General features: G+C 46.9%; 46 protein-coding genes (2 of these 46 only partly in view). 33 read left to right on the top strand and 13 right to left on the bottom strand.

The genetic code is table 11. From position 1 onward, the window contains the following. A protein-coding gene (locus ECHVI_RS01640; RefSeq protein WP_015264192.1) for a T9SS type B sorting domain-containing protein crosses the window boundary here: on the bottom strand, window positions 1-4,464 show its 5' portion. 1,167 nt of this gene lie to the left of the window's left edge; 4,464 of the gene's 5,631 nt are visible here — the first part of the coding sequence; its start codon is at window positions 4,462-4,464; its stop codon lies beyond the left edge, outside the window. Between the two features lie 81 nt (window positions 4,465-4,545). On the opposite strand from ECHVI_RS01640, the gene ECHVI_RS01635 reads away from it, so the two are divergent. The 4 genes from ECHVI_RS01635 (at window position 4,546) to ECHVI_RS01620 (ending at window position 9,907) form a co-directional block, all read left to right on the top strand. Next, window positions 4,546-5,595 (top strand): PorP/SprF family type IX secretion system membrane protein, encoded by a 1,050-nt coding sequence (locus ECHVI_RS01635; protein WP_015264191.1) that lies wholly within the window; start codon window positions 4,546-4,548, stop codon window positions 5,593-5,595. A gap of 12 nt (window positions 5,596-5,607) precedes the next feature. After that, window positions 5,608-6,840, top strand: a complete 1,233-nt coding sequence (locus ECHVI_RS01630) for a M48 family metallopeptidase (protein WP_015264190.1) — start codon at window positions 5,608-5,610, stop codon at window positions 6,838-6,840. Between the two features lie 386 nt (window positions 6,841-7,226). Beyond that, window positions 7,227-8,813, top strand: a complete 1,587-nt coding sequence (locus ECHVI_RS01625) for a M81 family metallopeptidase (protein WP_015264189.1) — start codon at window positions 7,227-7,229, stop codon at window positions 8,811-8,813. Window positions 8,814-9,094: 281 nt separating this feature from the next. After that, on the top strand, window positions 9,095-9,907 hold the full coding sequence (locus ECHVI_RS01620) for an Nmad3 family putative nucleotide modification protein (protein ID WP_015264188.1): 813 nt from the start codon (window positions 9,095-9,097) through the stop codon (window positions 9,905-9,907). 219 nt (window positions 9,908-10,126) lie between these two features. Here the strand turns inward: ECHVI_RS01620 and ECHVI_RS24215 are convergent, their stop codons facing one another. Further along, on the bottom strand, window positions 10,127-10,258 hold the full coding sequence (locus tag ECHVI_RS24215) for a hypothetical protein (RefSeq protein ID WP_281168844.1): 132 nt from the start codon (window positions 10,256-10,258) through the stop codon (window positions 10,127-10,129). A 147-nt stretch (window positions 10,259-10,405) separates the two neighbouring features. Between ECHVI_RS24215 and ECHVI_RS01610 the strand changes: the two genes are divergently transcribed. The 6 genes from ECHVI_RS01610 to ECHVI_RS01585 all read left to right on the top strand — a co-directional run bounded on the left by ECHVI_RS01610 (window position 10,406) and on the right by ECHVI_RS01585 (window position 17,608). Further along, window positions 10,406-11,071, top strand: coding sequence for a DUF6624 domain-containing protein (locus ECHVI_RS01610; RefSeq protein ID WP_015264186.1), 666 nt, complete (start codon window positions 10,406-10,408; stop codon window positions 11,069-11,071). 280 nt (window positions 11,072-11,351) lie between these two features. Beyond that, a complete protein-coding gene (locus ECHVI_RS01605) occupies window positions 11,352-12,929 on the top strand; it encodes a hypothetical protein (RefSeq protein ID WP_015264185.1) in 1,578 nt (525 codons plus the stop codon). Between the two features lie 186 nt (window positions 12,930-13,115). Continuing rightward, on the top strand, window positions 13,116-14,942 hold the full coding sequence (locus tag ECHVI_RS01600) for a DUF262 domain-containing protein (RefSeq protein WP_015264184.1): 1,827 nt from the start codon (window positions 13,116-13,118) through the stop codon (window positions 14,940-14,942). Window positions 14,943-15,306: 364 nt separating this feature from the next. Beyond that, window positions 15,307-15,432: a hypothetical protein gene (locus ECHVI_RS23995; protein WP_245553410.1), complete on the top strand. Its 126-nt coding sequence runs from the start codon at window positions 15,307-15,309 to the stop codon at window positions 15,430-15,432. A 51-nt stretch (window positions 15,433-15,483) separates the two neighbouring features. After that, on the top strand, window positions 15,484-15,801 hold the full coding sequence (locus tag ECHVI_RS01590) for a helix-turn-helix domain-containing protein (RefSeq protein ID WP_015264183.1): 318 nt from the start codon (window positions 15,484-15,486) through the stop codon (window positions 15,799-15,801). Between the two features lie 712 nt (window positions 15,802-16,513). After that, window positions 16,514-17,608, top strand: a complete 1,095-nt coding sequence (locus ECHVI_RS01585) for a lipid II:glycine glycyltransferase FemX (protein ID WP_015264182.1) — start codon at window positions 16,514-16,516, stop codon at window positions 17,606-17,608. Between the two features lie 218 nt (window positions 17,609-17,826). Here the strand turns inward: ECHVI_RS01585 and ECHVI_RS01580 are convergent, their stop codons facing one another. The 3 genes from ECHVI_RS01580 to ECHVI_RS01570 all read right to left on the bottom strand — a co-directional run bounded on the left by ECHVI_RS01580 (window position 17,827) and on the right by ECHVI_RS01570 (window position 21,530). Then, window positions 17,827-18,720 carry an SMP-30/gluconolactonase/LRE family protein gene (locus ECHVI_RS01580; RefSeq protein WP_015264181.1) on the bottom strand — a complete coding sequence of 298 codons (894 nt, stop codon included), beginning with the start codon at window positions 18,718-18,720 and terminating at the stop codon, window positions 17,827-17,829. A 70-nt stretch (window positions 18,721-18,790) separates the two neighbouring features. Beyond that, the gene (locus tag ECHVI_RS01575; RefSeq protein ID WP_015264180.1) at window positions 18,791-19,855 is read right to left on the bottom strand and encodes an NAD(P)H-dependent glycerol-3-phosphate dehydrogenase; all 1,065 of its coding nucleotides are present in this window, start codon (window positions 19,853-19,855) and stop codon (window positions 18,791-18,793) included. Continuing rightward, on the bottom strand, window positions 19,830-21,530 hold the full coding sequence (locus ECHVI_RS01570) for a 1-acyl-sn-glycerol-3-phosphate acyltransferase (RefSeq protein ID WP_015264179.1): 1,701 nt from the start codon (window positions 21,528-21,530) through the stop codon (window positions 19,830-19,832). The genes ECHVI_RS01575 and ECHVI_RS01570 overlap by 26 nt, the downstream gene beginning before the upstream one ends. A gap of 169 nt (window positions 21,531-21,699) precedes the next feature. Here ECHVI_RS01570 and ECHVI_RS01565 point away from each other — a divergent pair, with 169 nt between their 5' ends. From ECHVI_RS01565 to ftsZ, 15 genes are all read left to right on the top strand, one after another. After that, window positions 21,700-22,623, top strand: coding sequence for a lipid A deacylase LpxR family protein (locus ECHVI_RS01565; protein ID WP_015264178.1), 924 nt, complete (start codon window positions 21,700-21,702; stop codon window positions 22,621-22,623). A 106-nt stretch (window positions 22,624-22,729) separates the two neighbouring features. Further along, the gene (locus tag ECHVI_RS01560) at window positions 22,730-23,704 is read left to right on the top strand and encodes a polyprenyl synthetase family protein (RefSeq protein ID WP_015264177.1); all 975 of its coding nucleotides are present in this window, start codon (window positions 22,730-22,732) and stop codon (window positions 23,702-23,704) included. 455 nt (window positions 23,705-24,159) lie between these two features. After that, on the top strand, window positions 24,160-24,612 hold the full coding sequence (mraZ, locus tag ECHVI_RS01555) for a division/cell wall cluster transcriptional repressor MraZ (RefSeq protein ID WP_015264176.1): 453 nt from the start codon (window positions 24,160-24,162) through the stop codon (window positions 24,610-24,612). Continuing rightward, a complete protein-coding gene (gene rsmH, locus ECHVI_RS01550) occupies window positions 24,609-25,517 on the top strand; it encodes a 16S rRNA (cytosine(1402)-N(4))-methyltransferase RsmH (RefSeq protein WP_015264175.1) in 909 nt (302 codons plus the stop codon). The genes mraZ and rsmH overlap by 4 nt, the downstream gene beginning before the upstream one ends. A 2-nt stretch (window positions 25,518-25,519) precedes the next feature. Next, window positions 25,520-25,921, top strand: coding sequence for an FtsL-like putative cell division protein (locus ECHVI_RS01545; RefSeq protein ID WP_015264174.1), 402 nt, complete (start codon window positions 25,520-25,522; stop codon window positions 25,919-25,921). Beyond that, window positions 25,918-28,029: a penicillin-binding protein gene (locus ECHVI_RS01540; protein WP_015264173.1), complete on the top strand. Its 2,112-nt coding sequence runs from the start codon at window positions 25,918-25,920 to the stop codon at window positions 28,027-28,029. The genes ECHVI_RS01545 and ECHVI_RS01540 overlap by 4 nt, the downstream gene beginning before the upstream one ends. Beyond that, window positions 28,029-29,492, top strand: coding sequence for a UDP-N-acetylmuramoyl-L-alanyl-D-glutamate--2,6-diaminopimelate ligase (locus ECHVI_RS01535; protein ID WP_015264172.1), 1,464 nt, complete (start codon window positions 28,029-28,031; stop codon window positions 29,490-29,492). Before ECHVI_RS01540 ends, ECHVI_RS01535 begins: the two co-directional genes overlap by 1 nt. A gap of 3 nt (window positions 29,493-29,495) precedes the next feature. Then, window positions 29,496-30,707: a phospho-N-acetylmuramoyl-pentapeptide-transferase gene (gene mraY / locus ECHVI_RS01530; protein ID WP_015264171.1), complete on the top strand. Its 1,212-nt coding sequence runs from the start codon at window positions 29,496-29,498 to the stop codon at window positions 30,705-30,707. A gap of 3 nt (window positions 30,708-30,710) precedes the next feature. Further along, on the top strand, window positions 30,711-32,060 hold the full coding sequence (murD, locus tag ECHVI_RS01525) for a UDP-N-acetylmuramoyl-L-alanine--D-glutamate ligase (protein WP_015264170.1): 1,350 nt from the start codon (window positions 30,711-30,713) through the stop codon (window positions 32,058-32,060). Then, entirely contained in the window at window positions 32,057-33,226 is a 1,170-nt protein-coding gene (locus ECHVI_RS01520) for an FtsW/RodA/SpoVE family cell cycle protein (RefSeq protein WP_015264169.1), read from the top strand. The genes murD and ECHVI_RS01520 overlap by 4 nt, the downstream gene beginning before the upstream one ends. 8 nt (window positions 33,227-33,234) lie before the next feature. After that, complete coding sequence (gene murG / locus ECHVI_RS01515; RefSeq protein WP_281168843.1) at window positions 33,235-34,347, top strand: undecaprenyldiphospho-muramoylpentapeptide beta-N-acetylglucosaminyltransferase; 1,113 nt, start codon at window positions 33,235-33,237, stop codon at window positions 34,345-34,347. Further along, on the top strand, window positions 34,344-35,741 hold the full coding sequence (gene murC, locus ECHVI_RS01510; protein ID WP_015264167.1) for a UDP-N-acetylmuramate--L-alanine ligase: 1,398 nt from the start codon (window positions 34,344-34,346) through the stop codon (window positions 35,739-35,741). The genes murG and murC overlap by 4 nt, the downstream gene beginning before the upstream one ends. Further along, window positions 35,732-36,496, top strand: coding sequence for a cell division protein FtsQ/DivIB (locus tag ECHVI_RS01505; protein ID WP_015264166.1), 765 nt, complete (start codon window positions 35,732-35,734; stop codon window positions 36,494-36,496). Before murC ends, ECHVI_RS01505 begins: the two co-directional genes overlap by 10 nt. A gap of 11 nt (window positions 36,497-36,507) precedes the next feature. Next, the gene (ftsA, locus tag ECHVI_RS01500; protein ID WP_015264165.1) at window positions 36,508-37,809 is read left to right on the top strand and encodes a cell division protein FtsA; all 1,302 of its coding nucleotides are present in this window, start codon (window positions 36,508-36,510) and stop codon (window positions 37,807-37,809) included. A 79-nt stretch (window positions 37,810-37,888) separates the two neighbouring features. Then, window positions 37,889-39,493, top strand: coding sequence for a cell division protein FtsZ (ftsZ, locus tag ECHVI_RS01495; protein ID WP_015264164.1), 1,605 nt, complete (start codon window positions 37,889-37,891; stop codon window positions 39,491-39,493). Here ftsZ and ECHVI_RS01490 read toward each other — a convergent pair whose 3' ends face one another. Further along, complete coding sequence (locus tag ECHVI_RS01490; protein WP_015264163.1) at window positions 39,494-40,018, bottom strand: NADPH-dependent FMN reductase; 525 nt, start codon at window positions 40,016-40,018, stop codon at window positions 39,494-39,496. Between the two features lie 232 nt (window positions 40,019-40,250). Here ECHVI_RS01490 and ECHVI_RS01485 point away from each other — a divergent pair, with 232 nt between their 5' ends. Together ECHVI_RS01485 and ECHVI_RS01480 are read left to right on the top strand one after the other, a co-directional pair. Further along, complete coding sequence (locus ECHVI_RS01485) at window positions 40,251-41,099, top strand: purine-nucleoside phosphorylase (protein WP_015264162.1); 849 nt, start codon at window positions 40,251-40,253, stop codon at window positions 41,097-41,099. 144 nt (window positions 41,100-41,243) lie between these two features. Next, the gene (locus tag ECHVI_RS01480; RefSeq protein WP_015264161.1) at window positions 41,244-41,912 is read left to right on the top strand and encodes an FAD-binding oxidoreductase; all 669 of its coding nucleotides are present in this window, start codon (window positions 41,244-41,246) and stop codon (window positions 41,910-41,912) included. Between the two features lie 110 nt (window positions 41,913-42,022). Here ECHVI_RS01480 and ECHVI_RS01475 read toward each other — a convergent pair whose 3' ends face one another. Next, entirely contained in the window at window positions 42,023-43,321 is a 1,299-nt protein-coding gene (locus ECHVI_RS01475) for an amidohydrolase (RefSeq protein ID WP_015264160.1), read from the bottom strand. Window positions 43,322-43,482: 161 nt separating this feature from the next. Between ECHVI_RS01475 and ECHVI_RS01470 the strand changes: the two genes are divergently transcribed. The 5 genes from ECHVI_RS01470 to dnaN all read left to right on the top strand — a co-directional run bounded on the left by ECHVI_RS01470 (window position 43,483) and on the right by dnaN (window position 48,905). Then, window positions 43,483-44,181, top strand: coding sequence for an SDR family oxidoreductase (locus ECHVI_RS01470; protein ID WP_041738249.1), 699 nt, complete (start codon window positions 43,483-43,485; stop codon window positions 44,179-44,181). Between the two features lies 1 nt (window position 44,182). Beyond that, the gene (gene gldA, locus ECHVI_RS01465) at window positions 44,183-45,100 is read left to right on the top strand and encodes a gliding motility-associated ABC transporter ATP-binding subunit GldA (protein ID WP_015264158.1); all 918 of its coding nucleotides are present in this window, start codon (window positions 44,183-44,185) and stop codon (window positions 45,098-45,100) included. After that, entirely contained in the window at window positions 45,097-45,819 is a 723-nt protein-coding gene (gldF, locus tag ECHVI_RS01460) for a gliding motility-associated ABC transporter permease subunit GldF (RefSeq protein ID WP_015264157.1), read from the top strand. Before gldA ends, gldF begins: the two co-directional genes overlap by 4 nt. Beyond that, window positions 45,816-47,531 carry a gliding motility-associated ABC transporter substrate-binding protein GldG gene (gene gldG / locus ECHVI_RS01455; protein WP_015264156.1) on the top strand — a complete coding sequence of 572 codons (1,716 nt, stop codon included), beginning with the start codon at window positions 45,816-45,818 and terminating at the stop codon, window positions 47,529-47,531. The genes gldF and gldG overlap by 4 nt, the downstream gene beginning before the upstream one ends. A gap of 249 nt (window positions 47,532-47,780) precedes the next feature. Further along, window positions 47,781-48,905 (top strand): DNA polymerase III subunit beta, encoded by a 1,125-nt coding sequence (gene dnaN, locus ECHVI_RS01450; protein ID WP_015264155.1) that lies wholly within the window; start codon window positions 47,781-47,783, stop codon window positions 48,903-48,905. 75 nt (window positions 48,906-48,980) lie between these two features. On the opposite strand, the gene ECHVI_RS01445 is transcribed toward dnaN, so the two are convergent. Next, on the bottom strand, window positions 48,981-49,829 hold the full coding sequence (locus ECHVI_RS01445) for a hypothetical protein (RefSeq protein ID WP_015264154.1): 849 nt from the start codon (window positions 49,827-49,829) through the stop codon (window positions 48,981-48,983). A 416-nt stretch (window positions 49,830-50,245) separates the two neighbouring features. On the opposite strand from ECHVI_RS01445, the gene ECHVI_RS01440 reads away from it, so the two are divergent. Beyond that, entirely contained in the window at window positions 50,246-51,070 is an 825-nt protein-coding gene (locus tag ECHVI_RS01440) for a hypothetical protein (RefSeq protein WP_015264153.1), read from the top strand. 69 nt (window positions 51,071-51,139) lie between these two features. Here ECHVI_RS01440 and murA read toward each other — a convergent pair whose 3' ends face one another. The 5 genes from murA to ECHVI_RS01415 all read right to left on the bottom strand — a co-directional run. Next, on the bottom strand, window positions 51,140-52,447 hold the full coding sequence (gene murA / locus ECHVI_RS01435; RefSeq protein ID WP_015264152.1) for a UDP-N-acetylglucosamine 1-carboxyvinyltransferase: 1,308 nt from the start codon (window positions 52,445-52,447) through the stop codon (window positions 51,140-51,142). Further along, a complete protein-coding gene (locus ECHVI_RS01430) occupies window positions 52,447-53,115 on the bottom strand; it encodes a DUF4290 domain-containing protein (RefSeq protein WP_015264151.1) in 669 nt (222 codons plus the stop codon). The genes murA and ECHVI_RS01430 overlap by 1 nt, the downstream gene beginning before the upstream one ends. Window positions 53,116-53,246: 131 nt before the next feature. Then, entirely contained in the window at window positions 53,247-55,505 is a 2,259-nt protein-coding gene (locus tag ECHVI_RS01425) for an ATP-dependent helicase (protein ID WP_015264150.1), read from the bottom strand. A gap of 152 nt (window positions 55,506-55,657) precedes the next feature. Then, window positions 55,658-56,065, bottom strand: coding sequence for a hypothetical protein (locus tag ECHVI_RS01420; RefSeq protein ID WP_015264148.1), 408 nt, complete (start codon window positions 56,063-56,065; stop codon window positions 55,658-55,660). Between the two features lie 942 nt (window positions 56,066-57,007). Beyond that, window positions 57,008-57,671: the 3' portion of a lysophospholipid acyltransferase family protein gene (locus ECHVI_RS01415; protein WP_015264146.1), read on the bottom strand. Its footprint extends 173 nt past the window's final position; 664 of the gene's 837 nt are visible here — the last part of the coding sequence; the start codon falls outside the window, past its right edge; the stop codon is at window positions 57,008-57,010.

Raw genomic sequence — 57,671 nt, 5'->3', positions numbered from 1 at the left:
CTGCGGCGTGATTTCTGCACCGTCAGGCGCCGTGATGGTGTAGTCGATCACATCTGCGTTTTCCGGCTCAAAGAAGAAAATCTCACATGCCAACGGCGCAGATGGAACGCTGAAGCTGACCAGGGCTTTTTCCTGTATTTCGTACGTCTGGGGAGCTGCTACCGCACAGCCGTCCGGCGTGGAAATCTCAATGGCATAGGTGCCGTGTGGAACGGCCAAGGGCATATCAGCCGTAGAACCGGTAAACTGTTGTCCGTCTTCCTCTCGGGTGATGGTGTAATTGGCTTCAGTGATCGTCCCATCCGCCGGGAAGGTGATCAGAATATTGCCGTCCAGTATGCCGTCATTGGTACAGCGTTCTGCGGATGTCACAATGCTGTAGTCATCCAGCCCATCCGGCGGGCTGGTATTTTCGATGCTGACGGTTTCGGTGTAGGTACAGCCTTCATTTTCGGCGGTGATGGTGTAGACTCCCGGGGGCAGGTCTTCGAAGGGACCGATGGTTTCACCCTCGGCCACATTTGAAAATTCCTGGTCTATTTCTTCGATCGTTACGGTCTCTGCATCCGCAAGCATGGTGAATTCAAAGCTCCCACTGGGATTGTCACATTCGCTGGTGGGAGTGATCACATTGATGGTGAATTCCGGCAACGGATCCACTACCAGCGTGGCCCTTTTTTCTACGATACAGCCCTCTAGGATCGGGTCGACAGCCCGGAAGATAATGTCATAGGTGCCGGGAGCCGGCAATTCTTCCACGGCTACTTCCCATTCATAGCCTTCGCCCAAAACAGTGGGATCTTCCGTGGAGCCCTGCAGCTGATAGGACCACTCGCCGGAAACGGGCGTGTCCGGGGCAAAATTGATGTAATTTTCTTCGTAACAGGATGATTCGGCATCTTGATTCAGTTCAAAATCAAACGCCGGTCCCACAAAGACCGATGAAGATGCCGAACAGGCTTGAAATGCGGGGTCCTCTTCCTCGCTGTTTGCCAGTACGACGCTGACCGTATAGATGCTTTCTTCGGTCACTTCGATCGAATTGGTATTGCCCAGGATTTCGCCAGCCGCATTGGTCCACTCGAACAGGTAAAGCCCTTCGGCAGGATCGTAATCGTCAATGGCCGTCAAGGTAATGGGGCTGCCACTACAAAGGGTAATGTCATCGGTGAGGGTCAAAGGTGGCGGGCCGATCACTTCGACGGTAAGCTCCCCATTGTAATAATCCGGATTGCCACAGCGCTCGACATCCAAGGTGACCTGATACACACCGGCAGAGTCAAACTCATATTCCAGGATTTGAAACTCATCGCCAGGACCGGAAGTGGTGAATACCGTTTGGTCTTCGCTGTCCAGGATGGTCCAAGTATACGTGTCAATGTCCGGCTCCCCGCCTCCTTCAAATTCTCCCAATGCAATGCCATCTTGCAAACAAAGGCTTTCAGGGCCTGCGATTTCCGGGTCGGGGATATTGCTGCCGCTGTTTTGGGCATAGGCAGGGAGGCCCAGGTTACTGGTGCCGCCAGTGGTCGACACGGCTTGCTGTTGGCTGTAGTTGGAGTTGTTGCAGTCTGCCCCAGGATTGATCGTGCCGATATTGGTGGCGCCGGGGATGGCTACGTAAATTTGGCCGTTGGGTCCCATTTGGACGGCACCGAAGTTGGTGCCTGCGCTGTTGGCGAGTACATTGACGTTGTCTTGGATGCATTGCTCCAGTGCGGCTTGGTCGGCGGCATTTTCGAAGCAGGTAGGGCAATTGTTGCCGCCACCATCATCATCGTCGTCGTCCTCCGGAGCTTGGATCTGGTATTCTTCCAGTCCTTTTCCATTTTGGTAGGAAACAAAGATCTTATTGCTGTCTCCGCCAAATTCCAGCCCGTAGACCTCATCCTCGCAGCCCAGGTCAATGGTGGCATATTCACTCAGTTCACCCGTTTCCTCATCAAAGTCAAGGACATCCACAAAGCTACAGCCATTTTCGTCCACGATGGTCACGGCCACCTTTTCCCCGTCGGGGCTGAATTTCATCGTGCCTGCCGAGTTGCTGAAACTGTGGTTGGTGCCCACATCGCTGGTTACCGGCTGGCCAATGCCTTGGGAAGTAGCGGGATAGGCGCGAAAGGTGTTGTTGCCGACTTCGTGAAACATCACCCAAGTCGTGTCGCCGGAGGCAATGGCCGCAGATTGCTCCGTGCCGGGGCTAAAGAGGAAGTTGTCACCGCTGACCACACTGCCCACACCGTTTTGGTTTTCCCCTTTGATGTCTACCAAAGAGAATTTGGTGGTGGAGTTGCCGCCTTCCGATTGGGTGGTGAAGAGGTAGTAAAGGGTTTGTTCCTGAGGGACTTTGACGGCAATGACACTCTGTGCGGAGGTATTGTCGCCACCGATATTTTCCCCGTCCTGCATGGGATTGCCGTTGAGGTCCCAAACGGTTTGTCCATCGGTATAGAAAAGCACGTCTCCGGCTTGATCAGAGATGGTCGTCGTACCCTCCGGAATGCTCCAGCCCGGATGGCCGTCGGGGACTTCCACAGGCCGGGGAGACGGCGCGTCCGGGTCGTCAGGATCTGGGTTAAAATCGAGCCCGGCATTGTTCCCAAAATACCACACGTTATTCGTTTGGTCGTCGACTTTTTCGTTGGCCACGGGGTCCCACATTTTGACTGTGGTCTCGGCATATACATAGCAGGAAGAGCCCTGCTCCCGTGCCAGTACCCAATAGGTGCCAGGATCACATACCTCATTGGCCCCTTCCGGGATCCATCCTTCTTCCTTTTTGTTTGACCAGAAATATTCGTAGCTGGAACCGCCATTTTGGCCGCCACCGCTACCGCCGCCGGGAATTCCGGGAATTCCGCCGCCGCCGCCACCTCCGCCACCGGAGCCGCCTTGGCCTTCTTCACCTGAGCTGACCTCCAGCATTTCGTTGAGGTCGATGCAGGTCATACACGTGGTGGTGTCCGAAGGGGTGAAGCTTGCTTGCAGGTTGTTTTCCTGAAAGGTGATGGACTGGGAGGCCGTTTGGGTGCTTCCGTCCGCGAGTGTTACCGTTAAGGTGACGTTGATGTTTTGTTCGCTGGTCGCATCTGCTGGCAAGAGCAAATGTTCCTCTGTCAGGTCCAGTTCGATTTCCTCCCCGTCTTGGTCGGTAGGGGGTGGGCTGAGCTCCCATTCATAAGATTCCACGGCAATATTGGGCGGCGTGAGCTGGGACGTGAGCTGCAGCGGATTGTTCATGCAGGGCATTTGTGGGGAGTAGGTAAAATCCACGGAAACGTCAATGTCCGCATTCGGGGCGAAGCTAGGAAAGGTGCTGCCGCAGAAATCCGTGCCGTCAAAGGGATTGTCGTCCACCGTCAGCTCTTCCAGTACGGTATGGTCCGGGTTTTCGACCGTGCCCACATAAAAGGCATCATCATCTTCCTCTTGGTAGATGTAGTACAATTGGCCGTCAGGTCCTACTTTAATGTCGTGGATTTGGCGGATAGTGCTTCCAGAGGGACTGGTAATCGGCACCACTTGCGGATCGGCATCCAGCGTGTCCACAGGGATCCGGAGCAATTGGTCATCCTTAGAATAATAGAAATAATCGCCATCAGGGGCAAGTCCCGTTCCACCATAATTTTCAGATGCATCACCTGTGGATTGATCCAGTGGTCGAGGATTCGCAAAATTCCCGGTACTGGTGTCAAAGTCCATCAGGACAATGGGGTCAACCGCATTTTCGGGGATCAGGGCCAAGGTGCCCGAATTTTCATCAAAAGCAATTTTTTCTGGCGTAAAGCCGAGGGCCGCATTGCCCGTTTCATTGAATACCCCTTCCGTATCGGTAATTTCCCTGGAGAGCAATTGCCCGTTTTCGTAGCTGATCAGGTAGCTGGGCGAACTGGGCGTTTTGACCACGGCAATGGCACCCGCGGCGGTGCCAAACTGGATGTCCTTATCCGTAATTTCTCCACGAGGAGGTTCATTGCCAGTAGCCTGTCCCGGGGCATTCATGTCAACTACGGCATATTGAAGTTGATCAGAAGTGCTGAGGTAAAAAATATAGTAGGTTTTTTCACCTTCAATATCAAAATTTAGAGATGAAATTGCTACAGTTTGATTTCCATTAATGTCCCCGTTAATACCAGGAGACATTCCTTCTAATGGCCCATTATCACCGTCGTAAACTAATTCTCCATTCGTATAAAAAATGGGTTCCCCCGTCAGCGGGTCAATGGCTATGGCGTTGTTGTCTTGGCCGACCACCACTGTTCCCGGCAGGGTGTTGACGTTTGGGTTGTCTCCTTTACCAAAAGAAATATAATTATTTTCCGTGTTTGGCCCACAGTAACCAAAGATCCATTCGTTATCATTGTAACCTTGCCCATGGACATGTACTGAAAAGCGCAGGCACAGGAATAACGGCAAAAAAAGATAAATGAATCTTAAATTTATGTCAAAAGGAGTCCTTTTCATATATTACGGGTAGCTTTAAAACACGATGCGCCAGAGAGCCGTTTAATAAGCTTAACGTTATTCAAATAAACGAACATTTCTTTGTTTAGGTCTTATATATATCTAGTTTTTTGCATCTTAGCATTAACGTTCTCTACTGGCAATAGTTTTGGACAGGATCCGCAATACAGTCAATATTACGCGGCACCCCTCTACCTGAATCCTGCATTTGCCGGCTCAGACTTACAGACGCGCATAGGGGCCAATTACCGTAGCCAGTGGCCCGGGCTGGACGCCCAATACAATACCTTCTCTGCTTATGCCGATACTTTTTTGGAAAAGTATAACAGCGGATTTGGCTTGATGGTCATGAATGACGTACAGGGAGCGGCGGATTTGCGCTCGCTGACCATCTCGGCCATGTATGCCTATGAGCTGAAGCTCGGCGAATCCGTTTATTTTCGCCCCGGTTTTGAAGGTAGCTACATCCGCCGGGAAGTGGGCTATTACGAAAACCTGGTCTTTGCCAATCAGATCAATCCCCAGGATCCCTTTGGGCCGATCTTTCCGGGAAATACGGACCTCACCGGATTGGGAGAACCGGTCAGCTTGCTCTCCCTGTCCTTTGGCGGGTTGCTCTTTACTGAGAACCTCTGGCTGGGAGGAGCCATTCACCATATCAATGAACCCAACCAGTCTTTTCTGGAAGGGGAAAGTCCACTGCCCCGAAAGCTGTCCTTTCACGGTGGCTACCGCATTGGGCTAGGCCATGGCGCCATGAAGCGTGACTTTACCCATACGTACAAACAGCGGTATTTTGTCCCAACCATCAACTATAAAAAGCAGGGCGTTTTTGAGCAACTTGACATTGGTGCCTATGTCTATGCCGAACCGTTGATCTTTGGGGTTTGGTACCGCGGACTTCCCTACAAGCCGCTCAACAGCGAAAGTAACCGGGATGCCATCGTCATGTTGCTCGGACTGAGCCTTCCCACGGGACTGGATGTGGGCTACAGCTTTGATTACACCATGTCCCAGCTGGGGATCCAATCGGGCGGTGCCCATGAGATCAGCGTGTCCTACCGGTTTCCCGACCGGAATCCCGGAGCGCCCCGGCTCCGAAATACCATTCTTCCTTGTCCTAAATTTTAATAGCTTTGCTGCATGAATGCAGAACAACTGAAATACCTCCTGATCGGCTTGGTCGTAGCCGGTTTTTTGTTTGATAAATGGACCAGTTGGCTAAATGTCCGGCAGCCGGTGCCGCCAGTGCCCGACACATTGCGCGGTCACTTGAGCCAGGAAAAACTCCAAGAATCCAAAAACTATCAACGCACCAATTACCGCTTTGGGCTCCTGACGAGCGGGCTGTCCTTTTTGGTGACGGTGGCCTGCCTCCAATGGGGCGTTTTTGGCTGGTTGGATGCCTGGGTAAGCACTGGGGTGGCAGCTCCCCTTTGGCAATCCCTGTTGTTTTTTGGCATCCTGTTTTTGGCTTCCGACTTGCTTTCCCTGCCGTTTGACTATTACCATACGTTTAAGATTGAAGCCGATTTTGGGTTCAATAAAACGACGAAGAAAACCTTTGTACTGGATAAGCTGAAAGGATATGCCCTGGGCATCATCTTGGGCGGTGGACTGCTGGCCTTGCTGCTTTGGCTGATCAATGGTTTGGGAAGTGGGTTTTGGTGGTACTTTTGGGCGGTGGCAGCCTTCTTTATGGTGCTGATCAACCTGTTTTACACTTCGTGGATCCTTCCCCTGTTCAATAAGCTTACCCCGCTGGAGGAAGGACCGCTAAAGAAAAGTATCCTGGCCTATGCGTCATCGGTCGGGTTTTCCCTGGACAATGTGTTTGTCATTGACGGCAGCACCCGCTCCACCAAGGCCAATGCTTTCTTTTCCGGCATGGGCAAGCGCAAAAAGGTGGTGCTTTACGATACCTTGATCGCACAACATACCACCGAGGAGCTGACGGCGGTGCTGGCCCATGAGATCGGCCACTATAAGAAGAAACATATTCTCCAGAGCATGGTCATCAGTGTCCTGCAAATTGGGGTCATGCTGTTTGTGCTTTCCCTTTTTGTCAATAGCGAGACCATCAGCTTGGCCCTGGGCGGCGAACGGGTGGCGGTCCACCTCAATTTGATCGGGTTTGTATTGCTGTTTTCGCCCATTTCGACCTTGCTGGGCATTGGGATGAACATGCTGAGCCGCAAGAATGAGTTTGAGGCGGACCGCTATGCAAAGGAAACGTATGCCGCAAAACCTTTGGCCGAAGGCCTGAAGACCCTCTCCGTCAAGACGCTCACCCAGATCAATCCCCATCCCTTGCATGTCTTCGTCAATTATTCCCATCCCCCACTGATGCAGCGCTTGGAGCAGTTGGAAAACTAGTAGGGAGATTTGAGTATTGAGTCTTGAGTCTTGAGATATGAGACGTGAATATTGAGTCTAGAGTCTCGATACTTGCGTCTTGCCTCTTGATACTTGAACTTGAGATATGTGTAGGGCTGTCATTGGGCGCGCGCGGTGGGGGATTCCTGTTCTCAGCTGCGCTTGGGTACTCGCGGGAAACTTTGAAGTTGGAATTTTTTACCTAAATTAGGTGGATGAATTGATCGATGTTTGCATCAGACGCATCAAGAACCACAGATAACCACCAATTAATCACACGCCTGCCCCTTTCATTATCAAGCCCTATGGCAGGCATTTCGTGAATACCTGCCTGATTTCGATCGTTTCAGGAGGTTTGTACATCATTAAAAAACCTAATTGCATTTATGATAAAATCATTCACCCTACTATTGACATCAAGTTTATTAAGTTTTTTGGCCCTGTTTTCAAGCTGTAGCAGTACATCTGAGCAGCAGGCCGAGAAAGTCAACCTCCCTCGAATAGCCATTGCTGGGCTGGCGATTGAGTCCAGTACTTTTTCCCCTGCCGTGACAGAAGCGCCCGCCTTCCATGCCAAGACAGGTGAGGAGATTTATGACAACTATCCCTTCATGGCCGCAGGATCCGAAAACCGCCAGCGGGCCGAATGGGTGCCTACATTGACCGGGAAGGCTATTCCCGGGGGGATCGTCAGCAGAGAGGCGTATGAATCATTGATGGAGAAGACCTTGAAGATGCTGAAAGAAAACGGTCCCTATGACGGGTTGTTCTTTGATATCCACGGCGCCATGAGCGTACAGGGGCTGGATGATCCTGAAGGGGATATGATTACGCGGATTCGCGAGGTAATCGGTAAGGAGCCCATCATTTCGACCTCCATGGACCTCCATGGCAATGTGTCGTGGCGGTTGGCCAAGCATTCTGATTTGATCACCTGTTACCGCATGGCGCCCCATGAGGATGCACTGGAGTCGAAGAAGCGTGCCATGGACAATTTGCTGGCGCGTATAGAATCCGGAAAAGGCAAGCCCGCATACAAGGCCTATGTGCCCGTGCCCATTTTATTGCCGGGCGAAAAGACCAGTACCCGTGTGGAGCCGGGCAAAAGCTTGTATGCCGCGGTGGCACCGGCAGCCAATCAAACGGGAATCGTGGATGCCGCCATTTGGATCGGCTATGCTTGGGCAGATGAGCCACGAAACCACGGGGTGGTCATGGTCACCGGTGATGATGAGGAGAAGGTTACCGCCACGGCAGAAGAGCTTGCCGAGCAGTTTTGGGCGGTCAGGGATGAATTTGAATTTGTCGCCCCGACGGCCACACTAACGGAAGCGTTGGATTCGGCGATTGCCAGTGAAGAGCAGCCCTTTATGATCAGCGACTCCGGGGACAATCCCACGGCCGGTGGAGCAGGGGATGTGACGTGGACCCTTCGCCAGATCTTAAACCGGCCCGAGTTCAAGGATGCCAACGGCCCGTCGGTGATCTATGCCTCCATTCCTGGGCCGAAGTTGGTGGAGGCGGCCGAAAAAGTGGGCGTGGGCGGCCATGTGGAAGCCCCCGTGGGAGCAGCCGTGGATGACCGGTATGAAGGCCCGATCATGCTCAAAGGATCCGTGGAGTCCATCAAAAAAGGAGACCGCCATGCCGAAACTGAAGTGGTGGTCAAATGTGGCAGTGTCAACGTCATCGTGACCAAAAAAAGAAAGCCTTACCATCATGAAGCTGATTTTACCGCCTTGGGATTGCAGCCCAAGCAGACGGATATCGTCGTGGTAAAAATAGGCTACCTGGTGCCCGAGCTGTACGATATGCGGGCGGATTGGCTTTTGGCGCTCACCCCGGGTGGAGTGGACCAAGACCTGATGCGCTTGGAGTACGAGCGGATCAAACGCCCCATGTTTCCTTTTGACCCGGGCATGGAGCGGCCGGACCTTTCGGCAAAATTGGTTCCGTTGTCGCATGAGGAGTAGGCTTTAGTCTTGAGTATTGAGTCCTGAGTATTGAGATGTGAGATGTGAGTCTTGAGCCTTGATACTTGAATCTTGATACTCAATACTTTGAGAATAGATAATCTTTCCCTGGCCGATTTTTGTGCGGTGCGGGCGTTGTTGATGAACGACGGCCTTGCCGGGGGGTAATCAACAAGAATGTTTATAATCCGACCAAGGAAGCCGTCATCGCAGGCGATTGTAGCCAGTGATCGCCTCCTTGTGGTGGAGCGAAGGGCTTTTATGATCAAACGAAGGTGGTTTTGCGCATAATTTTAAGTAGAAAAGGTTTCGATGCCCAGTATGGAGGGCAGCCCAGTCCGATTTTGCCGGATGGGACCTTGCTGAGTCTGCCCATCCCGGAGCCGCGGGATACCTTGACCTATGATGAACTGCAGCATGGTGGTCAGTCCTATGGGGCGATCATCCAAGGACTTCGTCCCTCCACACCCCTTCGCGGGAAAAGCTGCTGCCATTTGGATCCCGACTTGGATGACCAGGCACTTCCCAGGACTCCCGGATGGCGGCCATTGCTGGGACAGACCGGCGCCGCCCAGGGCCACTTGGCAAAGTGCGGGGTGGGCAAAGGCGACCTGTTCCTGTTTTTTGGGACCTTTCGGCAGACTGAAAGGGGGGAGCAAGGACTGGCCTATCGGAAGGATGCCCCGGAAGTGCACATGATCTTTGGCTACTTGCAGGTCGGGGAGGTGATCGATCCCTTGGAGGATGATGGTCCCGAAATCAGCTACCATCCCCATGCGCAGGAGCGGTTTCGGGCGGCGAAGCACAATAGGATTTACCGGGCCAGCGAGTGGCTGGACTTTTTGCCGGAGCTGCCGGGAGGAGGTGTCCTGAAAGCACACCCTGGCCTGCAGCTGACCAAGCCGGGCTTCTCCAAAAGCCGCTGGCAATTGCCCGATTGCTTCCGGAACGTTTCCATCAGCTACCACACCCCCAAGAGCTTCCGCCCAACTTACTTCCAGTCCGCCGCCAAGGGCCAAGAGTTTGTGGTCACCGCAAACGAAAAGGTAAAGGACTGGGCAAAGGGATTGATCAAGGAGGGTAATCGCTTTTAACCCCATGAAGTTATTTAATTCAGGCAAAAAGGGTCAGATCAAGCGCTTGCCTGTCCGGCAGGGAGTCGAGATCCAACGTCTAGCCTTCGACTACGCTCAGGCTGACATCTCTACTAATAGTTCAAAAACGATTTTCCTAGATTGATCGGGGAGGGTAACCGCTAAAAACCAGAAAAGTGCTATATTAAGGGATAAAAAGTTTTTTGATCCTAAACACTACTACTCATGAACCACCCTCGCACCTACCAGCTCTTGGGCAGCAGTAATCCAAGGGCCTATACCGACCGGGTACGCCTGCCGTTTGGCGATGAGATCTCCAGCCCATCTCCTATACCCCAGAAAAATACCCATTTTGTGGTATTTTTTAAACGTGAGCAAAAGCTTAATTTTCGAGAATACCCGTTTGCAAACGGAAGTCATCGTTTATGAACGGGATGTGGTGGATGTAAAGGTGTTGTAACCAATTTGAAAAAAATGAAATGCTTTAAAATAGTTTTCTTGACGCTATTGACAATCTTAATTTCTTGTAAGAAAAGCGATAAAGATAATTCTGTAGAAAATAAGATTAATCTTGAACTAAAGGCTAATCTTGAAAACATTTTACTGAAAGACCAAGGAATAAGAGAAATTGTAAATGGAAGCTTATCTGAGGAGAGAAAAGCTGAATTGCTAACCCAAATGAACTTAAAAGAATCAGATATTGATGGAAATAAAAAATTTGATTTAATGCGTAAAATTGACAGCATTAATATTTTAGAAATAGAAAGTATTATCAGCAAATATGGGTATCCCAGTAAATCTACAGTTGGTGAACCCGCTAGCAAAGCTGTTTTTTATGTAATTCAGCATTCAGATAAAATAAGCAAGTATCTTCCAATAATTAGAAAAGCAGCAGAAAATGGGGACATAACTCAAACTTCTTTGGCAATGATGGAAGATAGAAACTTAATGGAACAAGGGCTTGAACAGATTTATGGGACTCAAATAAAAGGAAAAGCCAATAAAAAAGGAGAATGGATTTATTTTCTTTGGCCTATTAAAAACGCTGACTCAATAGATACTTGGAGAAAACAAGTTGGATTTAAAAAAAGCCTTGAAGAATATTTAAAAGATATGGATGTTGAATTTAAGTTATATCAAATTAACGAATTAAATGATCTATAAAGCTGGTTACACCAATGTATAACCGCAATTACGGTGGATTTGCCTATCCCGAAATAAGTTCGGGGAGACCACTCGGAATTGCTAAGGTTCTAAACCGATAATTATACACCTGTATCGACCAAAAAATTGTAAAACATTAAAAGTACATTTGACCAATTATTAAATAATAACGATCTAAATATTAGTAATTTAACAGAAAAATATTCAATAGAATATATACTCAAATTGAGTATATAAAGACGTTGGGCACAAGGCGAAAACCAATCTACACGAATAAAAAATGGAGAAAGATTATTTTCTTTTAGAGGACAAAAAAAAAGAAATTGAATCCAAGTTCTTAATCAAAAACGGTTGGCTGAAAATATATGAAGATGATTCTAAAGACTTTGACGATTCTGCTGGAATATATTGTTGTCTAATATCAAACGACAAAGTTGAGAAATATAGTGAAGATTATAATTGGCCACTTTCAATGGGAAGTGAAGGAAAGCCATCTGTTTACGGAGACAACACATATAAATCAAATGACGAAGAAGGTTTAGAACCTTTTTTATTCTACAAAAGCTTTTCATTACAGGAAACTTCAATAAAATACATAGATGTTGCCGAGGAATTTGTTCTCTACTTTCGACTTTACGAAAAAGGAAATGACAAACAAAACCGTACATTTTATTATGTAAGCGATTATGGGGAATTAGACGAAGTTCTAATTATTGAGCCAAAATTGATTAAAGTAAAAATCAATTATTTGAGGGAATATATCACAATGAGAGATATGAACTTCGTAGTATGCTATGATTTTATGAGGTTGCTAAAAGAAATCCCTTCAGATTGGAACATCATACACAAGGATGAATTAATCAAAGAAAACGACTTTATTTATAGTCATTTAATTCGCAATGTATCCGACAAAACTCAAAGTTGGATTATGGGAAAAGTATTCATTAAACCAAATAATTCAAAGAGATCACATTTTGATTTTGGAGAATCAAAAAATGAAAGCTTTATAATCGGAATTGATGACGAAGGGGAATTAATTTATGAAGATTGCGGAAAAACAGACGGCAATCATTTTAAAGTTACTTATTTCAAAAAAGAGGTTTTAAACAAATACTACAATCAACCAAACAAATATCAAGTTGATGGATTTAGTGTTGGTTCGAAATTTTTTAGATTAAAAATAGACAATAATGTAGATGAATACATTCCTGTCTTTCTTACCAATTTGAGAATGCTTCCGGAAAAGGAACAACTTCATTGGAAACAATATAATATTCCACCAAAAGAGGGAATGAATATTAGTAGAACTTATTACAGAACAATGATAGAAGGTCAATGGGCAGAACAACCTGAAACAGTTGACTTGTTCTTTAAATCAAAGTATAAAAGCTTCAATAAAAAATGGCAAGAAAAGTTTGGTTGGCAATTGTACAAACCATTATCAAAAACAGAAGAGCATCTTTTTACTGCATTGCATAAAATAACTACAAACAACGTTAAAGCTTTCTGTGAACAAACTCTAACAATAGTAAAACTGACTATTGATAGACTTAATGAGAAGGAATTAGCAAAAGGGTTAGATTTGGACTCAAAAATTCGAGGAATTGGAAAGTTTGAAAAGTTTTTAGAGTCAAAAGGAATGAATATTCCAGATATGTTTGTGTTTTTAAGAAATCTTCAAAATTTAAGGTCTGGACTAATTGCTCACACATTTAGCGAGTCTAATAAGGACTGTAAAAAAGCTATTGAATATTTTGTAATTACAGATAGTAATTACATTGAAGTTTTGGGAGAAATATTTGTAAAATCAGTATTTACATTAAACACTCTGGAAAAATATTTTGAGTTGAAAGAATAAAAGCCCAGTGGCTAACAACGTATATAAAAAATAGCGGTTTAATCGCTTAAACGAAACAAAATGAAGAGATTAAAGGTCTGTAATAATCCGAAAAGTTAGTGCTTAAAAATCCGTTACTAATCATACTCGAGACCGTTGTAGGGCATTTAAAACAACAGTTGGATTAACGAGAAATATTAAACTAAAATGGCAAACGAACTAGAGAAAGCTATAACTGTAAAGGAAGCAATAGACAATATAGATTCAGGAGACTTGCTTCTTCCCTCAATTCAAAGACGGTTCGTTTGGAATACAAGACAAGTTGAGTTTCTTTTTGACTCAATTATGCAGGATTACCCCATAAACACTTTTATGTTTTGGTCTGTAACAGATGCGAACATTAAAAATCAGTTCCGTTTCTACGATTTTTTGAGAAAATACATTGAATACAAAGGGGGAAACAACGAAGAAAGAAATACTAATGGCTATAAAGACTTTAAAGCTGTAATTGACGGACAACAGCGACTGAACAGTCTGTATATTGGTTTAAAAGGTACATATGCCTACAAAAAGTATGTTTACAGGAAGAAGAAATATCAAAAGGATGAGCGAGATTACCCAAGCAGGAAATTATACCTTGATATTCTAAATCCAATTGTTGATGATGAAGAAAAGAAAGTATATGATTTTCGATTTCTCATTCATAATGAACACGAACAACAAAACAATCGAAAAACTAAAGGAGTCGTAGATGAAGAAGGCAAAAGATTTGAAGTTGATTGCTTTTGGTTTGAAGTTGGAGAAATTCTGAAATTTCAGAACGAACATAGCGTAATTACTTATCTATCTAAAAACGAGCTTGATATTGGTGGATTTCCAGGCGAGACATTGTTAAAGCTATATAAGCTGACCAATGAAAAGCCAATAATCAACTTCTTCTTAGAAAAAAATCAAGACTTTGACAAAGTGCTTTATGAATTCATAAGAACTAATTCAGGTGGATCTATACTTTCTTTCGCAGACCTACTAATGTCAATTATAACAGCATCTTGGGAATCAGGAAAATCCACAAAAGGAGCACGTGAAGAAATTGACGAATTAATCAGACAGGTAGAAGATATTGGTTTTGGGATTAATCAGGACTTTGTTTTAAAAACTTGCTTGGTTTTTTTCTCAGCGGACATCAGGTTTGCTTTAAAAAACTTTCAAGGCGAAACAATTCAAAAAATTAAATCTGAATGGGGTAAAATAACAAGAAGCATTAAATCAAGCTTTGAGCTTGTAAAATCACTGTCTTTTAACAATCATTCTTTACGGTCAAAAAATGCAGTTATTCCAATAATCTACTACATCTACTTAAAAGACTGTTCAAATGAGATAAATAAGGATAACAAACACGTTAGAAATAAATCTATAATTAAAAATTACCTTCACCTATCCCTTTTGAATAAGCTATTCGGTGGCAGTTCAGACGGCTTTTTAAAATCAATTAAACAAGTGATTGAAAAAAACCACGAAAGCGATTTCCCTTTAGTTCAGCTAAAGGAAAAGTTCAAAGGCACGAACCGTAGTTTTTTAATGGACGAAGAAAAGTTAGAAAATATACTAAGAACCTCATATGACAGTTTAGATGGGTTTTATGTATTGTCGCTTCTCTTTCCAAAATTCAATTTTGAATTTAAAAATCCAAATATTGACCATCTATATCCAAGAAGTCAATTTGAAAATTCAGATTTCAGCTTTTTAGAAGATGAAGAAGACATTGAGTTCTATCAAAGTCATTGGAATACTGTGTTGAATTTGGCGTTACTTTCAGAAGAACAAAATAAATCTAAGAACAAATCGGAATTAAAGAATTGGATAGAAAAACAAGAGAAACATAACCTTGGAATAAGAAACTCACTTTTGATACCTGAATCAATAGACCTAAAATTTGAAAACTTTAAAGTGTACATTCAGGAGAGAGAAAAGTTGTTGAAGAAAATAATACGAGAGAATACGGAACAAGAAAAAACGCCCTACAACATTGTATAAGAGCAATAGCGGGGAAAGTGATAAATTCAAGGTCTGTGCATTTAATAAACTTTTGTGGTGGCGGAAAGGTAATTACCTTGAAATCCGCTACTGCTCTTATACTTGACCGTTGTGTGTATTGTGAGAAAACGTCTTCGGAATAAAATTTATTTACTAAAAAGGAAACTTTTACATTTGTAACAAACAAATATCTGAATGACGGAAAAATTTAAAGTTGATTTTCTAAAAGAAGTTTTTTGACTTCTTGGATACACTCGATGAAAAGGCTCGAAAGAATATACTTTTCAATATTGACAGAGCAAAAGTTAAAACCGACAATACGCTCTTTAAAAAACTGACATAAGATATTTGGGAATTTCGAACCTTGTACAACAAAAAGCAATACCGACTCTTTGCATTTTGGGACAAAACGGATAATGAAGTGACTATTGTGATTGCAACTCACGGAATTGTCAAAAAAAATGCAAAAAACACCGAAAAAGAAAATTGACAAAGCGACCGAATTGATGAACAAATATTTTGAAAGTAAAAACAAGAAGTAATGAAAACATACACACTTGACGAAGTAAAAGACAAATATCTTGGGAAAAAAGGTACAGCGGAAAGAGATGCTTATGAAAACGAATTGCGACTTGACTTAATCGGAGAAGCAATCAAACAAGCTCGAAAAGAAAGGAAATTGACACAAACCCAACTCGGAGAATTAATCGGAGTGAAAAAAGCTCAGATTTCCAAAATCGAGAATAATTTGACAGACGCAAGGTTTGAGACGATTTTAAAAGTTTTCAGGGCGTTAAACGCAAAAATTAATTTTAACGTAGAGTTGCTAAACCAGAAAATGGATTTGGCAACTGAATAAAAAGCACTACACACAATAACTAAGCATGCTGACGGCTGGAACAGCCAAGCCTGAATGCCTTGTTGAATGACTGTTGCTGGGAATGGGGTGATTATGGGGAAGCTTTTTTGTCTTTTTATATTTATGGCGGTTTGGGGCGAAACAAATACGGTACTTTTGGAACGTCAATGGATGCTATTCAGTGGTTAACTATGAGTAGGCTAGGTAAATTCGAGAAGCAGTTTTGAGCCTACGGCACAAGGAGATTTAGCAGTAGCATGACTTTACCAAACTGTTTTATAGCTAGCGGCATAAGTCAGTTTGGGCATTGGGCTGGTAGGGCGTAGAAAAGTGTCGCAATAATGCTCCGTTAGGAGCAGCAGCGTGGTAAAAGAAAATGAATATTCGATGTCAAGTAATATGTATTGGCAAGTAGATTCCCCTCCATGGGGATTGCAAATCCCCCTTTTCAAGAGTTCCTGATTCCAAATCAGGAACAGCATGCACAAGGAACCGATTGTAGCCCCTACAACTTCCCCAACCCCAGCCCTGGCAGGGCGTCATAACAATAGCCATGGAGAAAGGATAAAGGGTGGGTTTTATTCCGAATGCCTTGATTTATAGAAAACTACACGAAATATTTTTTGGTCTTTGGATGATTTTTTAGCTTTGCGGCTTGTTTTATGGCGAGTGGGAGAGGTGCTTCCCCCGGCCGGCTGAAAATTAACATGTGATGACCTGTACTGCGGAGCGAACGTCAGTTGACCAAATCAATGCGACTAATATTTTGCCACAGACCCCATTCTGGGCAAAGGTAAAACACAAACAGGGGTTTAAGCCCAACGGCTTTCGGCTGAAGGTGTCCAAGGCACTGTTGGATCCCTATGCTGGGGCCTCGCAGCAGTTGGAGGAGGACTTGCTGATCTTGCTCAAGGATATTGGCGAAGGGCACTGCTTTGCCTATGTGCCTTATGGGCCGAAATTGGAGCCGCGGTTTGAGCACCAAGGGCTATTTCTGGAGAAGCTTTCGGAATCCTTGAGGCCTCATTTACCTGAGCATTGCGTCTTTATCCGCTACGATCTCCTTTGGGAAAACCAATGGGCCGATGAGCAGGAGTTGTACGATCCCAAGGGCAATTGGCAAGGGCCGCCCCCGGTGCAGACGCAGGAATTTCGCGTAAACTTCAATACCGACCATTGGAACCTGCGCAAGAGCCCCGGCGATGCCCTGCCGAAAAACACCTTTTTTCTGGATTTGGACCGCGGGTCGGAAGAATTGCTGTACGAGATGCGTTACAATACGCGTTATAATATCCGCCAGGCGAATAAGAAGGGGGTGGAAGTCCGCGAATATGGTGTCGAAAAGTTGGATGACTGGTATGCCCTGTATGAAGAAACGGGGATCCGGAAAGGCATCACGTATCAGACCAAGGATTACTTTTTGGACCTCTTTGCCCATCAGGACGAGCAGGTGCGGGTATGCTTGCTGATGGCGTCACATGAAGGGCAGGAGTTGGCTTCGATGCTGCTGGTGCTCAGCCATAAGCGGGCGACTTATCTTTTTGGAGCTTCAGCATCAGACCAACGCCAGGCCATGGCGAGTTATGCACTGCAGTGGGAAGCGATTAAGCGTGCCAAGGCTTTTGGCTGTGAGGAGTATGACATGTTTGGCTGTGCCCCCAACCTGGACCGCTCCCATCCGCTGCATGGCGTCCACCTCTACAAGAAGGGCTTTGGTGGCCAGCTTTTTCACCGCATGGGCTGCTGGGATTATCCGTTTCAGGAGAAAGGGTATGAGATGTTCAAAGCACAGGAAATGAATAATTGAGTTACCAAAGTTTCGCTAGCAATGAGGTTGGCTTAAACGTCAATTCCGCTTGATTATGGAAAGCCTATTTCGATGGCTATGCCTATTCTTTGTCGTCTATGGTTTCTCTTTGGCCACGGATGAACGTTGATAAACGCAGATAGGATGCTCCAGCTATTACTAATCTGTGTTCATTCCTTTTATCTGTGGCTTAAAATAACGGTTACAAATAGATGTTTCTACTTGGTGCCGGAGACGTTTAGTTTTAGGGTGTAGACGGCTGGGCCAGCGGTGATGAAGAGGGTTTTGCGGTCTTTTCCACCAAAGGTCACGTTGGCCGTCCATTTTTGGGGAATCGGGATTTGGCCGATTTGCTCGCCATCGGGGTTGAAGATGGTTACGCCGTTTCCCGTGAGGTAGATGTTGCCGTTTTCATCCATGGTCATGCCGTCCGAGCCCATGTTCACAAATAGGGTCGGCTCGCTGAGGCTGCCGTTTTTGTGGATGTCGTAGCGGTAGGTTTTTTGGTCGCCAATGTCCGCGATGTAGAGTGTTTTGTCTTTTGGGCTGCCGATGATGCCGTTTGGCCGGACAAAGTGGTCCGCCACCACTTTGGTGTGGCCATCGGGCGACCGGTAATAGACACGTTGCCGGTCCATGTCCGGAGCTTGCCTCGTCCAGTATTCCCGCTGGTAATAAGGGTCGGTAAAGTAGATGCCGCCTTTTTTGTCCACCCACAGGTCATTGGGGCCGTTGAGGTTTTGCTGCTCAAAGCCATCCACCAGTACTTCCACTTCTTGGTTTTGATCAATACGCCACAGCTGGAAGTTTTCATCCGCACAAGCGAGTAAATTGCCTTTTTTGTCAAAATAAAGCCCGTTGGCGCGGCCGGCATCTTCCATGTAGAGGCTGATGGTTTCCGTTTCTGCCGACCACCGGTAGATGCGGTTGTTGGGCTGGTCGGTGAAGTACACGTCCCCGTCCGGCGCTACGGTCGGTCCTTCGGTAAAAGAAAACTCATCCGACACCATGGTCGGTGCTGTACCGGTGAGGAGCAGGGGGGACTTGCTTGAAGTGCAGGCTAGCATGGTGAGCAAAAGGATGAAAAGGCAAGGAATGGATACGGTCTTCATAGGTTTTTTGCATTCGTTTAGGTTCAGCTTTGCAGCGATTTTCCTCGGCAGGGATACCTCACGACGAGGATCACAGAAAATCGATGTCCACATTAAACGGATATTTCATCAGGTAGTAGAGGGCATCTTCGACCTTAAAGCCTTCGAAGAGCACTTTGTACAGGTTTTCGGTGATGGGCGCGCGCATGCCGGTGCCTTCCAGGAAAGTTTTCAAGAGCCTGACGGTGTTGATTCCTTCGGCCACTTCGTCCATGCTGTCATTGATGGCCTCCAGGGTTTCCCCTTTTGCCAAGCGGAAACCTACGGTGTAGTTACGGGAGAAAGTAGAGCTGCAGGTGGTCACCAGGTCTCCGATCCCGGCGAGGCCTACGAAAGACTGGGTTTGTCCGCCAAGGGCATTGCCCAAGTGGATCATTTCCACCATTCCCCTGGAGATCAGCAGTCCCTTGGCATTTTCGCCGAGTCCCAGCCCGGCCAAGGCGCCGGAGGCGATGGCGATGGTGTTTTTGAGTACACCACTGAGTTCCACACCGATGATGTCCTGGTTGCCGTACACTTGGAACCGGTCCGATCGGAGGAGCCGCTGTCCTTCGAGGATGACTTCGTTGAACCTGCTGGCGACGACGGTGGCGGCAGGTTGTCCTTTGGCAAGTTCCTTGGCCAAGTTCGGCCCGGCCAGGCAGCCGACGCGGACGACGACCGTTTCATTTTGGATCACCTCGCTCATGGTCCAGATGTTTTCGCGGTGGATTTTGGACACATTGTCGAGGTTGCGGCCTTCGGGCAGGTTCAGGACCAAGCCTTTGGTGCCGTGGATGAGGATGTGGTAGGGGTGCAGGAAAGGGGCGAATTTTTTCATGACGTCCCTGAAGCCGGAGGAAGATACCACCGGAAACATCACTTCGCAGGTCTCACAAAGGGACTGCGGATCCGTCGTCGCCGTGATGTTTTGGTTGAGCTCCCGGCCCTCTGCGCTGTGCTGTTCATTGATTTCGTCCACGATTTCCTGCTTTCTGGCGTAGACGATGACATTGTTTTTTTCGGCCAAAATATTGGCTATGGCGGTGCCAAAACTGCCAATGCCGATGACACCGACAGGTTTTTCACTGTTATTTGAAGAGTTTTTCAAGGTCATAACCGTCCAGTCTGTTGTGGTAGTAATACAAGAGGCTCATGTCTTGGGTAGTGATTTTATCGTCACTGGTTTTGATCAGCGGCCTTTTGGCATGGTACATGCCGACGTTTGCCAGCCCATGGGCAATGATTTTTTCGATGTCCTGCTTCAAATGGGGCGCTACATGCACGAGCCCTTTGGCTCGGATTTCCATCAGGCGGTTGAGCACCATTTGGCAGGAAGCGCGAAAATCGCTGTAGTCCAGGATCAAGTCCTCGTCCGGCAGCCGCAGCAGGCTGAAGAGATCCATTTTGCTGTTTTGCTTTTTGATCATCTGAAAGGCGGTAAAGGCCACCAAATGACTGCTGAAAACACGGTTGATCTTATGGAATTCCTCTACGATGCGGTCGCCGAGAATTTGGGTATAGACCTCCTCTCGCTGGGGATCTATGCTTACCTTGCCATTTGACATGAAATAATCCCGGCAATCGATCATACGTCCATCGCGGTCCGTACTGTTTCCCGCTTTGTTCACGTAGTTGCCCAAGATATCCATCGGCTGCCCTATGGAAACTGAGATGTCAGAGCCCTTGGTAAAGAACTTGACCAAGAATTTTGAAATCTTGTAGGAGTTGGAAAACTCATCCGTTTCTTTGTAGTACCGTTCTTGGCCGGTAAGGCTCAGGTGTTCGCGGATCAAGCTGGGTGCTTCCAAGGTAAAGTGATAGTTTATCGTGACCGGGACGATGAATATTTTTCCGCTTATATCATCAAAGCCTTTTTCGTAATTGGCACGCTGAGCTTCCACGGCCGTACTGAGGAGTCCGAGCTTGAGTTTGTTTTCGATCTTTCCACTCCTGGAGCGCGTGCCGCCGGGAAAAAACAAGCTGTGGCAGCCAAATTGGAGGGCCTCGCTGGAGTAGCTTTTTAAGGTTTCCAGGTACAGCAGGTTTTTCTTTCGTCGGTCCACTTTATAGGCGCCAAGAGCGTTCATAAAGTAGGCGAAAATCTGGATGTTAAAGAGGTTTAACCCGGCACCGTAAAGAAAAGGGGGCATGCCCAAGGTGCTGATGGTCCAGCCGATCAGGATACTGTCCAGGTTGCTGAAATGCGTGGGGACCATGACGATGGTTCCCTTTGAAGCCAGATCCCTGAGCTGTTCGGTTTCGCCAATGATTTGGATTTTGTCCTGAAGGGTGTATTGCTTGCTGAAGATGGAGCCCAGCCCTTTTACCCGGGCAGCATTTAACAGCCTGGAAAAACCAAAGGTGACGATCTTCCGGGTGGCCTTGTAATGGCTGTGTTTGAAGTTACTGGCGATTTCTTCCGAATACCGTGAAGTGATGCTTTCCAGGATTTTATGGTAAGCGGCTTTTTTCTCTTCTTCGGTCGCTTGGCTTTCAAATGAAATCTGTACCAAGGCGGACTTTACTCCGGCCCAAAACTCTTCTTCATCATCAGGGTCCACAAGCCAAGGGTTCTGTTTGATGCGCAGTTTTTCGCGGTACAGCGTGGTCTCCAGTTCTTCCTTGAGCAGGTCAAGGTTGTTGCCGGTCATGCTGATGATTTTATCTCTGCTGAAGGTCGCCACGTTTTGGACAAAATCCTTACGGCTTTTGGCTAACTTCACCACGGGCCATTCATCTTTACGAGGAAGAATCGGGTCGTATTTTTGTTTGATATAATCGTCAGTCAAGGGGATTTTCGTTGATGATTTTTCAAAGATAATGAAAAAATGAAGCTTTGGTAGTGAGGGAGATTATTAAGGAAGCTTTATCTCAACTATCAACAAATACTAGTTAATGTAACCAAAATAAAGTTTTTTTGATAATTTAACGGTTGATCGCCTGATATCTATTAATAAAGTGAAGAAGCTCAAAATAATCTTCTTTTTCTCCTGTTTTTTGGGTTTGTCCGTGCCTTTTTCCCACGGACAAACCGAGACCGGAGCCATCAGAAAGCACCAGTTTTCCTTACGGGTAGACAACGATGCGCTGGCGTTTTCCCATTTTGACCGCTACTACACCAATGGGATGTTTTTTAGTTATAGGCATTACCTGTCGGAGAGGGGACGGCTGAAGGCGACCGTTTCCCAGCAGATTTATACCCCGGAGCGGTACACTTCGGATGATGTCAACATTTATGATCGTCCCTATGCAGGAGTGCTTTATGGGGAAGTGGGTTACCAGCATTTTATCAAAAAGGGGTGGTTGTCTGGCGATTTTCTTTTAGGAAAAATAGGCCCTGGATCAAAAGCAGAAGATGTCCAAGTGTGGTACCACACCCTTTTCGGGTTTCCACAGCCTAAGGGATGGCAGTATCAAATTCAAGATGGGGCACTGGTGAACCTCCGGCTGGAAGGCGCGGTGAACGTATTTCGTGAAGGGAAGGTGGACTTTTGGCTGCAGCCACGGGTGGCACTCGGGAATTATGATCGGAGTTTAGGAATCACCCCCTCTTTTAGGATCGGCCGTTTTAACCACCGCCCTTCGGAGAGTTTTATTTCAGGCAGTCGGGTGGGGATGCCCAGCAAAAGGGAGCTTTATTTCCAAGGAGGCGTGCGCCTTAAGCGCGTGTACTGGAATGCTACGTTGCAGGGGACGAAACAGTCCTATGATGTTGATTTGGCGACGATGGAGCCTGTCAAAAATGTCAATGAGTTTTTTGCACAACTGGTGTTGGCCTATCCGAAAGTAGGATTTGCCTATCGTTTTTACTACCGCACACAAGAAACGCGCTTGGCAGAAGGGCAGTTTTTAGGAAGTTTGTATTTTTATTACACTTTTTGATTTTAGCGGGGAACAGGTTTGTGCCATCCAATAAAATAGCTCATATTCCCCTCATCCATTTTGTCAATGGCTTATTTGATTGTATTATTGCATCTCCAAAATAGTGATGAAGCCAGACCTCAAACAAATACAAGCCCCCATAGCGGAGGAAATGACCGACTTCGAAAAGAAGTTTCGTTCTTTTATGAAGAGCAAGGTCAAGCTTTTGGACCACATCACCAGCTACATCGTCAAGCGTAAAGGCAAACAAATGCGGCCGATGTTCGTGTTTCTCACGGCAGGGGTCACCGGCGGGATCAATGAATCCACCTATCGTGGAGCGGCGTTGATTGAGTTGCTGCATACCGCGACCCTGGTACACGATGATGTGGTGGACGATGCCAATTACCGGCGGGGATTTTTTTCGGTAAATGCACTTTGGAAAAATAAAATTGCCGTATTGGTGGGAGATTACCTGTTGTCCCGGGGGCTGCTGCTCAGTGTGGACAATGGTGATTTTGACCTGCTGAAGGAGGTTTCCAATGCCGTGCGGGAAATGAGTGAAGGGGAGCTGCTGCAGATCGCCAAGGCACGTAACCTTGACATCACCGAGGAGGTGTATTATACCATTATCAGACAAAAAACAGCCAGCTTGATCGCATCATGTTGTGCCGTGGGTGCGGTGACATCCGGTGCAGATAAGGCTACCGTGGAGCGTATGCGGGAGTTTGGGGAGAAAGTGGGGATGGCATTTCAGATCAAGGATGATCTTTTCGACTATGGGGAAGACGAAGTGGGAAAACCGGTGGGAATAGACATCAAAGAAAAGAAGATGACCCTTCCCTTGATTTATGCCTTGAACCATGCCAGCTGGACCGATAAGAAGCGGATTATTTACCTGATCCGAAACAAAAACGAAGATAAAAAGGCTGTCAATCAAGTGATTAAGTTTGTGAAGGCTTCAGGCGGGTTGGAATATGCCCAAGAGGTGATGACCCGATTTTTCGATGAAGCCTTGGCCATTTTGGAGGCACAGCCGAGTTCGGCCTATAAAGATTCTTTGGCCAATTTGGTGAAATATACCATTGAGCGGAAAAAGTAAAGGGGTTAATTGTGTAGCATAATTCGTTTTTTGTGTATGAACAACAGGTGATTTTTACTTGATTTTGTTGTTTTTTTGTTAACTTTTTAAAAGTAATTGCCGTGCGCTTTTTCTAAAAAAAGAAACCTTAAATGGAAAATTTTGGAATTCTATGGGAAATCCCCCCACTAGACGTGGAATTGCTTTGTTTGTAGCTTTTATAAATTCTTGATTTTTTACAAAAAACATCCTCTATTTGCAAAATAAGCCCCTTTTAGCCAATGCTGATCACCATTGTTTTATGTCGTAACAGGGTGGGAATCAGTTGATAACTTATATATTTTTTTGTATAATTATTGGACAAAATTAAACTTTTAGATACATTTATAAAGAAGTGGGAAAAAGTGGGGAAAGGTGGTGGATTGTGTGATTGCTTTTATTACTTTTGTATTTGAAGAAGATCGATCGATAATAACATGGGGAATTTCTCTAGCGAATATTACTGCAAGCTTGACGCCAAAGGACGTCTGGTTTTGCCTGCCAAATTGAAGGCGGCACTACCGGAGACTTTTGGTAATGAGCTTGTTATGCGCAGAGGTTTTGACCCTTGTTTGGTGCTCTATCCCATGAATGAGTACCGTAAATTGGACAATAAAGTGTCTGCCTTAGATGACTTTGACCCCAAGCAAAGGAATTTTAAGCGCAGCTTTTACCGTGGAAATACTGAAATAGAACTGGATTCTACGGGCAGGTTTTTGATCCCCAAGCCATTGCTGGGGTTTGCTGGTATCAGCAAGGAAGTGATTGTAGTGGGGATGGGAAAGACCATCGAGATATGGGATCCGGAGCGATATGATAATTTCTTGATAAACGATCCAGAAGTGTTTGCCGATCAGGCGAGAACGTATTTGTCAGATGCTAATAAATGAGTGCAACAGCGTACCATATTCCAGTGATGCTTCACGAATGCGTGGAGGGCTTGGCCATTCGTCCTGACGGGGTCTATGTGGACCTGACGTTTGGCGGGGGTGGCCATTCCAAAGAAATCCTCAAACATTTGGGGCCTGAGGGCAGACTGTACGGTTTTGACCAAGATGAGGATGCGGCGGTAAATGCTCCTGATGACGAGCGCTTCACCTTTGTCCAAGCGAATTTCAGGGACCTGGCCAGGTACCTTCGGCTGTACGGGCTGAGCAAAGTAGACGGTGTTTTGGGCGACCTTGGGATTTCCTCCCACCAGATCGATGAACCCTCAAGGGGGTTCAGTACCCGCTTTGATGGGGAGCTGGACATGCGCATGAACCAATTGGCCGGTGTGTCTGCCCAGGATGTGCTTAACACCTATGAGGAAGCGGCGCTGCACAAGTTGTTCGGGATGTACGGGGAGGTGCGGAATGCCAAGTCACTGGCGCAAGCGGTGGTGACGGCACGGGCCAACGCACCCTTTCAGACCACCGAGCAGTTCAAGCAGTTGTTGCAGCAGTTGGCGCCGAGAGGGCGGGAGTTCAAGTATTTTGCCCAAGTGTTCCAAGCCCTGCGGATCGAGGTGAATGATGAGATGGGCGCTTTGGAAGATGCCTTGACCCAGTCCGTGGAGGTGCTCAAGACCGGAGGCAGGCTGGTGGTGATGAGTTACCATTCCCTGGAGGACAGGATGGTCAAGAATTTTATCAGCAAAGGGAAATTCCAGGGGGAAGTAGAAAAAGATTTCTATGGGAACCTGATTCGTCCCTTGGAGCCGGTCAGCCGGAAAGCCATTCAGGCCAGTCCTGAAGAAGTGGCCAGAAACAACCGTGCGAGAAGTGCCAAATTGAGAATTGCAAAAAAAGTATAGACATGGAAGGAAATACTTTTAAGAAGAAAATAAAGAAAAGAGGAAGCAACGAAAGCCGCAGGTCCGGCAAGCCTGCCAACAGCAAAAACGTGTTTGCCCTGATCGAGGAAAAGCTGAAGATGAGCAATATCCTGGGAGAAGGGATTCCCGTGAAGCTAGTGCCTCCTTTTCTATATGCCGCGTTGATCGCGTTGATCTATATCTGGAGCAACCATAAAGCGGAGAGTACGATTCGAGAGATTGAAGACCTGCAGCAGGAGGTAGAAGACTTGCGGGCGGACGTCACTACGCTGGAAGCGGAATATATGTTCAGCAGCAAACAGTCGGAAGTGGCCAGAAAGATCAAAGTGTTGAACATCTACGAAATTGAGGAACCTCCAAAAAAGATTATAAGGGATAAATGAACATTAAGAAATCCATATTACTGAGGGTAAGACTTGCCTTTTTGGCGGTAGTGCTTTTTGCAGGGGCTATTCTTTACAGGATAGCCCATGTTCAGTTTGTGGATGGAGATAAATGGCGACAAAAAGCCGAGGATATCAACCTGCAGTACCGAAAGGTCAGTGCCACGCGGGGAAATATCTACAGCGATGACGGTAGTTTGCTGGCGACCAGCCTGCCTTTTTACCGGGTGGCCCTCGATCCGGGGATTGCCGACGAGGATGAATACCGCGCAGGTATTGACTCCCTTTCCCGGAAGTTGTCCGCTTTTTACAATGATAAATCCGCCAATGCTTACAAGCGCATGATCAATGATGCCCGTTTGGAGGGCAGGCGGTACATAGTCCTGAACAGAAGGCAAATAGGATATCAAGAAAAGCAGGCCATGTCCACCTGGCCCATTTTCCGGAAAGGCAGGATGGGCGGAGGTGTGATCTTCGAAAAGGTCGAGAAACGCTATAACCCATTCAAAAACTTGGCGGGCAGGACCATCGGGTTTTTAAATGAGGACCGGTATGGGGCTGGTTTGGAATATAGCTTTAACGGTTACCTGGAAGGAAAAAATGGAGAGGCCCTTTTCCAAAAAATCGCCGGAGGGACCTGGAAACCCGTGCACGACGCGGAGGACATCAGGCCCGAAGATGGTTATGATGTGGTCACGACCATTGACATCAACATCCAGGATGTGGCAGAATCTGCCTTGCTGCGGCAGCTGCTGAACAAGGATGCCGAGTATGGCTGTGTGGTGGTCATGGAAGTAAAAACCGGCCATATCAAGGCCATTGCCAACCTGGAGAAGAAGGACAGTGGATACGGGTATGGCGAGTATTATAATTATGCCATCGGAGAGCAAGGGCTCACCGAGCCAGGATCGACTTTTAAGTTGCTGTCCATGTTGGCCCTTTTGGAGGAAGGCAAGGTAAACCTGACTGACACTGTGGACACTGGAGATGGTAATTACAAGTTCTATAACCAGACCATGCGGGATGCGAAATATGGAGGATACGGGAAACTTACCGTTAGACAAGCCTTTGAAAAGTCCTCTAACGTGGGGATTTCGCGATTGGTGGACGAACAATTTGGAGTGGATCCGGCGAAGTTCTTGGGTTATGTGGAGCAAGTGGGGTTGGATAAGCCATTGGGATTTCAGCTAAAAGGAGAAGGAGTACCTTACTTCAAGGATCCCAAAAACAAGAAAAACTGGTACGGGACCACTTTGCCTTGGATGTCCATAGGCTATGAAGTGAAGCTCACGCCACTGCATACGCTGACCCTGTATAATGCCGTGGCCAATGGCGGACGGGTAGTGAAGCCGATGATCGTGGAGCGCATCCAGCGTGGCAACAGTGTGGAGGAGGAGTATGATACTGAAGTGGTTCGCAAGAGCATTGCTTCGGATCGGACCATCCGCCAGTTGCAGGAATTGCTGGAAGGCGTGGTGGAGCGCGGTACTGCCCGAAATATCAGCAACAGTAACTATAAAATTGCTGGGAAGACGGGCACGGCCCAAAAACTGGTCAACGGACGGTATACGCGAAAATATTACACTTCTTTTGCCGGTTATTTCCCGGCAGATGCGCCCAAATACAGCATGATCATCGTGATCGACAGCCCGAAGGGCTTTAATGCTTATGGTGGAGATGTGTCGGCGCCGGTTTTTAAGGAGATTGCCGATAAAATATACGCCCAAGACCTGGAATTGAACAAGGATGATGGCATCCCAGCGCCCAAAAAGCGATCTGGCGATGAAGTGTTCCCTTACATCCAGGCCGGCAAAGTGGACGAGTTGCAGATGATCTGTAACCGTTTTGGGCTGTCCAACCATTACAATGGCGACGAACAATGGGTGCAGTCCTCATTGGTCAACCATTCCATTTCCTGGAAGGCCAATGAAGTGGAGGCGCCCGTGGTGCCCGATGTTTCGGGAATGACCTTGCGTGATGCCTTGTATGTGTTGGAAAATAAAGGATTGAAAGTGAATTACTCCGGTCGGGGAAGGGTGAAAAGCCAGTCCCTCCATGCCGGAGCAAACGTGCCCAAAGGAGGCTCGATAAGAATTGTTTTAGGCTGATGAAGACCTTGAAGGACATATTGTACAACGTATCCTTGACATCCACTACCGGTGATATGGAAGTGGCGGTGAAGGATATTGTCTTTGACAGCCGAAAGGTGGAAGAAGGTGATGTTTTCGTGGCCACCAAAGGCACACAAGTGGATGGGCATGCCTATATCGATAAGGCGATCGCCAGTGGAGCCAAGGCCATTGTCTGTGAGGCATTGCCGGGGGAATTGCCTAAAGGCATTACCTATGTCCAAGTGGTGGATTCCGCCAAGGCTTTGGGCATCATGGCATCCAACTTCTTTGACCATCCTTCTGCCCAGTTAAAAGTCGTCGCTGTAACAGGTACCAATGGCAAGACCACCTGCGTGACGCTTTTGCACAGGCTGTTTATGGAGTTGGGCTACATGGTGGGCATGCTCAGTACCGTGGAGAACAAAATCAATGACGAGGTCATTGCCGCGACCCATACGACGCCGGACAGTGTGGCGATCAACAGGCTCATGGCCAAAATGGTAGCGGAAGGGTGTACGCATTGCTTTATGGAGGCGAGCTCCCATGCCATCGTGCAAGAGCGGATGGCCGGCTTACAGCTGTCCGGGGCAGTCTTTACCAATATTTCCCATGATCATTTGGACTATCATGGTACATTTGACGAATACATAAAGGCCAAGAAGAAGCTGTTTGATGAGCTTCCCAAAGGTGCTTTTGCCTTGGTTAATGCCGACGACAAGCGGGGGATGGTGATGATGCAAAATACCAAGGCCAGCAAACGTACTTTCGGCTTGAAATATCCTACGGATTTTAAGGCCAAGGTGCTCAGCAATACCTTGCAAGGGCTGGAGCTGGACCTCAATGGCCGTCAGGCATGGTTCAGGATGATCGGGGAGTTTAATGCCTATAACATTACCAGTGTGCTGGGCGTGGCGCTATTGCTGGGAGAAGAGGAAGAAGAGGTGCTGATGCAGCTTTCCAGTATCAAAGGGGCCCAAGGGAGGTTTGACCAGTTGCATGTGGAAGGAATCACGGCGATAGTGGATTATGCCCATACCCCTGATGCCTTGGAGAATGTGCTCAAGACCATCCAGGGAGTGCGTACTGGAGGCGAAAAGGTGATTACCGTCGTTGGCTGTGGCGGCAACCGTGACAAGGCCAAACGTCCTGTCATGGCTAAGATCGCCACTGATATGAGCGATAAGGTAGTGCTGACCTCTGATAATCCCCGGGATGAGGATCCGATGGAAATCCTTCGGGATATGGAGACGGGCGTCAATCCTGTGGCTTACAAAAAGACCGTGGTGATCGCGGATCGGAAGGAAGCCATCAAAACGGCCTGTGTCATGGCCGAAAAGGGGGATATCATCTTAGTGGCCGGAAAGGGTCACGAAACCTATCAGGAAATCAAAGGGGTAAAGCATCCTTTTGACGATCTGAAAATTGTAAAGGAATTAATGGAATTGATACATACAAAATAACGCATGCTTTACCATCTTTTTGATTATATCGACAGTGCATATGACTTTCCGGGGGCGGGGGTGTTTAGGTACATTTCCTTCCGGGCGGGGATGGCAGCGATGTTTTCATTGATCATAACGATCACCTTTGGTAAGAGCATGATCGATTGGATCCGAAGGAAGCAAATTGGTGAAACAGTTCGGGACTTGGGGCTGGAAGGACAAAGCGAGAAAAAAGGAACGCCTACCATGGGCGGGCTGATGATGATTGCGGCGATTACCTTGCCCACCTTGCTGTTTGCTGATGTGTACAATATCTATATCATCTTGCTGCTGGTCACCGTGATCTGGTTGGGAGGCATAGGTTTTCTGGACGATTTCATCAAGGTATTTCGAAAAAACAAAGAAGGACTGGCGGGCAAATTCAAGATTATCGGCCAGATCGGTATTGGGATCATCGTGGGAGCCACTTTATACTTTCACGAAGACGTGGTGGTAAGGGAATTCCAAAACCCGGTTTCCATCGAAGAAGGCGTCGTGGAGACTCCGGCATTTGAGGATGTAAAAGCCATGAAGACCACCATCCCTTTTATGAAGAACAATGAGCTCAATTATGAGCAATTCTTGGGCTTTTTGGGGGATGATGTGACACCTTACCTCTATATCCTGCTGGTGATATTTATCATCACTGCTGTTTCCAATGGTGCCAATATCACCGATGGGATCGACGGTTTGGCAGCAGGTACGTCTGCGATCATCGGTTTGGCGATTGCCATTTTTGCCTATATCAGTGGTAATGCCATTTTCTCCCAATACCTGAATGTGATGTTCATTCCCAATTCCGGTGAGCTGGTGATTTTCTGTGCCGCTTTCTTGGGGGCTTGTGTGGGATTTCTGTGGTACAATTCCTTTCCGGCACAGGTGTTTATGGGCGATACGGGAAGTTTGATGCTGGGTGGGGTGATCGCCGTGCTGTGTTTGACCTTGCGCAAAGAGCTGTTGATCCCGGTATTATGTGGAATTTTCGTGATAGAAAACCTGTCTGTGATCATGCAGGTGAGCTATTTCAAGTATACCAAAAAGAAGTATGGCGAAGGAAGGCGGATCTTTAGGATGTCACCCTTGCACCATCATTATCAAAAGGGTGGTGTTCCCGAATCAAAGATCGTGACCCGCTTTTGGATTGTAGGAATTCTGTTGGCCATCATCACCTTGGCAACACTGAAATTACGATAACGCATGAAGAGAATAGCCATTTTAGGAGCAGGAGAAAGTGGGATTGGTGCAGCATTGCTGGCCAAGGTGAACGGCTATGAGGTTTTTGTCTCAGACGGAGGCAGCATAAAAGAACATAGAAAGCAACAGCTTGAGGATGCAGGGGTCGATTTTGAAGAAGGTGGCCACGATGCAGAAAGGTTGTTGGGATTTCCCGAGATGATCAAGAGTCCAGGGATTCCCTATTCCCACCCGGTGGTAAAAGCCGCGATGGAGCAGGATATTCCCGTCATTGACGAACTGGAATTTGCCTATGGGTTCTCGCGGGGCAGGGTCATCGCCATTACCGGTACCAATGGAAAGACCACCACGGCCATGCTGACCTATCACCTGATGAAAACCGGGGGACTGGATGTCGGTTTGGGCGGCAATGTCGGCCAAAGCTGGGCAAGTCAGCTGGTTCAGGGAGATCACGATTGGTGGGTCTTGGAGGTCAGTAGCTTCCAAATAGACGGGTTCAGGAGTTTGAAACCGAAAGTAGCTGTGCTGACCAATATTACCCCGGACCATTTGGATCGGTATGATTATAAAATGGATCATTATGTCCAGTCCAAGTTAGGATTGCTGAAACAAATGGACGAGGAGGATGATTTTATCTATTACCGAGAGGATCAGCATACTTGGCAGGGAATGAGCCAAATAAATGTCCGTCCAAAAATCCATGAGATCTCCTTGGAGACCATAGGAAAAGATGGCGGATTGTTTAACGGTACGGAGGTGAAGCTCAATTTCCGGAACCACATGATTTCGATTCCGGAGCGCGAGATGGCCATGAAGGGAAACCACAATATGCTCAATGTCATGTGCGCATCCACGGCTGCTTTATTGGCGGGGATAAGCGAGGAAGCATTGAAAGCAGGATTGGCGGATTTTAAAAATGCCCCGCACCGGATGGAACTGGTAAGGGAGCTGGAAGGGGTGACCTTCATCAATGATAGTAAGGGCACCAATGTGGATGCGACCGTTTATGCACTTTCCACCTTTAAGGAACCGCTGATATGGATCGCCGGTGGGGTGGACAAAGGCAATGATTACGAAACGTTAATGCCAGTGGTAAAAGATCATGTCAAAGTACTGATCTGCCTTGGCAAGGATAATAAAAAGTTAAAAACGGCTTTCGAGGGAGTGGTTCCCGAGATTTTGGAAACGCAAGAAATGGCAGCTGCGGTTCAGTGGGGCCTTGAAAAAGGCGCCAAGGGAGATGTGGTGTTATTGTCCCCGGCCTGTGCGAGTTTTGATTTGTTCAAAAACTACGAAGACCGTGGTGATCAGTTTAAGGAAGCAGTAAAGCAATTGAAGTTAAAGGCCCTATGACAAGTGTCAAAACATGGATAGATAAAAACCTGAAGGGAGATCCCATCATTTGGGGGATTGTGTTGGTGCTGTCGATCATCAGCATCTTGGTGGTATATTCTGCCACGGGATCATTGGCATACCGCAGGATGGGGGGAAACACCGAAGCTTACCTGATCAAGCATTCGTCGTTGGTTCTGCTGAGTTTGGTGGTGATGTGGGGCGCACACCGATTGCCCTATAAGTACTATTCGAAGTTGAGCTTGATGGCTTTGTGGATATCAGTTCCTTTGCTGGCATTCACCTATATGTTTGGCTCCAATGTAAACGACGCCAACAGGTGGTTGACCATTCCCATCATCAATCAGGCCTTTCAGCCGTCCGATTTGGCCAAATTGGCCTTGATCGCTGCGGTGGCGGGGATGCTGGGCAAGCGGCAAAAGAACATCCAGGACTTTAAGAAGACCTTTATTCCGGTTATGATTTGGATAGGCATGATCTGCCTGCTGATCGGCTTGGCCAATATGTCCACGGCAGTGATGCTGCTGTGCACTTGTTTGTTGCTGATGTTTATCGGGCGGGTTCCTGTCAAGTTTTTGATAGCCGTGTGCCTTATTGGGTTTTTAGCGCTGACCTCTGCGATATTCTTGGGACAGCGGGGCGGAACGTTCTTTTCAAGGATCGAAAATTTCATGTCAGAAGAGGACATTCCTTATCAGGCACAGCAGTCGTACATGGCGATTGCAACGGGTGGAGTAGCAGGAAAAGGTCCTGGAAACAGTGAGCAACGCAATTCATTGCCCCACCCATATTCTGACTTTATCTATGCCATCATCATTGAAGAATATGGGATGGTCGGCGGAGGAGTAGTGTTGTTCCTCTACTTGGCATTACTCTACCGGGGCATGCGCGTGGTGGCCATTTCCAACCGGCCCTTTGGCGGATTGCTCTCGGCGGGATTGAGTTTTGCCCTGGTAATACAGGCCATGGTCAATATGGCAGTGGCCGTAGGGTTGGGGCCGATTACCGGTCAGCCGTTGCCCTTGCTCAGCATGGGAGGAACATCCCTGTTGTTTACGGGAGTGTCCTTGGGAATTATCCTAAGTGTCAGCCGTGGCGACCATGAGGATGGTTTTGCCGGTGAAATGAATATAGGAAATAAAAATGCCATGCAGATGGCGCAGTAATAAAAGTATTGAGCGAAGCGAAGGAAACATATCGAATCATGATCAGTGGAGGGGGAACTGGCGGACATATTTATCCTGCCATTGCGATCGCCCACGCTTGGACTGCCCGGTATCCGGAAAGTGAAGTCCTCTTCGTCGGTGCCGAGGGAAAGATGGAGATGCAAAAAGTCCCAGAAGCAGGTTATACCATTGAGGGCTTGCCCGTGGCGGGCCTTCAGCGGAGGCTAACCTTGCAAAACCTGAGTTTTCCCTTTAAGCTTTGGGACAGCATAAACAAAGCCAAGAAGCTGATCAAGCGCTTTAAGCCACATGCGGTGGTAGGTGTAGGCGGATATGCCAGTGGGCCGTTGCTTTTTGTGGCCCAGCAGCAGGGAATTCCTACGCTGATACAAGAGCAAAATTCCTTTGCAGGATTGACCAATAAGCTCTTGGCAAAAAAGGCGCAAGCGTTCTGTGTGGCTTACGCGGGAATGGAAAAGTTTTTTCCGGCAGACAGGATCCATTTTACGGGAAATCCTGTGCGGAAGGACATCTTGGAATTGGCTTCCAAGAAGGAAGAGGCATGGTCCCACTTTGGTCTGAGTAAGGATCGGCCGGTGATTTTGGTGCTGGGAGGAAGCCTGGGAGCCAGAACCATCAATGATGCGGTGGTGGCCTCCATGGAGCACATGGTAGCACAAGGCTATCAGGTCCTTTGGCAGACCGGGAAGTTTTATTTTGAAGAAATGACGGCCAAGCTGGCTACGGCCAAGCTAAGCCATGTACATGCGATGGCATTTATCCGGGAGATGGACTTGGCCTATGCGGCGGCAGATCTGGTGATTTCCAGGGCGGGAGCCTTGTCGGTGTCCGAATTGAGCCTGGTGGGCAAACCGGTGATCTTCATACCCTCTCCCAATGTGGCCGAGGACCATCAGATGAAAAATGCCTTGGCCTGTGTCGAGCAACATGCAGCGGTGCTGCTGCGCGATGATGAAGCAGTAGCGGGACTGGCTGCTCAAGTGGATGAATTGATGAGTGATCCTGAACAAATGGATCGACTTGGTGAAAATATAAAGAAAATGGGCAAGCCAGATGCTGCCCTTGAAATCGTAAAGCAATTGGAGACTTTGATCAAATGAATTGGGATAAGTTACATAGTGTATATTTTCTGGGAATCGGCGGGATTGGCATGAGTGCCATTGCCCGGTGGTTTAACCACATCGGTATCCCGGTAAGCGGTTATGACAAGACGCCCTCACCTTTGACCAGAAAACTGGAAGAAGAAGGGATGCGGATTACCTATGAGGATACGTTAGAGACGATTCCATCGGCGATCAGGGGCGATAAAGAACATGTGCTGATCGTATGGACACCGGCCATTCCGAAGGATAGTGTGCAGCTAAATTTCTTCCAACAGGAAGGTTTTGACCTGAAAAAGCGCTCTGAAGTGCTGGGTATGATTACCGCTACAATGTACACGGTTGGCGTGGCAGGCACACACGGCAAGACCACTACTTCCAGCATGGTGGCGCATATGCTGAAATCGGCCGGAAAGAACATTGCAGCGTTTTTGGGTGGGCTGACCCAGAACTATGAGAGTAACCTTATTCTACATGATGAGGAAAATGAGGAGCAGCCCATCGTAGTGGTAGAGGCAGATGAGTTTGACCGTTCCTTTTTGCGGTTACACCCGAATGTAGCAGTGGTTACCAGTGTGGATGCAGACCATTTGGATATTTATGGTGATGCTCAGGAGCTTACAAGGAACTTCGAACAGTACATAGATTTGCTTCCAGAAGATGGGGTATTGTTTATTCAAAAAAATGCCCTTCAGAAGCTAAATAGGAATGATTTTGGCAGTTTGACTTTGCGTCAATATGGATTGGGAGAAGGAGCTGTCAGGGCAGAAAATATCAAGGCGGGTATCGCCTCTTTTGAGTTTGATTATGTCAGCGAGGAGAAAATCCTCAAAGGCTTGATTTTGAGGGTTCCGGGCTTTCACAATGTGGAAAATGCCTTGGCCTCGGTTTCCATCGCCCTGCACTTTGGGGTCAGTGAGGAAGCCATTCGTAAGGGGCTGGAGACCTTCAAAGGAGTAAAGCGGCGGTTTGAGATCAAGCGCCAGGATGAAAAGGGTGTTTTCATTGATGATTATGCACATCATCCGGAGGAAATCCGGGCTTTTTTAAAGTCGGTGAAAGCCATGTATCCGGAGCAAAAGCTTACGGCAGTATTTCAGCCGCACCTGTATACCAGGACAAGGGATTTTGCAGACGGGTTTTCCGAGGCCTTGTCCTTGGCGGATGAGGTGATTCTGCTGGACATTTATCCAGCAAGGGAGTTGCCAATTGACGGGGTAAATGCAGCGATGCTGCTGGAAAAGATCAGTGCACCCCAAAAATCCCTGCATTCGAAGGAAGATTTGCTGGGATATTTGGACAAGCAGCGTCCAGCCGTATTGGTAACGTTGGGCGCAGGAGATATCGATCGATTGGTAGAGCCGATCAATAATCTGATAGCACAATGGGATTGAAGCAATTGAAAATAAAGCAATCATTCATTTTCACCGCTTTGGTACTGGTGTTGGTCGTGTTTATTGGCTTTGTGGAGAAAAAAGGAGCCGAGCGAAGTTACCATGGGTTGTCCGTAAAGGTCAACGGCATCAGTGATGTGTACTTTGTGGAGGAGGATGAGATAAAGAGTATGTTGCTGAAGACATTTCCGAATCTATCGGAAGGCGCCAAGCTCGCCTCTATCCAGTTGAGTAAGCTGGAAGAAAAGGTAGAGAGCCACCCTTTTGTGAAAAATGCGGAGGTGTACAATGACCTAAAGGGAGATGTCCTGGTGACGATCGATCAATATCGGCCGATGGCACGGATTACCCGGCCGCTGGCTGCGGATGGGTACATTTCGGCAGAAGGCCTGATCCTACCGACCTCATCCCATTATACCTCCCGGGTATTGATCATCTCGGGGAAGGGCGTGGACGACTTGCTGGCCGCAAAGGATTTGAGCAAGGAGCATCAATCGCTTTTGGACATGATCCATTTTATTGACGAGAGTGACTTTTGGAGTGCACAGATAGCCTCCTTAGAAATAGATAGGAATGGAGACATTAGTTTGTTTCAGCAGGTCGGTAGACAGGAGATTGAGTTCGGCAAACCTGTGGATATAGAGGATAAATTCGATCGAATAAATTTATTCTATGAAGAAATTATTCCCAAGAAGGGCTGGGATGCCTATTCGAGGGTAAACGTGAAATTTAAGGATCAAATCATTTGTGAATAATTGATATAGCTATGGAAACTGAAAAATTAATCGTAGGACTGGACATTGGCACCACGAAGATTTGTGCGATCATCGGGCGCAAAAACGAATTTGGAAAGCTAGAAGTGCTTGGCATGGGCAAGGCCGTATCGGATGGCGTAATCCGGGGCATAGTGACCAATATTGACAAGACGGTAAATGCGATTCAAAAGGCCGTGAATGAAGCTTCTGATATGGCGGAAGTGGATATTAGAGAGGTCATTGTGGGGATCGCAGGGCAGCATATCCGCAGTTCGGTCCATCACGGGGTGATCATCCGTAACACCAAGGATGATGAGATCACCATCGAAGATGTACGTCGCCTTTCCAATGATATGGAGAATATCGTCGTGCCTCCCGGAAATACGATTATTCACGTGATGCCTCAGGATTATACGGTGGATTATGAAGATGGTATCAAAGACCCAGTGGGCATGTCCGGCGCCCGTTTGGAAGCAGATTTCCACATCATTACCGCACAGACCACAGCTATCAACAATATCAACCGATGTGTGAAAAGGGCAGATCTTCATTCCCAAGACCTGATCCTGGAGCCATTGGCAAGTTCACTTTCCGTTCTCAGTGATTTGGACAAGGAAGCGGGATGTTGTTTGGTGGATATTGGTGGTGGTACGACCGACATAGCTATTTTCTACGATAATATCATCCGTCATACCGCCGTCATTCCTTTTGGGGGCAATATCATTACCTCTGATATCAAGGAAGGATGCATGGTGATGCAAAACCAAGCTGAATTGCTGAAGACCAAATTTGGTCGGGCCATAGCGGAAGAGGCCAATCCAAATGAGATAGTTTCCATTCCTGGGTTGCGAAACCGTCCGCCAAAAGAGATTTCCGTCAAGAATTTGGCGCATATCATTGAAGCCCGCATGGAAGAGATCATCGAGATGGTGCAGTCCGAGATCGTGGCCAGTGGTCTTTACAAGAAATTGGCCGGAGGCATCGTGCTGACGGGAGGAGGTTCCCAGCTGCAGGGAGTAGGGCAGCTATTTGAATACATGACGGGATTGGATACCCGGATCGGCTATCCGAATGAGCACCTAGGCAAATCCAAGATAGAAGAAGTGAAAAGCCCAATGTTTGCCACGACGGTAGGATTGGTGTTGGCAGGCTTTAAGGCCTTGGATGACCGTGAAGACGTTTACCGTCAGCGGCAGGTGCCCGGAAAGCCGGATAAGCGTGCCGAGCTGCCAGGGAAAGACATCTTCGGCAGCATTCGCAGACGCTTAAAGGATTTTATTACAGACGATTTAGGAGATGAGGAAAACTACTGATGGTAATGGAATACCGGTAGTAACCCAAGATAAATAGAAATACAGTTCACCAAAAATTGAGGAAATAATGTCAGATATTATGAGAGATTACAAATTTGATATTCCTAAAAACCACAAATCTATCATCAAGGTGATAGGCGTGGGAGGAGGTGGTTCCAATGCAGTGAACCACATGTTTGGACAAGGAATAAAGGATGTGGAGTTTGTGGTGGTCAATACAGACGCCCAGGCGCTGAAAAGCAGCCCGGTGCCACTGAAGCTTCAGATTGGTGCAAACCTGACCGAAGGACTCGGGGCAGGTGCCAATCCCGAGAAAGGTAAGAATGCCGCCCTCGAAAGCAAGGAAGAAATCAGAGAGCTATTGGCCGATAATACCAAGATGGTGTTTATCACCGCTGGAATGGGAGGAGGCACCGGTACGGGAGCCGCGCCCGTATTGGCCAAAATCGCCAAGGATATGGATATCCTGACCGTTGGCATCGTGACGGCGCCATTTATTTTTGAAGGCCGCAAGAAAACCGGTGCTGCCCAAAAGGGAATCGAAGAGCTCCGGGCCAATTGCGACACGGTACTGGTGATCCTGAATGACAAGCTACGGGAAGTTTATGGCAACTTGCCTATCCGTTCTGCTTTTGGAAAAGCCGATAACGTGCTGACCACGGCAGCCAAATCGATAGCGGAGATCATTACCGTTCACCAAGATGTAAACGTCGATTTTGAAGATGTTAAGACCGTGATGAAAGACGCTGGAGCGGCCGTCATGGGATCGGCTACCGAAGAGATGGAAGGCCGAGCCATCAAAGCTGCCGAGAAGGCCATCGCTTCACCATTGCTCAACAACGTGGACATCAAGGGAGCGCAAAAGATCCTGCTTTCCATTATGTCCGGTGAAGAAGAGGAGCTTTCCATGGATGAGTTGAGTGAAATCACCGAGTACATCCAAGATAGGGCCGGAGATGATGCCGAGGTGATCTTTGGACAAGGCATTGATCCTGATCTAAAGAAAGCCATTCGTGTGACGGTGATCGCCACGGGGTTCCAGACAGGAGAGCTGGCCAAAGGGTCATTTAAAGAAGAAAGGGAGCCGCAGCAGGAAGAAAACACCAAGAAGGTGATTGACCTGGATTCTGGTAAAACCACCAAAGTGGAAGAGGATAATGCTTCTGCAGGGCAGACGTTTACCTTTACCATCCAGCAGCCAACTCCTGCCAATAACCATAAACAGGAAGAGCAGCGTTCCACTAGCCCAGCTAACCAGCAGCCGCAAGTGGATACCGAAAACGAGCAGGCACACGATGATGGGGAATTTGAGTTCGTTCCCGCAAATCCGGAGAAAAAAGTGACGCCACTCTACGATGATGAACCGGAACAGCCCAAGGCACAGCAGCCTCAGGAGACCCATACCTCATCACCGGCTGGATATGCCAACGAATACTATGAGCAAATCAAGCAAAAGGCCATGCAAAGGGCCCATGAGCGATTTGAACGGTTGAAAAACCTCAGAGCGGTAAATCAGACCCCTGAAGAGTTCAAAGAGAAGCTTGATACGCCTGCTTACTTAAGGAAAAATGTAAAACTCCAGGATGTGCAACATAGCTCAGAAACCAACATCTCCAAGTTTAACTTGAACGATGACAATGAGATTCTGGGCAATAACCGGTTTTTACATGATAATGTTGATTAACTAAAAGTCAATCAACATCGCTGCTTGGGTTTTTAAAAGGTCTATGTAAAACTTGTTGGTGAGCAAGTTATTAGACATATTTTCCTCAATTTTTGCAAGTTTTGGCTTATTCGCCAGGACATGCATGCCCAAGTAGTGGAATATGTCGGTAAGGTGGCTCAATGCGATGCCACCACCGCCTATTCCAGATGACAGGCCGACCATGGCACACTTTTTACCTCTAAATGTATTGGGATAGGTCATCCCGTCAATAAACGATTTTAAGATCCCGGGAAATGATCCATTATACTCAGGGACAATAAACACAAATTTACTGCCTGCTTTTACATCCTCGTGAAGGGTATTGTAGGCCTGGTTTTGGCCGTTGTTTTCATATAGGGCGGAAAATATAAAATCATCAGGGAGCTCTCTAAGGTCAATGATGCTGGAGGCAACCCCCTTTTCCTGCAGGATTTCTTGATATTGTGAAGCAATGGTTTTGGATACCGCGTTTTTTCTATTGGTTCCAATAATTATCTTTATCATGAGTACAAGTACTTATTACTTTTAAAATTTGGTGATTTTGATGCCCTGTGGCCATCTTTACACGCCCAATGATTCAACAGATATCATCTGGGACTGACTTGCCGAGGTTTTCCGCCCGGTGTCCGAAAGGTTCTTCAAGGCGAATACCGAATGGAACAAGGATCCTACAGGCAAGCCACTGTTCGGTACAACACTAAAATTAAAAGGAAAGATTTCCATAAACCAAACAAAGATGAAAAAACCAGCTTCCGCTACCGATTATCTCGAGCAAATCACTGCTGCGGTCACGTACATTTCAGAACAGCATCCATTTATTCCAGAGGTTGGGATCATATTAGGAACCGGCTTGGGACAACTTATCGATAAAATTGAGGTGGAGGCATCGCTGTCTTACAAGGATATTCCCTGCTTTCCGATTTCTACAGTGGAGACCCATGCCGGTGAATTGGTTCTGGGGACACTCCATGGGGTGCCTATCGTGGCGATGAAAGGGCGTTTTCACTATTATGAAGGATATGATATGAAAGCGGTAACCTTTCCTGTGAGGGTGATGCGGCAGTTAGGAATCAAGCAGCTCATCGTATCGAATGCGGCTGGAGGCTTGGATCCGGCCTTCGAGGTAGGGGATGTCATGCTGATCAACGACCATATAGACCTGTTTCCCGAAAATCCACTGCGTGGCAAAAACCTCGATGATTTTGGCGTGCGGTTTCCAGATATGAGTGAACCTTATGACCAGGGATGGCTGGAAGCAGCAGTGAGAGTGGCCAAACAGGAGGGGATAAAGGTCCATCAGGGCGTCTATGCCGGTGTGCAGGGGCCTAATTTGGAAACCAAGGCGGAGTACCGGTACCTGCGGACCATTGGTGCCGATGCAGTGGGCATGAGTACGGTGCCGGAGGTGATCGTGGCAAGACAGATGGAACTACCCGTTTTGGCGATGTCCGCCATTACTGATTTATGCTCCCCCGGCAAAGTGAAGAAAATTTCCATCCAAGAGGTCATTGCAGCGGCAGCCATTGCTGAGCCCAAAATGACCCGTATTATTGCTTCCTTGATCCGTCAGTGGAGCGATCACTGATGGCGGTCCTGTAAAAAGGCCTGTTTTTATCCAGACGGTTTTTTGGAAAACCTTACCATAATAGGAGGGGGCTTGGCATTTCCAAAATGCCAATTTTCCAGTTTTAGGTGTTTTAAAATCAGTGGGATTTTTGTATGTTAAGGTATGGCAAATTACAGATTGAAAATACTTGAGATTACACCGGTGACCCATGATGTTAACCGGTATAAAGTGGAAAAACCTCGTGGCTACCAATTTACACCTGGGCAGGCCACGGAGGTGAGTTTGCTGCAAGCAGGGTGGGAAGCAGAAAAGCGACCTTTTACGTTTACCAATTTACCTTCTGATGATCACTTGGAGTTTATCATAAAATCCTACGACGATCATGAGGGCGTGACCAAAAGATTGGCAAGTCTGTCGGTAGGTGATGAAGTGGAGATCGGTGATCCCTGGGGAACCATTTCCTTTAAAGGAGAAGGTGTTTTCATTGCTGGAGGAGCAGGGATTACGCCATTTATTTCGATTTTGCGACACCTCCGTAAGAAAAACCAAGTGGGGAAAAGCATTTTGATTTTTGCCAATAAAACCAATGATGATATTATTCTTTTTGAGGAACTGAAGGCCATTTTAGGCCATAAGTTTATCAACATTATTGCCAAGCAAAAAGATACGGCCTATGACAAGGGGCTGGTGGATCAAGCATATTTGAAATCAAAAATTTCAGATTTTGATCAGCACTTTTATGTTTGTGGGCCTCCGGGATTCATGAAAGCCGTGACCAGCTCTCTAAAAACCCTTGGGGCGGATCCTGATACCTTAGTCTTCGAACAATAAAAAATAAAAGGGGCTGTCTTCTTAACTATAGGTGAAGACAGCCCCTTTTTTGTTATGATGCTCGATCCGTGGCAGGGGTGCTTTTTGTGATGCCACAGATAAGCGCCGTTTTATTGATCCATCGCCATATAGTCCACGGTCAAGTAGCTCAGGGCGCGGACGCCCAATAAAAGACCGGATTCATCGATGAAGAAATCTGGGGTATGATGGGCGGCTACTTTAGTGGGGTCTGCCCCTTTGGGCATGCCTCCGAGGAAAATGAACAATCCGGGAACTTGCTGCTGGAAGTAGCTGAAATCCTCCGCGCCTGTGATGGGGTCATGATAGATGACGTGTTCTTCCCCGGCGACAGTTTTCAGCGTGTTGACCATTTTTTCTGTAAGCCCGGGATCGTTAATCGTAGCCGGATAGATCTTGTCTATATCCACGTCAACCGTGGCACCTGCTGCTTCGGCAGTGTGGGTGGCAATGTCGTGGATCCGCTGGTGGATAAGCTCCTGCTGAGCCGTGCCATAGGTCCTGACAGTGCCGAGCATTTCCACCTTTTCGGGAATGATGTTTTGGCGTACACCGCCGTGAATACTGCCAATGGTGACAATGGCGGGATTTTCAGTGATGTTGACGTTTCTACTGATGATGGTTTGGAGGGCGGAGATCATTTGGGAAGAAGTGACAATGGGATCCACCGAAGACCAGGGATAGGCACCGTGGGCTTGGCGACCATTAACGGTGAGTTTGAGGTTGTCCACCGCCGCCATGGCAGGGCCAGACCGGTACTTAATGTCTCCCACTTCGGTTTGGGAATTGATGTGAAGCCCAAATACCGCATCCACACCATCCATAACCCCTTCTTCGACCATTTGCTTTGCTCCCCAAGAGGAAATGCCTTCTTCGAATACCCCTTCTTCGGCAGGTTGAAAGATGAATTTCACCGTACCGTGCAGGTCATTTTTCATGGAAGACAGCACCTCGGCCACTCCCATCAGGATGGCCACGTGGGTATCGTGTCCGCAGGCATGCATGATGCCGATTTCCTGCCCGTTGTAAACGGTCTTTTTGGTGGATTTGAAGGGAAGATCGTTACGCTCCGTGACCGGGAGGGCGTCCATGTCGGCACGGAGTGCTACCGTTGGTCCGGGATGATCACCTTTTAGCAGTCCCACCACTCCGGTGACGGCCACTTTTTCTTCCACTTCGAGTCCCAGCGACCGTAGATGCGAGGCAATGAGCTTTGCCGTCCGCGTTTCCTGATTGCCCAGTTCAGGGTTTTGATGGATGTCACGTCTCCATTCGATTACCTTCGGTTCGATAGAAGTGGCTTGATCATCAATTTTACGATGAAGGGAGGATTGGCCCCAGACAGAGCCTCCAAAGAAAATACAAATGAGCAGTAAGTATGGTTTTGACATGGTTTTATGAATTGCTGGTTATACAATTTAAGAAAAGATGGAAGGGATAAAAATTAGGCGTTAAGAACTTTTAATAAGTTTTTAGTTTGAAATGTTTTATAACTCCAAAAAAAGGGACAATTTGGGGTGATTTTGCACATAACCGCATCAATTTATTCACCATGGTATTAGCAGGAAAGACAGCAATAGTTACAGGAGTAAGCAAAGGAATAGGATTGGAAGTGGTTCGCCGACTGCTTGATAAGGACGTTATCGTAGCGGGTTGGGGAAGAACCCGGCCATCGCTGGAGCACGAGCGATTTCATTTCTTTTCGTGCGATGTGTCTGATCCATCTTCGGTGGACCAGGCTTACGAGGAGACTGGAAAGGCACTGGGCCACGATATCAGGATTCTCGTGAATAACGCCGGATACGGAAAAATCGGGAAAATCGATGAAATGAGCATTGAAGATTGGAAGGGGATGTTTGACGTGAATGTCCATGGGATTTTTTACGTGACCCGAAAAGTGGTGCCCAACATGAAAGCGCAAGATGAAGGCCATATCCTCAATGTGGCTTCCATTGCAGGGCAGAATGGCGTGGCAAACATGGCCGGTTATTGCGGGACCAAGCATGCAGTAAAAGGAATTTCCCATGCCCTGTACATGGAATTGAGGGAATTTGGCATTAAGGTGTCTACGATCTATCCGGGATCCGTTCGTACGCATTTCTTTGATGATATCGAAGGGATGGATGCCCATGAAAATATGATGAGGCCTGAAGACGTGGCGATGACCATTGTGCAGACGTTGGAGACCCATCCCAATTATTTTGTAGCGGAGGTGGAATGCCGGCCGTTACGACCAAAAGGAAAAAAATAAGATGTCGCTGGAGGTAAAGGAGCTAAGCAAATATTATGGGCAGCAGCGGGCCTTGAAAGAGGTGAGTTTTACTGCGGAGAAAGGGCAGGTGTTGGGCTTTTTGGGGCCAAACGGGGCTGGTAAATCCACCACGATGAAAATTGCTGCAGGCTACCTTCTTCCAGATGGAGGCGATGTCTTGGTAAATGGCGTTTCTGTCATGGACCATCCCCAAGAGGTCAGCAAGATGATCGGCTATCTTCCAGAGCATAATCCCTTGTACCTGGAAATGTACGTCAGGGAGTTTTTGTCCTTTATGGCCGGACTGTATCAGTTGAAAGGAAAGAAGGCCAAGGCGCGCATTGATGGAGTAGTAGAGGCCTGTGGACTGGGGGACGAGCAACATAAAAAAATCGGCGCGCTCTCGAAAGGCTACCGACAGCGTGTTGGGCTTGCCAAAGCCTTGGTGCACGATCCAGCGGTCATTATCCTGGATGAGCCTACTTCAGGCCTGGACCCAAACCAGCTGGTGGATATTCGAAAGTTGATCAAGTCCATCAGCGCTGAAAAGACATTGGTCCTCAGTACTCATGTGATGCAAGAAGTGGAGGCCTTGTGCGAAAAAGTGGTCATCATCCATCAGGGAAATGTCGTGAGCCAGGATTTGCTGGCTAACTTAAAATCTGATAATTCGGAGATGGTGCTGTATTTGGAAACGCAAGAGCGGCTGAGAGAAGAGTGGTTTGCAGCGATGGAGGGGCTTGGTGAATTGCACGTATTGGGCGATGGGTATTTTCAACTCAAAGCCGTCAACCCTACCATCTTGAGAAAGGAGATCATGGAGCTCATCAGTGAAAAGTCCCTTTCTTTGCTCAGCCTTCGACAAGAGGAGCGAAACCTGGAATCCATATTTCGACAATTAACCGGTACGAAGGAATGATCAGCTTAGTGTACAAAGAATTCAACGCTTTTTTCAACCACCTCACAGGTTACCTGATCATCTCCGTGTTTCTGGTGGCCTTGGGGCTCTTGGTGTGGGTGTTTCCCGAGACGAGCGTGCTGGCGTATGGTTTTGCGGACTTGGAGGCGTTGTTTGTGTATACGCCTTATGTATTTGTCTTTATGGTTCCTGCCATCACCATGCGCATGATTGCTGAAGAAAAGAAAAGTGGCAGTTGGGAATTGCTAATGACCGCACCTTTAAAGCCCCATCAGATTGTATTGTCCAAATACATGGCTGCCGTGATGGTCGTCTTGTTGGCCGTATTGCCCACATGGCTATATTATTTCAGCATTTACCATCTGGGAGCCCCAATGGGCAATATTGATACTGCGGGTTTTCTTGGCTCTTTTTTGGGCATGTTGCTGATAGGAGGGGTGTTTGCAGCGATTGGTCTCTTCAGTTCGGCATTGACCGACAATCAGATTACGGCGTTTGTCATTGGAGCGTTCTTGAGTTTTGTCCTTTATTTTGGATTTACCGCTTTGGCGGATATACTTTCCACCAGTAGGTGGGTGTTGATGGTGGAAGAACTCAGCTTGGGCTATCATTACGAAAGTCTAAGCCGGGGGGTGATTGCCAGCGGTGACGTGTATTACTTTTTAGGATGGATCGTTTCCTTGATGATCCTCACCACGCTAATGATCAGAAAACGATGAAGCAACAATCCCGAGACGTTCGTCAAAAAAGCAGGAAGTGGCTCTTGAGCGGCATTGCCATGCTGGGGCTGGTGTTGGTGACCCTTTTTTTACTGAATAAATTCACGCGGTTCAGGATAGACTTGACCGAAGAGCAGCGCTTTACCCTGCATGCTTCTACGAAGGAGATTTTAGCGGGGTTGGAGGAGCCTTTGGAAGTGGATATTTTACTTTCAGGCAAGCTGCCTGGAGGAATGCGGAGGTTTCAGCAGCAGATCGAGGCTACGGTGGAAACGTTTAATGCGTACAGTGGGGCGCCCATTTCAGTCAGGTACTTTGATCCCATGGGAATAGAAGATAAACAGGAAAGGGATGAATATATCATCTACCTCGCGGAATTTGGCATCAATCCTACCAACCTGTTTGCCACTGAAAATGGTGCTCAAACGTCAAGGCTTATTTTCCCGGGTGTCATCATTCGAAATGCTACGCATGAAACCGGTGGGCTGCTTTTAAATGGGAACAGGGGCATGTCACCGGACCAAATACTCAATTTGTCCGTGGAAAATTTAGAGTATGAGCTGATCAATATGGTGCGCATGCTGGTCCAGCGGGAAAAGCAAGCGGTCGCAATGATCACCAATCACGGAGAATTACAGGGAGACCAAGGGTATGGAATTGTAGAGGCACTTTCTGAAGATTACGAAGTGTACAAAGTGCCCCTGCAGAAAGCCAAAGGTGTGGAGGATTTGCTCAGTTTTGCAGCCATTATCGTGGCGGGCCCCAGAGACGCTTATTCCAAGCGGGAAGTATACTTGCTGGACCAATACCTTATGCGGGGAGGCAAGCTGCTGCTGGCAATTGACCCTGTGGCTGTGGATATGGAAAAAGCAGGTGGGGAAGGAACCGTGGCGGTAGGCTTTGATACGGGCCTGGACCGGATGCTGTTCAAATACGGTGTGCGCATCAATAAAGATCTAATCCAAGACATGAATTTTGGGTATTACCCGGTGGTGGCGGGAGAATTCGGCAATCAATCGCAAATCGTCCCCCTCCCTTGGCCGTTTTATGTGGTGGCCAATACCATGAGCAGTCATGTGATTGTCAAAGGCTTTGACCAAGTGATGTTTCGGATGGTAAGCTCGCTCGATACGGTAAAGGCCACAGGGGTGAAGAAGACGCCGCTGATCTTTAGTGGCCAGTACAGCAGGAAGATGCCACAGCCTGTCAGGGTAGCCTTTGAAGACATGTCCCAGGAGCCGGCCATTTCACTTTTTAACCAAAAGAACCTTCCCTTGGCGTACTTGCTGGAGGGGACTTTTTCTTCCGTTTTTGAGAATAGGTTTTTGCCAGAGGCCTTCGAGGTAGATCCAGACTTCAAGGAAAAGTCCGATGGAGGTGCGCTGATCGTGACTGGCGATGGAGATTGGTTGCAGGGGGAACAGGACCCGACTACCGGAGATCCGCTGCCATTGGGCACAGATCCCAATACTGAGGCAAACTTTGCCAATCGCGAGTTGCTCCAAAATATGTTAAGGTATTTGGTGAATCCGGACGGGATCATGGCCACCCGAAGCAAGGAACTGAAAATCCGACCGCTTGACAAAAAGCGGGTTGAGCAGGAAAAGACGTTTTGGCAGGTGCTCAATATAGCCCTTCCAGTAGGGCTAGTGCTTTTGATTGGCTTGGCAAAAGTGTACTTCCGCAGGCGAAAATATGGCCGAAAGGGATAGAAAGTGTCTGGTTTTAAAAGCCAATGGACGGGGAAGTTTGTTAGGTATGGGAGCGAAAGGATGACGATTAATATTTTTTGGCTAGAAATTGGCCATCGGTACCTGCTTTTCTAATTTTATTTATAAATTTACCCTGTTGAAAACTAATTGAAATATAAGCCTCAGGTTGGAGCAATGGGATTTGGTGGTTTTTTAAAACATACTTGTCCGAATGCTGGCTTCGACCTTGAATAACTAAATCATATTCGCATGAAATTTATTGTTTCTTCTTCAGCTCTTTTGAAGCAACTTTCGGGAATCAATGGAGTGGTGACCACTAATCCGGTAGTGCCGATACTAGAGAATTTCCTTTTTGAAATAAAAGAAGGGAAGTTGACCATTACGGCCTCCGATCTTCAAACTTCCATGATGACAGAGATTGACGTGGAAGCCAAAGAGGATGGGAATATAGCGGTGCCTGCCAGGATTTTGATGGAGACCTTGAAGAATTTGCCTGAACAGCCCGTGACCTTTAGCATCGACCACGATACCTATAGCGTGGAGATCAGCTCGGACAATGGTCGATATAAGTTGGCTGGGGAGAATGCGACTGATTTTCCAAAGATTCCTTCCGTGAGCAATGCGACGGCAGTAGACATGTCGACTGATGTGCTCAGCAGTGCGATCAACAACACCATATTTGCTACGAGCAATGATGAGCTTCGCCCGGCGATGACAGGTGTTTATGTGAATTTGAGCAATACCAATACGACGTTTGTGGCTACCGACGGCCACCGATTGATCCGATACAGGAGAGTGGACATTGCAGCTCCAGAGGCAGCCAGCATCATTGTGCCCAGGAAAGCCCTTAACCTGCTGAAGTCGACCCTTCCCTCTGAAAATATCCCGGTAACGGTAGAGTTCAATAATTCCAATGCCTATTTTAAATTTGGGAATATTCAGATGATCTGTCGATTGGTGGATGAGCGTTATCCAGATTATGAAAATGTCATTCCTGTGGACAACGAAAACAACATGACCATTGACAGGGTGGAGTTTTTGAGCTCTTTGCGTAGAATCGCCATTTATGCCAACAAAACCACTCATCAGGTAAGGTTGAAATTGACAGGAAGTGAACTTCAGATTTCAGCAGAGGACTTGGATTTCTCCAATGAAGCGAATGAAAGATTGTCCTGCGAACACGATGGTGAAGATATCGAAATCGGCTTCAATGCGAAGTTCTTGGTAGAAATGCTAAACAATATCGGTTCCAAGCAGGTGACGCTTAAGTTCAGTGCGCCAAATCGAGCGGGGCTGATTGTACCTAGCGATAAGGGTGAAAACGAAGATATCCTGATGCTCGTAATGCCAGTAATGCTGAACAATTACGTGTAGCAGAAGCCATAAAAGAAAATAAAGAAAGCCACGGTCTGTTTATCAGTCGTGGCTTTTTGTTTGTTCGCCCCTGTTCTATTCCGTAGTGATCTGGCCGATGTTTTCCACCAAGGTATTTTTGAGCAATTCAAAGGGAGTTTGGTTGGAAAGGGAGCACCTGGTGGTTTGGCTTGCTTTATCAATGGAGATGGTGTAGGTGAGGGAGATGTCCGAGCCATCATTTACCGTACATGATATTTCGTAATGTTGTGCATCATCCTGGATGACCTGATAAGTTCCCGCGAGTTGTTTGACCGATTGGTCGTGCTCGTTGACTTGTTCCAGCATGACTTTTTGATCAGGAGTAAAGGTGAAGGTGTGCGCTATGGGAGGAGTTTTTATTTTTTGGCCGTTGATGACCATGTCTTTGCCATTCTCGTCCTTGACGACTGATTCAGGGGCAGTGCCCATGAAACTGCCCAGGTAGTATGGGACATTGTTGCCGTTGAGTTGTGTGACGGATGTTTGTGTCGCGTTTGGGTCTCCGTTCGCTTGCTGGGCGGCCGTTAGAGAGGATAACATGGACTTGAGTTGCATGTTGATTCCTTTGTTTATTTCCAGCTCGTTTTGGGTTTCGGTAAGTGCAGCTTTTAAGGATGTTTCACTCTTTTTCAATTCCAAAAGCTGATTGTCCAGGGAGTTGAGGTCTTCGAGTAGCCCTTCTTTTTCGTAACCCAGCTTTCGAATGTCTGCTTCGAGGTTGGAGATCTTGGCCTCCAATTGACTGTTTTTCTCCTTTAGCGTGGAGATTTCAGTGGTATGAGCCGTGTAGGCCGCTTCTAAGTCTTTCTTCTTTGAGGGCATTTCTTGGGCATGTAGGGCTGTACTGCCTACTGCCGTGAAAAATAGCGAACAGAGGAATACGGTGTAGATGTTTGTTTTCATAGTAGTTTCTTTTTAGGGGTGAAGGTTAAAATATGATATCGTAGTAGCTAGGATTAAAACAGTTGGTAGTAGTAGGTGTGCAATACAACAGGTAATATACACAAAAATATTGCTTTTATTTAATAGAACACCATTGTAAATGAAGGTGTAATCGCTGTGTGCTTCATTTTTGCCTTGTGTTGTTAAGTAGTCACTTTCATGCTTTCTCTAATTCTTTTTGGCTAGGAAGCGACGTATGCTGTGATACTCCTGTATGTTACGTGTTTTTTAATTTTAGTTAACATTAATGAAATATATAACATGCTGATAAATAGTTTTTTATAAAACTTAATATGTTAAAATGGGCACATGTTTTGCTCTAATGTTATCAAATTGTTAATTTTATTAATATTAACTTAATAAAGAAAGGAGGGAAGATGAAAAGGTTGTTGATTTGTGTAGTGGTGGTGTTTGCGGGGATATGTCACGCAATGTCCCAAGAGTGGGATTTGGAATCTTCCGTGTTTGAGAATGCTGCTGAGAAGCAATTGTTTTTGGGTGATCCAGCTCCTAAGGATTTGTTGATGGCCCTACATGCTGCTGAGCATATCGAAACCGCTTCGCTTGATAAGTTGATCGAGAAATTAGATAAGCGGTCTCAGAAAAAGGAATATACAGAGTGGTTTCTGGAAGAAGTGTTTTATAAGGCGCATCAGTATGTGCTGAAAACCTATATTAAGCATAGTTCTTTCAATGAAGCATTGACAACCGGTGCTTACGACTGTGTAAGTGGTTCAGCCATTTATGGTTTGCTATTGGATCGGTACGGGTTTGATTTTGAGGTGATCGAAACGGATTATCATGTTTTTTTGCTGGTGCACGTAGAAGATGGTAAAACCTATGTGTTTGAGAGTACCGAGCCGCGGGCCGGTTTTATAAAAGACCAAGAAGCCGTGGCGGAATATATATCGTTTTTTAATCATCAAGTAGTGAGGGGAAAAACGAAGCAATTGGCTGAGCTGGGAAGTGTTATGGCTCAATTTACGGAGTATAATACCATTTACACTTCGATTTCCTTGCGGGAATTAGCAGGGTTACAGTATTATAATGATGCCGTCCACCATTTCAATGAAGGTGATGTGGCCATGGCTTATAAGCAGTTGGCGAAAGCAAAAAGTTTATACCCTTCGGATCGTGTGGTGAGCCTATATGATTATATGGCAGCTGTGCGTGAAGGGGACAAGAAGTTAGCAGGGAGATAACTGATACTTTTTAATGATAAAGCCGGTAGGACTACCTACCGGCTTTTGTTTTTTAGACGGATTTCAGAATTAATCGATCCGGACAATGTCTGCTCCCAGCGCATTCAGCCGTTGGTCAATGTACTGGTATCCCCGGTCGATTTGTTCGACATTGTCAATGATCGACTGGCCTTCAGCAGAAAGCGCTGCAATCAAGAGGGAAACACCTGCTCTGATATCTGGAGAGGTCATTCGGATGCCTTTCAGCGGGTATTTTCGGTCCAAGCCTATGACCGTAGCCCTGTGCGGGTCACAAAGAATGATCTGCGCGCCCATGTCAATAAGTTTGTCGACGAAGAACAGACGGCTTTCGAACATCTTTTGGTGAACGAGTACAGTGCCTTTGGCCTGGGTGGCCGTTACCAAGACGATACTCAGCAGGTCGGGCGTGAAGCCTGGCCAGATGGCGTCCGCTACGGTAAGGATAGAGCCGTCGATAAATGTTTCGATTTCGTAGTGTTTCTGGGCGGGAATGTGGATGTCATCTCCTCTAAATTCCATTTGGATGCCCATCCGCTTGAAGGTATCCGGGATGATGCCCAAACGATGGATTTGGGCGTCCTTGATGGTGATTTCTGACTGGGTCATGGCAGCAAGGCCAATGAACGAGCCGATTTCGATCATGTCCGGAAGTAACGTATGCTCTGTTCCGTTCAGCTTTTTGACGCCTTCGATATGAAGTAGGTTAGAGCCTACGCCGGTGATGTTGGCGCCCATTCGGTTGAGCATGTCACAAAGCTGCTGGAGGTAGGGCTCGCAAGCCGCATTGTAGATGGTGGTTTTGCCTTCTGCCATGACGGCTGCCATCAGGATATTGGCGGTGCCGGTTACCGATGCTTCATCCAATAGCATATAGGTGCCTTTCAGGGCATGGCCATCGATATTGTAGATTTCCCTTTTGGTGTCATAGTTGAATTTGGCGCCTAATTTTTGGAAGCCCACAAAATGGGTGTCCAGCCTCCTTCGCCCAATTTTATCTCCACCGGGTTTGGAGATTTTACCTTTCCCAAACCTGGCCAAAAGCGGTCCAAGTAACATGACAGAGCCCCGCAAGGAAGAGGCTTTGGTGAGGAACTTATCGGTGTCCAGATAGTCCAGGTCTACCTTGGCGGCATTGAACTGGTAGCTTTCTGGGCCTGTTTTAGAAACCTCGACACCCATGTCTGCCAAAAGCTCAATCAGTTTGTTGACGTCTCGGATGTTTGGGATTTTATGGATATGGACAGTTTCTTCTGTCAAAAGTACAGCACATAGAATCTGTAGTGCCTCGTTTTTGGCACCTTGTGGGGTGATCTCGCCTTTAAGTTTTAATCCCCCTTTTACTCGGAATGAGGACATTAATTTCTACGTTTTTTGTAATTACCTCCGTTGTTTCTTCTTTTGCCACCTCTTCTTCCACCACCGCTGTTGGTGTTGGAGGAGTTCTCTTGGGTGTTGGTCTTGAAATCCCTACGGGTGCTGCTTTCAAAAAGCGCATTTTCTTTTACTTTTTCCAAATCAATGTGCAGCTTCCCTTTGGAGAGGGTTTTGATATCGTCAATGATGATGCCGTCATCAAAATTTTCCCTGTTCCAAGTAGAGTGAAAGCTTCTCATCAATTGACCGATGTAGATAATGGCCGCTTCCTGCTCTTCATCATTTTCGATTTCGATGGCATTTTCGATGAGCTTCTCGATATTTCGGCCGTAGTGCTTAAATTTCACTTCCCCCTCAGGATAACCCACCACTTGGGGCTTTTTGCCAAGGAGTTCCTTCTCGGGCATTGGAAAAGGGCTGTCCACATCCAACTCAAAGCCCGACATGATGAACAGGTCATCCCAGAGTTTTTGGTCGTTTTCAGTTTTCAGCTGAGGGTTCAGCTGTTTCATGAGTTCTACAAGCGTATAGGCCTGTTCGGTGCGTTTGGCTTTGTCAGGAACTGTGGAGATATAATCCACCAGTTTCTGGATGTTTTTTCCGTATTCTTTCAAAATTACTGAGTGTTTATGCTTTTCTTTTTCTTCCATACCGTTCCTCAGATTAATTAACGATTGTTTCAAGTTACGAAAAAATGTCGTTAAACGAGTCGGTAGAGCGTATTACTTGTTATAAGTTAACGATTTGGGAATGGGTTTTCTGGGTAAAACTTTAGCAATTATCATTCCACTATCCGAAGCTTAGCAAAGCTAAGTAATAATGTCTTTTCTCCAAAATTGTCAAAGCCAATCGTCGCCTTTTTATTTAATCCTTCCACTTCCACCTTGAGGACCTTGCCAAAGCCGAATTTTGGGTGCTCGACCTTCATTCCTGCGGCCAGGTTACTGGTGTTGGAGGGTTTGAAATCTGGGCTGGGCGTATGGACCTTAGCGGTGGTGTTCTTTCGCACCGATGGGGTTTTGAGCCCCACAAATCCTGACCTTCCCTCGCTATCATTGTTTCTTCCAAAATGACTGCCAGTGGGTTGTTGCCCCCTTCTTTTGGTGACCCTGATGCAGCTGGGGTCGATTTCCTCCAAAAACCTGCTCGGTTCACAATTAAGCAGCCGCCCAAAACGATAGCGTGTGATGGCGTAGCTGAGGTATAGCTTTTCCATGGCGCGGGTCGTGGCCACATAGAAAAGCCGCCGTTCCTCTTCGAGGTCCTCCCGGCTTTGCATCATCATCTGAGATGGAAAAAGGTCTTCTTCCAGGCCTACCACAAAAACCTGCCTGAATTCCAGTCCTTTGCTGGAGTGAATGGTCATGAGTGTGACCGCATCCATTTCATCTTTGTCGCGGTCGTTATCGGTAAGGAGAGCGATCTCCTGAAGAAAAGCACCGAGGTTTTTATCTTCGTTTTCAGGATTGTCCACGTATTCTTTGATGGCATTGAGCAATTCCTGAACGTTTTCGTAGCGGTTGAGGCCTTCGATGGTCTTGTCTTCATACAGTTCCCTGAGCAGTCCCGACTGTTTGGCGATAGTAGAAGCGGCTTCATAGGCGTCTTTTCGCTCTACTTCCATCTGGAAGCTCTTGATCATGGTAGCAAAGTCGCTTACGCTGTTTGATGCCCGTCCAGATAGGAAACTGCTGGAGTTGGTGACCACCTGCCAAAGCGGGATGTCATGCTCATAGGCTGCCACCATCATCTTTTCCACACTGCTGAGGCCGATTCCTCGCTTGGGGTAATTGATGATGCGCTTGAAAGCCTCTTCGTCATCCTGGTTGACCACATAGCGGAAGTAGGCCATGAGGTCTTTGATTTCTTTGCGTTGATAAAACGAAAGTCCTCCTACGATCTTATAGGAGATGTTCATTTTACGAAGTGCTTCCTCCAGCGCCCGGGATTGGGAGTTGGTTCGGTAAAGGATGGCGAAGTCGCTATTTTGTAGCTTTTTGTTATTTTTTTCTTCGAAAATCGTCGAGGCCACCATCCTGCCTTCTTCATTGTCTGAGGCAGATTTGATCAGCTCGATGAGGTCGCCGTTGCCGTTTTGGGTCCATACATTCTTCTTGAGCTGGGCTTTGTTCTTTTCGATGATCGAATTGGCCGCTTCCACAATGTTTTTAGTGGAGCGGTAATTTTGCTCCAGCTTGACCACATGCAGGTCGGGGTAGTCTTTTTCGAAGTTCAGGATGTTTTGGATATCGGCACCTCGAAAGGCATAGATACTTTGTGCATCATCCCCCACCACGCAGATGTTTTGGTGTACGGCGGCCAGTTTTTTGGTGATCAGGTACTGGGACAGGTTGGTATCCTGAAACTCATCCACCAGCACATAGCGGAAGCGCTGTTGGTATTTGTTGAGCACATCGGGATGGTCTCTGAACAGCACGTTGGTATTGAACAGCAGGTCATCAAAATCCATGGCCGAGGACTTAAACAGTCTCTTTTGATAAGCCCTGTAAATTTCGCCCATTCGTGGCTTCATGGCCGCTTCATCATCCGCTTTGATGTAGGGGTCGTTGATGTAGTTTTCCCAAGAGATCAGCCTGTTTTTGGCTCCTGAAATGCGGGAAAGCACAGTGTTTGGTTTATAGACTTTGTCGTCCAATCGTTTTTCCTTGACGATGCTTTTGATCAGGGATTTGCTGTCATCGGTGTCATAGATGGTGAAATTGGAGGGGAAGCCCAATTTTTCGGATTCTACTCGAAGGATCTTGGCAAAGATGCTGTGGAATGTACCCATCCAAGTGTTTCGGGCCTCCAGACCGATCAGCCGCTCGATACGGTTTCGCATTTCACTGGCCGCCTTATTGGTAAAGGTGAGGGCCAAGATCTGAAATGGATCCACGTTTTTGGCTCTGATCAAATGGGCGATCCTGAATGTAAGGACCCGTGTTTTTCCTGATCCTGCACCGGCAATGATCATCAGTGGCCCTTCCGTGTGTTCTACAGCTTCTCGTTGTGGGGGATTTAAACCTTCTAAATAATCCATACTACTTTCCTCCTATAAACCTCAAAGTTAAGAGGAATAGTTTATTTACGTAAAGGTTTTGGGAATTGTAAGGCCAAAGATTGGAAAATTGTAAGTGGATAGGGCGCGGATGCCGCTGATGGTGCTTGAGCGCGGATAAAATATCAGCGTCATCAGTGTGCTATTTTAGTAGGTGTTTGGCTATTTTCATTTATAAAGATGTAGAGGCTTGAATTGAAAGCGATCAAGAGCATGGCAAACCAAAAGCCGTAACGGCTGGAAATCCAGGTAGAAGCCCCAAAACTGTGGGCAATTACCACGAAGAGGAGAAAGATTTTTTGTGCCTTTCCTTTAAGGGATTTTCCGATAATATAGATCAATACCAGCCAAATACCACAAATGAGGAATAGTCCGTAAACATGGTTGCTCATGAAGAATGCGCCTATAGGGTTGCCTTCGTTATAATGCTTCAAATTGCCAGACCAATAGGTGGCAGGTTGATGGTAAATTGTTACTGCAATGTCAAAGATACTTGCCCAAAAAGCTGGTATGAGTAAAAAAGCTTTATTTCTAATATTCATAATACTTCAAGTGATGAAAAATAACAAGATATTACTTGGTAAGGACAAAAACAATGGAATGTTGATCATACAGAATTACATAGGTGTTTGCAATAATAAATTTAGTGTAATTAACCTGCTGTGCTAGTTATCACGTTAAGGTGTCAAGTTAAGCACAAAAATATTCGTTCTATATGATTTAGTGTGGGTAAGTACAATTGCGTTAAGTTGCTGAATCTAGCATATTACCTTACTTAACCTTTGTTACTTTTTTTCTGCAGGTTAAAAAAGTAACCCAAAAACCCCGCTGCGGTGAGCTATCCGACTAAAATCAAAGTCAGCACACACGCAGGCAAACTCCTCCCTTATAGCTGTCATTCAGCTTTTGTGCGGATTCTCGTCAAACAAGCCTGCGTCCTTGCCTGCCCACTTCTTTGATTTCTTAACGTCTGATACCTCAAGGCAGATCCTTTAATAAACACATTTAACTCATTGTTATACCCATTATGTCAGTTGAGTATTAATGAACTACCCACTATAATCCGGATAGTCCCAAAATATTACGTGAAATCCGATGTTTTTAAGTTCTTATGGGTAGGGTTGCATCAAATAGGTAAGGAGGACATTTAGATGGTTTCATTGTCCTTTGAAAAAGAAAATTGTAAGATAATAGAACACAGATATCGCTGATGGTGCTTGGGCGCGGATAAAATATCAGCGTCATCAGTGTGCTATTTTAGTAGGTGTTTGGCTATTTTCATTTAAAGATGTAGAGGCTTGAATTGAAAGCAATCAAGAGCATCGCAAACCAAAAGCCGTAACGGCTGGAAATCCAGGTAGAAGCCCCAAAACTGTGGGCAATTACCACGAAGAGAAGAAAGACTTTTTGCGCCTAAGCGCCTGGCAGTGGATCATGGTTCTGGTATTGTCTTCCGTCTTTGGTCGAGCTTCTTTTCTCTGATATCAGCTGTTTTTCCAGCGGTTGTGCGACCAGAGGTATAGGGCGGGCTCTTCGCGTATATTTTTTTCTACCAAGGTGATAAACTGGTCTGTAATGCTATGTTCGCGCATGTCGTGAGGTGGTTCGGCGACAAAGCGGTAAGTGAATTTATAATGGCCACGTTTTAGTTTGTGGACCTCGGAGAAAATAACGGTCAGGTCAAACCGCTTGGCAAGCTTTTCGGCTCCTTCGAAGAATCCTGTTTCCCGGTGCATGAATTGGGCGTGATAGCGTTGGTCTTCCCGGTTGGGGCGTTGGTCTGCGGCCAAGCCTATGAGGCGAGGGTGGGCCCGATGTTTGATAAAATGCCGCTGAAACTGACTTTTCTCCACCAAATAACCACCAAAGCGACTTCTGATGGTTTTCATGAGTTTTTCGAAAAATGGATTGCTCACTTTTTGATAGACGATTTCGATCCGTTCGTCCACCAGTGCCCGCACGGACAGAGGGTGCCCTTCCCAGTTGAAAAAATGTGACGTAAGCCCAACGATGACTTGCTCTTTCTCCAGAAGGTTACGCAGTAAGTCCATGTTTTCTAACTGGAACCGTTTTTCGATTTCGGCCTTTCCCATGGTCATGAGCTTAATGGTCTCCGCGAAGGAATCGGTAAGGTTACGGTAAAACTTC

Origin of the sequence: Echinicola vietnamensis DSM 17526 (assembly GCF_000325705.1) — a bacterium.
GTDB classification, from domain to species: Bacteria; Bacteroidota; Bacteroidia; order Cytophagales; family Cyclobacteriaceae; genus Echinicola; species Echinicola vietnamensis.
The sequence above is the reverse complement of the archived record's forward strand: the minus strand, read 5'-3'. Positions and strand labels throughout refer to the sequence as shown.

What these genes read in the sequence shown, in the direction of transcription:
- ECHVI_RS01630 (WP_015264190.1), top strand. Translation starts at nt 5,608, where the DNA reads ATGAATGCAGAACAACTGAAATACCTCCTGATCGGCTTGGTCGTAGCC.
- ECHVI_RS01625 (WP_015264189.1), top strand. Translation starts at nt 7,227, where the DNA reads ATGATAAAATCATTCACCCTACTATTGACATCAAGTTTATTAAGTTTT.
- ECHVI_RS24215 (WP_281168844.1), bottom strand. Translation starts at nt 10,258, where the DNA reads ATGGGTATTTTTCTGGGGTATAGGAGATGGGCTGGAGATCTCATCGCC.
- ECHVI_RS01605 (WP_015264185.1), top strand. Translation starts at nt 11,352, where the DNA reads ATGGAGAAAGATTATTTTCTTTTAGAGGACAAAAAAAAAGAAATTGAA.
- ECHVI_RS01600 (WP_015264184.1), top strand. Translation starts at nt 13,116, where the DNA reads ATGGCAAACGAACTAGAGAAAGCTATAACTGTAAAGGAAGCAATAGAC.
- ECHVI_RS01590 (WP_015264183.1), top strand. Translation starts at nt 15,484, where the DNA reads ATGAAAACATACACACTTGACGAAGTAAAAGACAAATATCTTGGGAAA.
- ECHVI_RS01585 (WP_015264182.1), top strand. Translation starts at nt 16,514, where the DNA reads ATGACCTGTACTGCGGAGCGAACGTCAGTTGACCAAATCAATGCGACT.
- ECHVI_RS01580 (WP_015264181.1), bottom strand. Translation starts at nt 18,720, where the DNA reads ATGAAGACCGTATCCATTCCTTGCCTTTTCATCCTTTTGCTCACCATG.
- ECHVI_RS01575 (WP_015264180.1), bottom strand. Translation starts at nt 19,855, where the DNA reads ATGACCTTGAAAAACTCTTCAAATAACAGTGAAAAACCTGTCGGTGTC.
- ECHVI_RS01560 (WP_015264177.1), top strand. Translation starts at nt 22,730, where the DNA reads ATGAAGCCAGACCTCAAACAAATACAAGCCCCCATAGCGGAGGAAATG.
- mraZ (WP_015264176.1), top strand. Translation starts at nt 24,160, where the DNA reads ATGGGGAATTTCTCTAGCGAATATTACTGCAAGCTTGACGCCAAAGGA.
- rsmH (WP_015264175.1), top strand. Translation starts at nt 24,609, where the DNA reads ATGAGTGCAACAGCGTACCATATTCCAGTGATGCTTCACGAATGCGTG.
- ECHVI_RS01545 (WP_015264174.1), top strand. Translation starts at nt 25,520, where the DNA reads ATGGAAGGAAATACTTTTAAGAAGAAAATAAAGAAAAGAGGAAGCAAC.
- ECHVI_RS01540 (WP_015264173.1), top strand. Translation starts at nt 25,918, where the DNA reads ATGAACATTAAGAAATCCATATTACTGAGGGTAAGACTTGCCTTTTTG.
- ECHVI_RS01535 (WP_015264172.1), top strand. Translation starts at nt 28,029, where the DNA reads ATGAAGACCTTGAAGGACATATTGTACAACGTATCCTTGACATCCACT.
- mraY (WP_015264171.1), top strand. Translation starts at nt 29,496, where the DNA reads ATGCTTTACCATCTTTTTGATTATATCGACAGTGCATATGACTTTCCG.
- murD (WP_015264170.1), top strand. Translation starts at nt 30,711, where the DNA reads ATGAAGAGAATAGCCATTTTAGGAGCAGGAGAAAGTGGGATTGGTGCA.
- ECHVI_RS01520 (WP_015264169.1), top strand. Translation starts at nt 32,057, where the DNA reads ATGACAAGTGTCAAAACATGGATAGATAAAAACCTGAAGGGAGATCCC.
- murC (WP_015264167.1), top strand. Translation starts at nt 34,344, where the DNA reads ATGAATTGGGATAAGTTACATAGTGTATATTTTCTGGGAATCGGCGGG.
- ECHVI_RS01505 (WP_015264166.1), top strand. Translation starts at nt 35,732, where the DNA reads ATGGGATTGAAGCAATTGAAAATAAAGCAATCATTCATTTTCACCGCT.
- ftsA (WP_015264165.1), top strand. Translation starts at nt 36,508, where the DNA reads ATGGAAACTGAAAAATTAATCGTAGGACTGGACATTGGCACCACGAAG.
- ftsZ (WP_015264164.1), top strand. Translation starts at nt 37,889, where the DNA reads ATGAGAGATTACAAATTTGATATTCCTAAAAACCACAAATCTATCATC.
- ECHVI_RS01490 (WP_015264163.1), bottom strand. Translation starts at nt 40,018, where the DNA reads ATGATAAAGATAATTATTGGAACCAATAGAAAAAACGCGGTATCCAAA.
- ECHVI_RS01485 (WP_015264162.1), top strand. Translation starts at nt 40,251, where the DNA reads ATGAAAAAACCAGCTTCCGCTACCGATTATCTCGAGCAAATCACTGCT.
- ECHVI_RS01480 (WP_015264161.1), top strand. Translation starts at nt 41,244, where the DNA reads ATGGCAAATTACAGATTGAAAATACTTGAGATTACACCGGTGACCCAT.
- ECHVI_RS01475 (WP_015264160.1), bottom strand. Translation starts at nt 43,321, where the DNA reads ATGTCAAAACCATACTTACTGCTCATTTGTATTTTCTTTGGAGGCTCT.
- ECHVI_RS01470 (WP_041738249.1), top strand. Translation starts at nt 43,483, where the DNA reads ATGGTATTAGCAGGAAAGACAGCAATAGTTACAGGAGTAAGCAAAGGA.
- gldA (WP_015264158.1), top strand. Translation starts at nt 44,183, where the DNA reads ATGTCGCTGGAGGTAAAGGAGCTAAGCAAATATTATGGGCAGCAGCGG.
- gldF (WP_015264157.1), top strand. Translation starts at nt 45,097, where the DNA reads ATGATCAGCTTAGTGTACAAAGAATTCAACGCTTTTTTCAACCACCTC.
- gldG (WP_015264156.1), top strand. Translation starts at nt 45,816, where the DNA reads ATGAAGCAACAATCCCGAGACGTTCGTCAAAAAAGCAGGAAGTGGCTC.
- dnaN (WP_015264155.1), top strand. Translation starts at nt 47,781, where the DNA reads ATGAAATTTATTGTTTCTTCTTCAGCTCTTTTGAAGCAACTTTCGGGA.
- ECHVI_RS01445 (WP_015264154.1), bottom strand. Translation starts at nt 49,829, where the DNA reads ATGAAAACAAACATCTACACCGTATTCCTCTGTTCGCTATTTTTCACG.
- ECHVI_RS01440 (WP_015264153.1), top strand. Translation starts at nt 50,246, where the DNA reads ATGAAAAGGTTGTTGATTTGTGTAGTGGTGGTGTTTGCGGGGATATGT.
- murA (WP_015264152.1), bottom strand. Translation starts at nt 52,447, where the DNA reads ATGTCCTCATTCCGAGTAAAAGGGGGATTAAAACTTAAAGGCGAGATC.
- ECHVI_RS01430 (WP_015264151.1), bottom strand. Translation starts at nt 53,115, where the DNA reads ATGGAAGAAAAAGAAAAGCATAAACACTCAGTAATTTTGAAAGAATAC.
- ECHVI_RS01425 (WP_015264150.1), bottom strand. Translation starts at nt 55,505, where the DNA reads ATGGATTATTTAGAAGGTTTAAATCCCCCACAACGAGAAGCTGTAGAA.
- ECHVI_RS01420 (WP_015264148.1), bottom strand. Translation starts at nt 56,065, where the DNA reads ATGAATATTAGAAATAAAGCTTTTTTACTCATACCAGCTTTTTGGGCA.